General features: G+C 51.8%; 50 protein-coding genes (1 of these 50 cut by a window edge). 28 read left to right on the forward strand and 22 right to left on the reverse strand.

What is annotated here, in order from left to right; all coding sequences use genetic code 11:
* Positions 1 to 385: 385 nt before the first annotated feature.
* The 4 genes from pepT (at position 386) to OGV71_RS08940 (ending at position 4284) form a co-directional block, all read left to right on the forward strand.
* Entirely contained in the window at positions 386 to 1642 is a 1257-nt protein-coding gene (gene pepT / locus OGV71_RS08925) for a peptidase T (protein WP_003021259.1), read from the forward strand.
* Positions 1639 to 3000 (forward strand): C4-dicarboxylate transporter DcuC, encoded by a 1362-nt coding sequence (dcuC, locus tag OGV71_RS08930; RefSeq protein ID WP_003830889.1) that lies wholly within the window; start codon positions 1639 to 1641, stop codon positions 2998 to 3000. The genes pepT and dcuC overlap by 4 nt, the downstream gene beginning before the upstream one ends.
* 321 nt (positions 3001 to 3321) lie before the next feature.
* The gene (locus OGV71_RS08935) at positions 3322 to 3951 is read left to right on the forward strand and encodes a DUF2913 family protein (RefSeq protein WP_008320988.1); all 630 of its coding nucleotides are present in this window, start codon (positions 3322 to 3324) and stop codon (positions 3949 to 3951) included.
* A 96-nt stretch (positions 3952 to 4047) separates the two neighbouring features.
* Positions 4048 to 4284: a hypothetical protein gene (locus tag OGV71_RS08940; RefSeq protein ID WP_003838687.1), complete on the forward strand. Its 237-nt coding sequence runs from the start codon at positions 4048 to 4050 to the stop codon at positions 4282 to 4284.
* Between the two features lie 101 nt (positions 4285 to 4385).
* On the opposite strand, the gene OGV71_RS08945 is transcribed toward OGV71_RS08940, so the two are convergent.
* A complete protein-coding gene (locus OGV71_RS08945) occupies positions 4386 to 5015 on the reverse strand; it encodes a LysE family translocator (protein ID WP_003021269.1) in 630 nt (209 codons plus the stop codon).
* A 109-nt stretch (positions 5016 to 5124) separates the two neighbouring features.
* On the opposite strand from OGV71_RS08945, the gene OGV71_RS08950 reads away from it, so the two are divergent.
* The 3 genes from OGV71_RS08950 to foxA all read left to right on the forward strand — a co-directional run bounded on the left by OGV71_RS08950 (position 5125) and on the right by foxA (position 9368).
* Positions 5125 to 6030 (forward strand): LysR substrate-binding domain-containing protein, encoded by a 906-nt coding sequence (locus tag OGV71_RS08950; RefSeq protein ID WP_130714943.1) that lies wholly within the window; start codon positions 5125 to 5127, stop codon positions 6028 to 6030.
* 124 nt (positions 6031 to 6154) lie between these two features.
* Positions 6155 to 7138 (forward strand): helix-turn-helix transcriptional regulator, encoded by a 984-nt coding sequence (locus OGV71_RS08955; protein ID WP_204584025.1) that lies wholly within the window; start codon positions 6155 to 6157, stop codon positions 7136 to 7138.
* Between the two features lie 121 nt (positions 7139 to 7259).
* Positions 7260 to 9368 carry a ferrioxamine B receptor FoxA gene (gene foxA / locus OGV71_RS08960; protein ID WP_204584023.1) on the forward strand — a complete coding sequence of 703 codons (2109 nt, stop codon included), beginning with the start codon at positions 7260 to 7262 and terminating at the stop codon, positions 9366 to 9368.
* 99 nt (positions 9369 to 9467) lie between these two features.
* On the opposite strand, the gene OGV71_RS08965 is transcribed toward foxA, so the two are convergent.
* From OGV71_RS08965 to OGV71_RS08980, 4 genes are all read right to left on the reverse strand, one after another.
* Positions 9468 to 9977 (reverse strand): hypothetical protein, encoded by a 510-nt coding sequence (locus OGV71_RS08965; RefSeq protein WP_226999280.1) that lies wholly within the window; start codon positions 9975 to 9977, stop codon positions 9468 to 9470.
* A gap of 183 nt (positions 9978 to 10160) precedes the next feature.
* The gene (locus OGV71_RS08970) at positions 10161 to 11258 is read right to left on the reverse strand and encodes a 4Fe-4S binding protein (RefSeq protein ID WP_286533091.1); all 1098 of its coding nucleotides are present in this window, start codon (positions 11256 to 11258) and stop codon (positions 10161 to 10163) included.
* Between the two features lie 219 nt (positions 11259 to 11477).
* Positions 11478 to 12866 (reverse strand): diguanylate cyclase, encoded by a 1389-nt coding sequence (locus OGV71_RS08975; RefSeq protein WP_204584021.1) that lies wholly within the window; start codon positions 12864 to 12866, stop codon positions 11478 to 11480.
* Positions 12867 to 12945: 79 nt separating this feature from the next.
* On the reverse strand, positions 12946 to 13578 hold the full coding sequence (locus tag OGV71_RS08980; protein WP_071696909.1) for a LysE family transporter: 633 nt from the start codon (positions 13576 to 13578) through the stop codon (positions 12946 to 12948).
* Positions 13579 to 13844: 266 nt separating this feature from the next.
* Here OGV71_RS08980 and yahO point away from each other — a divergent pair, with 266 nt between their 5' ends.
* The gene (yahO, locus tag OGV71_RS08985) at positions 13845 to 14120 is read left to right on the forward strand and encodes a DUF1471 family periplasmic protein YahO (protein ID WP_003021310.1); all 276 of its coding nucleotides are present in this window, start codon (positions 13845 to 13847) and stop codon (positions 14118 to 14120) included.
* 32 nt (positions 14121 to 14152) lie between these two features.
* Here the strand turns inward: yahO and prpR are convergent, their stop codons facing one another.
* From prpR to OGV71_RS09000, 3 genes are all read right to left on the reverse strand, one after another.
* Positions 14153 to 15763, reverse strand: a complete 1611-nt coding sequence (gene prpR / locus OGV71_RS08990) for a propionate catabolism operon regulatory protein PrpR (RefSeq protein WP_204584019.1) — start codon at positions 15761 to 15763, stop codon at positions 14153 to 14155.
* Between the two features lie 143 nt (positions 15764 to 15906).
* Positions 15907 to 18096: a peptidase domain-containing ABC transporter gene (locus OGV71_RS08995; protein WP_204584337.1), complete on the reverse strand. Its 2190-nt coding sequence runs from the start codon at positions 18094 to 18096 to the stop codon at positions 15907 to 15909.
* The gene (locus OGV71_RS09000; protein WP_342289800.1) at positions 18096 to 19166 is read right to left on the reverse strand and encodes an HlyD family secretion protein; all 1071 of its coding nucleotides are present in this window, start codon (positions 19164 to 19166) and stop codon (positions 18096 to 18098) included. The genes OGV71_RS08995 and OGV71_RS09000 overlap by 1 nt, the downstream gene beginning before the upstream one ends.
* Before the next feature lie 512 nt (positions 19167 to 19678).
* Between OGV71_RS09000 and OGV71_RS09005 the strand changes: the two genes are divergently transcribed.
* The 6 genes from OGV71_RS09005 (at position 19679) to prpE (ending at position 26130) form a co-directional block, all read left to right on the forward strand.
* On the forward strand, positions 19679 to 20044 hold the full coding sequence (locus tag OGV71_RS09005) for a hypothetical protein (protein WP_071701336.1): 366 nt from the start codon (positions 19679 to 19681) through the stop codon (positions 20042 to 20044).
* Between the two features lie 51 nt (positions 20045 to 20095).
* A complete protein-coding gene (locus tag OGV71_RS09010; RefSeq protein ID WP_269019871.1) occupies positions 20096 to 20290 on the forward strand; it encodes a hypothetical protein in 195 nt (64 codons plus the stop codon).
* A 289-nt stretch (positions 20291 to 20579) separates the two neighbouring features.
* Positions 20580 to 21461: a methylisocitrate lyase gene (gene prpB / locus OGV71_RS09015; RefSeq protein WP_204584017.1), complete on the forward strand. Its 882-nt coding sequence runs from the start codon at positions 20580 to 20582 to the stop codon at positions 21459 to 21461.
* A gap of 80 nt (positions 21462 to 21541) precedes the next feature.
* Positions 21542 to 22711 carry a bifunctional 2-methylcitrate synthase/citrate synthase gene (gene prpC, locus OGV71_RS09020; RefSeq protein ID WP_003838667.1) on the forward strand — a complete coding sequence of 390 codons (1170 nt, stop codon included), beginning with the start codon at positions 21542 to 21544 and terminating at the stop codon, positions 22709 to 22711.
* 40 nt (positions 22712 to 22751) lie between these two features.
* On the forward strand, positions 22752 to 24203 hold the full coding sequence (locus tag OGV71_RS09025) for a bifunctional 2-methylcitrate dehydratase/aconitate hydratase (RefSeq protein ID WP_048219551.1): 1452 nt from the start codon (positions 22752 to 22754) through the stop codon (positions 24201 to 24203).
* A 40-nt stretch (positions 24204 to 24243) separates the two neighbouring features.
* Positions 24244 to 26130: a propionate--CoA ligase gene (gene prpE / locus OGV71_RS09030; RefSeq protein WP_286533098.1), complete on the forward strand. Its 1887-nt coding sequence runs from the start codon at positions 24244 to 24246 to the stop codon at positions 26128 to 26130.
* Between the two features lie 90 nt (positions 26131 to 26220).
* Here prpE and lacA read toward each other — a convergent pair whose 3' ends face one another.
* From lacA to OGV71_RS09050, 4 genes are all read right to left on the reverse strand, one after another.
* The gene (lacA, locus tag OGV71_RS09035) at positions 26221 to 26832 is read right to left on the reverse strand and encodes a galactoside O-acetyltransferase (protein ID WP_048219547.1); all 612 of its coding nucleotides are present in this window, start codon (positions 26830 to 26832) and stop codon (positions 26221 to 26223) included.
* 28 nt (positions 26833 to 26860) lie between these two features.
* Complete coding sequence (locus OGV71_RS09040) at positions 26861 to 28114, reverse strand: MFS transporter (RefSeq protein WP_003021333.1); 1254 nt, start codon at positions 28112 to 28114, stop codon at positions 26861 to 26863.
* Positions 28115 to 28165: 51 nt separating this feature from the next.
* Positions 28166 to 31249: a beta-galactosidase gene (locus OGV71_RS09045; protein ID WP_204584011.1), complete on the reverse strand. Its 3084-nt coding sequence runs from the start codon at positions 31247 to 31249 to the stop codon at positions 28166 to 28168.
* Between the two features lie 121 nt (positions 31250 to 31370).
* On the reverse strand, positions 31371 to 32453 hold the full coding sequence (locus tag OGV71_RS09050; RefSeq protein WP_044699311.1) for a LacI family DNA-binding transcriptional regulator: 1083 nt from the start codon (positions 32451 to 32453) through the stop codon (positions 31371 to 31373).
* 110 nt (positions 32454 to 32563) lie between these two features.
* On the opposite strand from OGV71_RS09050, the gene OGV71_RS09055 reads away from it, so the two are divergent.
* A complete protein-coding gene (locus tag OGV71_RS09055; RefSeq protein ID WP_044699313.1) occupies positions 32564 to 33226 on the forward strand; it encodes a class I SAM-dependent DNA methyltransferase in 663 nt (220 codons plus the stop codon).
* Here OGV71_RS09055 and OGV71_RS09060 read toward each other — a convergent pair.
* Positions 33223 to 34173 (reverse strand): GlxA family transcriptional regulator, encoded by a 951-nt coding sequence (locus tag OGV71_RS09060; protein WP_071696902.1) that lies wholly within the window; start codon positions 34171 to 34173, stop codon positions 33223 to 33225. The genes OGV71_RS09055 and OGV71_RS09060 overlap by 4 nt on opposite strands.
* Before the next feature lie 18 nt (positions 34174 to 34191).
* Positions 34192 to 34968 carry an MBL fold metallo-hydrolase gene (locus OGV71_RS09065; RefSeq protein ID WP_204584009.1) on the reverse strand — a complete coding sequence of 259 codons (777 nt, stop codon included), beginning with the start codon at positions 34966 to 34968 and terminating at the stop codon, positions 34192 to 34194.
* Positions 34969 to 35345: 377 nt separating this feature from the next.
* On the opposite strand from OGV71_RS09065, the gene OGV71_RS09070 reads away from it, so the two are divergent.
* Both OGV71_RS09070 and OGV71_RS09075 read left to right on the forward strand, forming a co-directional pair.
* Positions 35346 to 35591, forward strand: a complete 246-nt coding sequence (locus tag OGV71_RS09070; RefSeq protein WP_003021350.1) for a YmjA family protein — start codon at positions 35346 to 35348, stop codon at positions 35589 to 35591.
* 86 nt (positions 35592 to 35677) lie between these two features.
* A complete protein-coding gene (locus OGV71_RS09075) occupies positions 35678 to 36154 on the forward strand; it encodes a cold-shock protein (protein ID WP_003021353.1) in 477 nt (158 codons plus the stop codon).
* 136 nt (positions 36155 to 36290) lie between these two features.
* Here OGV71_RS09075 and OGV71_RS09080 read toward each other — a convergent pair whose 3' ends face one another.
* Positions 36291 to 36632, reverse strand: a complete 342-nt coding sequence (locus OGV71_RS09080) for a hypothetical protein (protein ID WP_286533101.1) — start codon at positions 36630 to 36632, stop codon at positions 36291 to 36293.
* A 418-nt stretch (positions 36633 to 37050) separates the two neighbouring features.
* On the opposite strand from OGV71_RS09080, the gene OGV71_RS09085 reads away from it, so the two are divergent.
* Both OGV71_RS09085 and OGV71_RS09090 read left to right on the forward strand, forming a co-directional pair.
* Positions 37051 to 37773, forward strand: a complete 723-nt coding sequence (locus OGV71_RS09085) for a hypothetical protein (RefSeq protein WP_032948651.1) — start codon at positions 37051 to 37053, stop codon at positions 37771 to 37773.
* A gap of 77 nt (positions 37774 to 37850) precedes the next feature.
* Positions 37851 to 38867, forward strand: coding sequence for a hypothetical protein (locus tag OGV71_RS09090; RefSeq protein WP_286533105.1), 1017 nt, complete (start codon positions 37851 to 37853; stop codon positions 38865 to 38867).
* A 165-nt stretch (positions 38868 to 39032) separates the two neighbouring features.
* Here the strand turns inward: OGV71_RS09090 and OGV71_RS09095 are convergent, their stop codons facing one another.
* A complete protein-coding gene (locus tag OGV71_RS09095; RefSeq protein WP_044699510.1) occupies positions 39033 to 39845 on the reverse strand; it encodes a DNA-binding transcriptional regulator in 813 nt (270 codons plus the stop codon).
* Between the two features lie 191 nt (positions 39846 to 40036).
* On the opposite strand from OGV71_RS09095, the gene OGV71_RS09100 reads away from it, so the two are divergent.
* From OGV71_RS09100 to mmuM, 9 genes are all read left to right on the forward strand, one after another.
* Positions 40037 to 41701: a bifunctional 3-(3-hydroxy-phenyl)propionate/3-hydroxycinnamic acid hydroxylase gene (locus OGV71_RS09100; RefSeq protein ID WP_204584007.1), complete on the forward strand. Its 1665-nt coding sequence runs from the start codon at positions 40037 to 40039 to the stop codon at positions 41699 to 41701.
* A 1-nt stretch (position 41702) separates the two neighbouring features.
* A complete protein-coding gene (gene mhpB, locus OGV71_RS09105) occupies positions 41703 to 42647 on the forward strand; it encodes a 2,3-dihydroxyphenylpropionate/2,3-dihydroxicinnamic acid 1,2-dioxygenase (protein ID WP_204584005.1) in 945 nt (314 codons plus the stop codon).
* A gap of 28 nt (positions 42648 to 42675) precedes the next feature.
* Positions 42676 to 43542 carry a 2-hydroxy-6-oxonona-2,4-dienedioate hydrolase gene (mhpC, locus tag OGV71_RS09110; protein WP_016149676.1) on the forward strand — a complete coding sequence of 289 codons (867 nt, stop codon included), beginning with the start codon at positions 42676 to 42678 and terminating at the stop codon, positions 43540 to 43542.
* 9 nt (positions 43543 to 43551) lie between these two features.
* Positions 43552 to 44361, forward strand: a complete 810-nt coding sequence (mhpD, locus tag OGV71_RS09115) for a 2-keto-4-pentenoate hydratase (protein WP_204584003.1) — start codon at positions 43552 to 43554, stop codon at positions 44359 to 44361.
* The gene (gene mhpF, locus OGV71_RS09120) at positions 44358 to 45308 is read left to right on the forward strand and encodes an acetaldehyde dehydrogenase (RefSeq protein ID WP_071667383.1); all 951 of its coding nucleotides are present in this window, start codon (positions 44358 to 44360) and stop codon (positions 45306 to 45308) included. Before mhpD ends, mhpF begins: the two co-directional genes overlap by 4 nt.
* Complete coding sequence (gene mhpE / locus OGV71_RS09125; RefSeq protein WP_003021379.1) at positions 45305 to 46318, forward strand: 4-hydroxy-2-oxovalerate aldolase; 1014 nt, start codon at positions 45305 to 45307, stop codon at positions 46316 to 46318. The genes mhpF and mhpE overlap by 4 nt, the downstream gene beginning before the upstream one ends.
* Positions 46319 to 46386: 68 nt before the next feature.
* Positions 46387 to 47601 (forward strand): 3-(3-hydroxy-phenyl)propionate transporter MhpT, encoded by a 1215-nt coding sequence (mhpT, locus tag OGV71_RS09130; RefSeq protein WP_048233813.1) that lies wholly within the window; start codon positions 46387 to 46389, stop codon positions 47599 to 47601.
* Positions 47602 to 47875: 274 nt separating this feature from the next.
* Complete coding sequence (mmuP, locus tag OGV71_RS09135; protein WP_204584333.1) at positions 47876 to 49279, forward strand: S-methylmethionine permease; 1404 nt, start codon at positions 47876 to 47878, stop codon at positions 49277 to 49279.
* A complete protein-coding gene (mmuM, locus tag OGV71_RS09140; RefSeq protein WP_061548193.1) occupies positions 49266 to 50198 on the forward strand; it encodes a homocysteine S-methyltransferase in 933 nt (310 codons plus the stop codon). Before mmuP ends, mmuM begins: the two co-directional genes overlap by 14 nt.
* Positions 50199 to 50306: 108 nt before the next feature.
* On the opposite strand, the gene fbpC is transcribed toward mmuM, so the two are convergent.
* From fbpC to OGV71_RS09170, 6 genes are all read right to left on the reverse strand, one after another.
* Positions 50307 to 51353: a ferric ABC transporter ATP-binding protein gene (fbpC, locus tag OGV71_RS09145; RefSeq protein WP_003847645.1), complete on the reverse strand. Its 1047-nt coding sequence runs from the start codon at positions 51351 to 51353 to the stop codon at positions 50307 to 50309.
* A gap of 11 nt (positions 51354 to 51364) precedes the next feature.
* Positions 51365 to 53443: an ABC transporter permease gene (locus OGV71_RS09150; RefSeq protein ID WP_003021393.1), complete on the reverse strand. Its 2079-nt coding sequence runs from the start codon at positions 53441 to 53443 to the stop codon at positions 51365 to 51367.
* 69 nt (positions 53444 to 53512) lie between these two features.
* Positions 53513 to 54544, reverse strand: a complete 1032-nt coding sequence (locus OGV71_RS09155; protein ID WP_003021397.1) for an ABC transporter substrate-binding protein — start codon at positions 54542 to 54544, stop codon at positions 53513 to 53515.
* Positions 54541 to 55845, reverse strand: coding sequence for an MFS transporter family glucose-6-phosphate receptor UhpC (uhpC, locus tag OGV71_RS09160; protein ID WP_003021400.1), 1305 nt, complete (start codon positions 55843 to 55845; stop codon positions 54541 to 54543). The genes OGV71_RS09155 and uhpC overlap by 4 nt, the downstream gene beginning before the upstream one ends.
* A gap of 85 nt (positions 55846 to 55930) precedes the next feature.
* Positions 55931 to 57472, reverse strand: coding sequence for an MASE1 domain-containing sensor histidine kinase (locus OGV71_RS09165; RefSeq protein WP_071696895.1), 1542 nt, complete (start codon positions 57470 to 57472; stop codon positions 55931 to 55933).
* Positions 57472 to 57671: the 3' portion of a response regulator transcription factor gene (locus OGV71_RS09170; protein ID WP_192469078.1), read on the reverse strand. The gene runs 430 nt beyond the window's last position; only the last 200 of its 630 coding nucleotides appear in the window; its start codon lies beyond the right edge, outside the window; it ends in the stop codon at positions 57472 to 57474. Before OGV71_RS09170 ends, OGV71_RS09165 begins: the two co-directional genes overlap by 1 nt.

The raw sequence follows: 57671 nt of genomic DNA on the forward strand, positions 1-57671 counted from the left end.
TGCATTTTGCTGTTACAGCATTCGTTCATTAAAAAATATAGCGATGGTATTTCTTGTGTCGGTATCGGGTGCAAAAATCTAAATGATTTTTATTATCTCTTAGATATACGAATACCGTTTATGACTTCTGTTAGCTTAACACCATGGAAAATGCAGTAAAAACAGACAGGGAATATGATTTTATCAATCAGAACGGAGCTTTTAATCACTGGCATAATTACTGGCTTTTTATCTTCCTTTTTATAAATCGTTGTCGTAATGCCCATAAAGTCAGCATTCTGGGATGAGTGCTGATTTTATTTTGTTCTCAGATTATTCAACCCACGCTGTATGCAGGTCTTCTCTTGCAGTACCTCGTAAATGATACATTAAAGGATCTCCTGGAATGGATATTGTTGAACGCTTTATTAACTACACGAAAATCAATACCACGACCTCAAGGGAAAATGGTGCTAATGGGATAATGCCTTCTTCACCTGGTCAAATGGAACTGGCAAAACTGCTGGCAGTAGAACTTGAAGCATTAGGAATGGAAAACATTGAGGTCAGGGATACCGCTATTGTGACAGCGACATTACCTGCAAATACGGACGACGCGATCCCTGTCGTTTCCTTTTTTGGTCATCTCGATACCAGTGCGGAACAGACTGCGGACACAAAAGCACAACGTCTTCACTACAGCGGTGGGGATTTGTGTCTGAACCAGGAGCTAAAAATTTATCTGCGCGAAAGTGAATTTCCAGAACTGAAAAATTATATCGGTGATGACTTGCTGGTGACGGATGGTACCAGTCTGTTGGGGGCAGATGATAAAGCCGCCATCGCCGCGATTATGAATGCTCTGGAGTACCTTGTCGCACATCCGGAGATTAAGCATGGGCCGGTGAAGGTCGGTTTTGTTCCTGATGAAGAGCAGGGATTACGAGGTGCAAAAGCATTTGATGTTGCGGCGTTTGGGGCTGATTTTGGCTATACCCTGGACTGCTGCGGCATTGGAGAATTTGTCTATGAGAACTGGAACGCGGGTGATGCGGAAATCATCTTTACCGGTCAGTCCGCACACCCTATGTCGGCCAAAGGTAAGCTGAAGAACTCTCTGCTGATGGCGCATAAGTTTATTGCGATGCTGCCCGGAGGAGAGGCGCCTGAGTATACGGAAGGACGCGAAGGGTATTACTGGGTAAAACAACTTCAGGGTAACAGCGCCCGTACGGTACTTAAGCTGGATATCCGGGATTTTACCGAAGAGGGGTATAAGGCGCGTATGGCATATATCCGCCAGTTGGCCGTCAGCACCTGCGCGCTGTGGGGAGAAAACAGCGTGGTCTGCCATTTAACCGATCGCTATGCCAATGTGTTCAATAGCTTGCAGGGCGATGCTCACTACCCGATTGATATTGCGTTACGCGCGTATCAGAAGTGTGGCATTACCCCGCAACCTGTCGCCATGCGTGGTGGATATGATGGCGCAGTGTTATCGCAGAAAGGACTACCTTGCCCGAATATTTTTACCGGTGCCCATAACTTTCATTCGATTTATGAATACCTGCCGGTGCGTTCACTGCGGGCCGCCAGCGATGTCGTGGTAGCGGTCATTGAGGAAACCTTTGCTGAGTTCGCGCAGGGGAGAGCTCAGTCATGATTCAGGTGTTAATTGCCCTACTGGTGATCGTGGTGGTCGCGCGTCTGATCCTGAAAGGTTATCGCGCTGAACCCGTGTTGTTCATTGCTGGCCTGGTGTTGATGATTTGTACGGCGTTAACCGGATGGGGTTCTGTATTACCGAAGGGTGTTGCCAGTACGGGGATTTCATTTCTCGATCCTTTCGAGGTGATGCGCGATCTCTTTAGTACGCGTGCCGCCGATCTCGGCCTGATGATCATGGCGCTCATGGGATTTGCGCATTACATGGATCATATCGGGGCAAATGAAGCGGTTGTGCGGGTTGTGACGAAACCTTTGCGCGCGCTGCGTTCGCCCTATGTGCTTCTATTTTTCTCCTATCTGCTCGCCAGCCTCCTGCAGTTGGCCATTCCATCCGCCACCGGGCTAGCCGTGTTGCTGATGGGGACGATGTTCCCCATTATGCTGGGGTTAGGGCTTTCTGCGGCCTCAGCCGCTGGGGTTATTGCCACCTCGCTTGGTGTGGCATATACCCCGACGGCCATCGATGCTATCAGGGGATCTAAAGCGGTCAATATGGATGTGGTGGAATACGTTGTTTACCACCAGGGACCCGCAGCGCTGGCAACCGTGCTGGTCGTCGGTGTCTGCCATTTCTTCTGGCAGCGGCATTGCGACCGTAAAGCGGGGACACTTCCACGAGAAATCGGTAGCGCTGAGGTGACTGACTCAGGAAAAGCCCCGGCTTTTTATGCGTTGCTCCCGATGCTTCCGATACTGATGGCGGTGGGATCATCGGAAATGTTTGTCAGTGGTATTAACCTGAATATTATCACCATTGTGCTCATTTCGATGGCTGTCTGTATGTTGATTGAATGGCTGCGGGTGCGTGATTTAAAGTCAGTATGCGAAGGATTCAGCCATTTCCTTAAAGGCATGGGCACTGCCTTTACCGGGGTAGTTGGGCTGCTGGTTGCGGCAGGTGTTTTTGCTCACGGGATTAAAGTTATTGGTGCCATTGATCAATTAATCCTGATGGCGGAGCACGTGGGATTACCCCCATTTGCTATGGCGGTGGTGTTTGCGCTGGTGACGCTGGCGGCAGCAATTATTATGGGATCGGGTAATGCGCCATTCCTTGCTTTCGTTGAGCTGATCCCGCAAATCGCGGCAAGTATGGGCGCTAACGCTGTTGCCATGATCCTGCCGATGCAGCAGGCATCACATATGGGGCGGGCAATTTCACCGGTTTCCGGCGTGGTGATTGCCGTTTCCAGTGGGGCGAAAATAACGCCATTTGATGTGGTTAAACGTACCGCCGTACCGCTGATTGTGGGCTTTGTAACTCATACCCTGATCATCGGTATTTTCTATTAACTTCGTTTGTAACAAGCAAACTTCCGGCTTGCTAAATGTCCGGTAGTTTGCTTTTTCTGATTACACTCTCATCACCGCAGATAATATTGATTACTGGTGATTATTATTAACTTTTATCTTTATCGCATTATTCTTATTGGACATTGTTGAGCTATTCTGGATTAATGATTAATAAGTATGATGTATTGTATTTGCACGTTTATTACATAGGGATAAGTTAATCTGGATCATATTTTGGCGATTTTAGTTGTAGTAATTTTTTAATAGAGTAATACAAGAATAACGTGGAATAACAATGACGATTTATTTGGGCAGGTTTAAGTGGTAAGGGATTCTGGAAGAGTTAGTACGTTACGACATCATTATCAGGATGATCTGGAAACATTTACCTGGAGTGCGTTAGTTGCAATTGGTATCGCAATAAAGGATCATAAGATCTACTCTAAAATGTCAGAGCATCTATTCATTATGCATTGGCTGGCTATTGCCAAAAAAAGAAAAATATTTTCGAAGAGCATTGTCAGTGAGCTTCAGTGGCTAATTGATGAGGGGAAGAAAAAAAGCATCAATGCACAACTTAAATTTAAAATAGAATATTTGTACGCCACGTCGAGTGGTGACGTGACAATGCAAAACGACTATTTTAAATTTACTCATACGATTGAAATATTGAGAAATAATGGATGGGAGAGCTTTCTGCTCACTCCAGAGAAGTGGCAAGGACTTCATGAAAGTATTAAGGTCAGAAAAGGTGACTTTATCTTTATGGATGATGCCCGGCTTCAGGAGTGCTTTGGCGTGCAGGGCGAGATTGTCAAACCTTTCTGTATTCGAGTGTACGGCGATGTTGAGTTTGCAAAGTTAACGTTCATCAAACATAACCTGCCGGTTGAATTTGTGAAACACATTTCGAATGAGTTTCATTATTTCAATTTCCTTTCTGTTAAGTAATGCTTAACTGATATAGAGGAAAAATTTCTGTTTGTTCAAAGAGCAGTGATCTACTTGTGAAAGTATCGGATATATACCACGCGCAAAGGATAGCGAATGTTTACTCGAAAGTTAGTGATTACAACCGAATGGATAAGGTTGTCGGATACGTCAGACAATATGTCCATTTCTTTTCGGGGCGTTCTTGAGATCGGTGAAAGCACAGTTGTGCCAGATGACAATACACCTCTACTTCGTTTAGAAAATGACATGGCACCTATCGCCGTTGATGCGTTATCATGGGTGAGGGTGCCAGTTGAACGCCATGAAAATGTTATCGTCTATATTTTCTGAATCCGGGCTTATTAATCCATTAATAATATTAATGTCGATTTGTTCTTATTTTATCCTTCCCGGTGCAAGATGAGATGTCTGGCTGAACAATTTGTTGAGGATCACATCACGGGTGAGAGCATTTGTAGTGCGTGTACATTATAAATAATGCCAAACACCGCCACCGCGAGCAGAAAAAGAGAGGAGATAAAACCGCTGCATCTGGCAAAGCGCGCTGGTATCCAGCGTTTGAAAACCACGATGTAAAAAGACAGCACCGTCACATCAAAAATAACCCACACCAGCGTTAGCGTCAGAATGCTGGTGGTGAAATCTTGCGTAATGGCAATGAATTGGGGGAAAAACGCTACGAAAAACAAAATGTCCTTTGGGTTGGCGACCCCGGTCAGAAATCCGTGGATAAGCCCGCTGTTATCGCGTTTTCGCGCACCCAGCCCGGGGTTTGAGGCCCTGGCCCGCAGGCCATTAATCGCCATCACTCCGATGTACAACGATCCCACAAGACCCAGTACGCCAAGCCATATCGCAGAGATTGAAACCACGCCAGCTAGCATCAGTGCAGCCAGAGCAATCAGTACTAAAGAAGCGCCGTTAGTGCCAATCAGCGTGAGAAAAGCCCGGCGATAGCCGTGCTGCGCCGCGGTGGTGGTAATCAGCGCCACGACAGGACCCGGTGTTAACAGCAGGGTTACTACGCTGAGGCTATAGGCAGCCAGTAAAGTGAAATTCATACCTGATTATCCTGATGATATTTTCCACCAGTATTCCGTTTACGTAGCGCATTGAAAAACGAATAAAACTACGCTCTACTGTGAGTAAAACTCAACATAGAAACTCACGATGACGCTACCTCCGTTGTATGCCCTGAGGGCTTTTGAAGCCGCAGCCCGTCTGGGAACGTTCAGCAAAGCCGCTATTCAACTTAACGTGACGCCGGGCGCGGTAAGCCGTCATATTCGCACGCTGGAGGCATGGTTTGGCTGTGAGCTATTTATCCGCAGCGGCCCGCGTATCGAGATAACACCTTCTGGCCAAGGGTTAGCGCAGCAGTTGACGGCTGGGTTTCAGAGTCTGGAACACGCGTGTCATGCCTTTCGCAGCAGTAGTCATGAGCTACGGCTGAAAGCGCCGTCTACGTTGACAATGCGCTGGCTTCTGGATGTGCTGCGTCTTTTCCGTGAAGCGCATCCGACCCCGGTGATCGAAATTTCCAGCGTCTGGATGGATACCGATTCGGTATCCTTCAGTCGTGAACCGTATGATTGTGCGATCCTGTTAGGGAATGGCCATTTTGGTGACGATACCGACAGCCGGTTGCTGTTTCAGGAGTGGCTTATCCCAGTGTGTTCACCCGCACTGCTGGTGCAGGCGCAGCGCGATCTTTCTGCCTGTGAACTGATTCATCCCTCAGCGGATCGCCGAGACTGGCGTCGGTGGCTGCAACGCACTGGGAAGTTTCCGGCGTTGAATCTTGCGCGAGGCAAAGTGTTCGACACCCTGGAGCAGGGTAGTCTTGCCGCGATGAGTGGTCATGGCGTGTCTGTTGCCGACCTGCTGCTAAGCCTGGCGGCCATTCAGGCAGGGATGTTGGCGTTACCGTTTAAAGATGCTGTGGCGACTGGCGAGGGGTATTACCTTGTCTGGCCAAAGGCTTCAACACGGCTCAGAAATATTGAGCTGCTGTATCGCTGGTTAAAAGAGGCTGCGCCGTGTGCCTCCTCGGCAGATCTAAACTGGCTGGATTAAGCTGTTTATTTTGCTGATTACCCATACTGATAATGGTTCTCATTATTATTGTCGTATTGTGCAGGTAATGGTAATGTTGCTTCAGTTATAAACCGTTAATCCCATTTCCTGTGCAGAAGACAGCATGAACAACACCACCGCCCTGAATGCCTCCGGACGCGTCGCTCGCACTTTCTCCGTAAGCGAGTTTATGGATTTTGGTGAGCGCTACGGGATCGATTACCGCTTTCCCCTGTTGGTACAAAGACCGGATTTGCCGTCTGGCAGCCCTGTTCTGCAAGGTGAAATTGAGGAGATGACTCTCCCCTGCGGGATGTGCGTGACGCACTCCGACGTACAGGTATTGCAACCCTACGAAACCACCTCTCGCCACGACAGTCCTCTGTATATGCTGGTGGTTCTGGAAGGCTGCGTGATCCTGACGCTTAACGGACAGGAGCATGTGGTGCGCTCCGGCATGGCGTTTAGCTCACGCCTGAGTGAGCACCAGACGATGCGTGCCCGTCATCATGCTGATTGTAAACTCCGGACATTATCGCTCGGTTTATATCCCGACGGCGCGTATCGCACGGGGTTGCTTGAATCGTTGATGCGCGAGTGGGAAAGGTGCCAGACGCCGACGCTTATCTGGCAGGTACCGGGGTTTTTACTCAGCGGACTGCAGTACGCGCAGCAGAGTACGATTAGCCATGTTTCTCGTCAGTTGATGCTGGAAGGGCTGATATTACAACTGTTCGGTCATGGTCTCAGCATGTGTCAGGTCGAGAGCGGTAAACGTCTTGCGGCGAGCGGTGAGCAGCAGCGGCTGGAGGTCGTTCGCCGACTGCTGGAGGAGAGTCCCGAAAATGACTACACCCTTAATGAACTGGCCCAACGCGCGGCGATGAGCCCCAGCAGCCTGCGCAGTAAGTTCCGTGCAGCCTATGGCTGTTCGGTATTCGACTACCTGCGCGATTGCCGTCTGGAACATGCGCGCGGCTATCTACTGGAAGGATATAGCGTACAGCAGGCGGCCTGGATGTCGGGTTATCAGCACGCCACCAACTTTTCTACCGCTTTTCGTCGCCGTTACGGCTTTTCGCCCGGCGATTTACTCAAACCTTGCTAATCCATATTTGCGTTTTACGCACGTGATTTCCTGACAATTTGGCACTGCGCATAGGCAACCTGGCATCCGGCATAGCTATCTCCGTCAGCAAAAAGGTAATAATTCTCACTTACAATTAGACATGCCTTTGGAGATATTCATGTTCGCGAAGACTCGCTTGGCGCTGCTGGTGGGATGGGTGACCGGCAGCGTGGCTTTTCCTCTGCTGGCGCAGGAAACAACAAAAAACGATACGGTGGTTGTCACCTCGCAGATGCAGAGCGGGGCCACGAAGCTTGCCACGCCGGATATTGAAACACCGCAGTCGGTATCGATCGTTACCCGTGAACAGTTTGAAGAGCAAGGCGCAACCAGCGTGCGCCAGGCTGTCAGCTATACGCCGGGGGTGTACAGCAATCAGATTGGCGCCTCCAACCGCTTTGACTACATCGTGCTGCGTGGCTTTTCTGACGGTAGCCTGGATAACGTCTATCTCGATGGTCTGAAGATGATGGGCGACACCAACTCACACAGCTCGCTGGTGGTTGATCCGTGGTTCCTCGAAGATATCGAAGTCGTACGTGGCCCGGCTTCCGTACTGTATGGCCGTTCCTCCCCGGGCGGTATTGTGGCGCTGACCTCACGTAAGCCGTCGTTTGATGCGGGCGGTGAAGTGAAGCTGTTTGCCGGCAACAATAACCAGCGCGGCGCGGCGTTTGACGTCACCGGGGCGCTGGATGATAACGATCGAGTGGCGGCGCGATTGAGCGGGATGACGCGTTACGCGGACTCGCAGTTTGGTCCATTGAAGGAAGAACGTTACGCGCTGATGCCCAGCCTGACCTGGCGTATCACCGACCAGACGCGTCTGGATCTGATGGCCTATCTGCACCGTGACCCGGAAGGCGGAAGCCACTCCGGTCTGCCGTATGACGGCACCGTGGTTCCGCATTACGGGCAAAAGATCTCCAATACCTTTTACGAAGGCGAGGATGATTATGACAAATACGATCGCCGTGAAAACATGGTGGGCTACAACATTGAGCATATGTTTGATAGCGGTTGGTCGGTGCGGCAAAAGCTGCGCTATCTGCATACCGACGTTGAGCTGAACCAGGTGTATGCGGCGGGCTGGTTGAATGAAACCGAGCTTAATCGCGGCTACTCCGGCTCCGATGAAAAAATGTCGGCGATTACGCTGGATAACCAGCTCGACGGCAGCTTTGATACCTGGCAGGTAAATCACCGTTTGCTGGTGGGGATCGACTATCAGGATCGCAGCAACAATACTACCGGTTACTACGGCGCTTTCCCGCCGATTGACGCCTTTAATCTGGTGTACGGCGCGAAGCCTGATTACATCGACATGTATGCGCGTGAGAAACACAAGCTGCGCCAGACGGGTTACTATTTGCAGGATCAGATGTCATGGGATCGCTGGCGTATTACGCTCGGTGGTCGCTACGATCAGGTCAGTGTGTCTAACATTGATAAAATCAAGGATACTCGCAGCGATCTGGATAAAAACAACTTCAGCACCCGCGCCGCGTTGCTCTATTTGTTCGATAACGGCTTTGCGCCGTACGTGAGTTACTCCACTGCCTTTACGCCCACCAGTTTTGCCGATGAGAACGGTAATCTGCTGGACCCGATGAAAGGCAAGCAGTGGGAAGCCGGGCTGAAATATGAGCCGGAAGGACTTAACAGTCAGTTCAGCGCGTCGGTGTTCCGTATCAATCAGACGAATATAGCCACTAAAGAAGAGCCGACCGATCCATACCGCTCGATTGGGGAAATTGAATCTGAAGGGGTGGAGCTGGAGGCAATTAGCCAACTGACGGATAGCTTCCGTTTGCAGGCGGCGTATACCTATACCGACATTCGCTATAAGAAAAGCAGCCCGGAAGAGCAGGGCAAGCGCGCAGTGTACGCCCCGCGTAACCAGGCCAGTGCCTGGCTGAGCTACGATGTAAAAAGTGGTCCGCTGGACGGTCTGACGTTGGGTTCAGGCGTGCGCTACGTTAACGGTATTACCAGCGATCGCCTGAATACTCACACCCTGCCGTCATACACTCTGGTGGATATGGTGATTGGTTACGACTTAACGAATATCGGTATTAATGGGTTGAGCGCGCAGCTGAACGTTAACAACCTGACCGACAAGCGCTACGTTGCGGCCTGTAACTCGCTCTCATACTGCTACTTCGGCGCCGAGCGCAGCATTGTCGGCAGTGTGTCCTGGAAATTCTGATGTTTTAGCCGGATGCAGCGCTGGCGCCTTATCTGGCCTGGTACAGCGTGCAAATTGTATGCCTGATGAGCGTAGCGCATCAGGCATAGTGGATTGCGGTTATTGTGTAAAACCGTTTTGCATACAAATCTGCGCGCTGGTTCTCAGAGTAAAGGAGACTTTGTCTGGGTACTGACTGTAATAGTTATGCTCTTCTTCCAGCCCTTTTGCCTGCGCCAGACGTACCGTTTCCAGCGAGCAGGTACGGTAGATCAGGTCTTTATTCATATTGGTCTGCTTCTCGCGCTGTTTATCTGCGGAAAGCGCCAGCCAGTTTTCGGACAGTGAGTAATCGTAGACCACCCGATTTCCTTTCGCCTGCACGTTCTCAATGGTAATAAATTCGTCGATTTTCAGTCTTGGCTGCCCACGCATTTTTTTCTTATCTTCTGCGGCGGCGTATTGGGCCAGCGCATGAATATCCATACTGGCTATTTTCTGTTTATAAGCATCTACATAGGCGGTAGGTTGCTGATAATGCTGAGCGTAAGCGTTTCTTAATTCCCCGTCACTCATCGTACAACCAGCCAGAAACAGAGGTAATAGCAGTGCCAGTTTTATTTTAGTCATGATGTTATCCCGTTCATTATTTTGATCCCAGTCGCCCATAACAAAATAGAAAAATTATTACGGATGATATTTAAGGTTGTATAAACGAGAGCACGATGGCACAAGTTCAATTGTCTTAAAATGGCAGGACAGACGGGAAACCCTGCCAGAATTGGCAGGGTTTTGAACATACTGATACAAAAATTAATGGCCGATCATCTTTGCCTTCGGGATCAGCTGGAAATACATATGATCGGGTACTGGCGTATCCCAGACATTGGCATAAACCGCATAACCAATGGTGGCAAACAGAATGCCAAGCACCAGTAGCGTCATGGCAACACCTGACAGCGTCCTCTGACGCCATAACGATTTACCACCGTTGCCTTGTGCTCCAGGCGGAGTCTGCAGTGAAAAGCTCAGCGTTGAGGCTACCGGGCAGGATTCAACGCAGGTCATGCAGCCAGTGCATTCCACGGTACGCACCTGAATCAGTCTGTCGACAGGGATATTCGACGGGCAATTTTTCGCGCATTTTCCGCAGTCGATGCAACTGTCTGCGTTACGGCGGATTTTAAACGGCGAGAATAGCGAGAACAGGCCGAGCAGCGCGCCATAAGGGCACAGATAACGGCACCAGGCATTGCGAATAAACAGGCTCAGGACGCTGATAACGACAACAAAGATGAGCGTAGCGGGGCCAATATGGCGAAAGAAATCGAGCATCTTCACGTCGATAATCATGCCATAGGCCGACATTAGAAAATACTGAATCCCCTGTGCAGGCATCGACAGGGCGATATACAAAAAGAAACTCAGCAACAGATACTTCAGACTGAGCAGCGGGATATCCAGCCAGCGGGGCAGCGTGAAGTTGCGACCAAAGGCTTTTTCCCCCAGATTGCCTAGCAGTTCGGACAGTGTGCCCACTGGACATAACCACGAACAGAAGGCTTTTTTTAACAACAGACTAATCAGGATAAACGCAACTAACAGCAGCATGGAGGCGGCATGGATGGGAGGAAGAAAACCAGTCTCCAGCGTATAGCGGATATTCATCAAGCCTGCGATCGGTAGCCATCCCTCAATACCACCAGGCCTTGGAATATAGACGCTGGTTCCGGCGGTTTCGAAATAGCGGACCCAGTAATAGAACGTTACGCCAATATAAATATTAATAGCCAGCAGGAGAAACTGGGTGGCTTTTCGCCAGCTGCTGGCATTGCGCCAGTCATTCCACGGCAGTTTGCCTCCGATCGTGCCAGGGCGGCGCTGCCAGCGCGTTCTCTTCTTCCTATTCATGATTTTATACTATCCCTCATATTTCCCCCTCTGCATTCAGAAGGCGTTATCACCGGGATATGCTAGCGCTATTTAGATTTGGTGTATTTGATTTGCATCTTATTACGTGGCTGTTATTTTCATCATGCAAATATGCCTGAATAAAAATAACAGCTCGATATTTATCGCAAGCCAGATAAATACCCTGAATGAGGTATTTATTTCTCTGCAGGGCAATGGTTATTCCTGATAAACCTCAACGCGGTCGCGACCATTACTTTTTGCCAGATAAAGTGCGCGATCGGCTTTATCAACCACCTGTTTGTAGTCGGGATGATAATCATATTCGGCAATACCGATGCTGACGGTAATAGAAAACGTTTCTGTCGCAGAGGCTGCCATGCGCATCTCAGCAATTTTCATGCGCAGCGTTTCCAGAATAATACTGGCCTGCGATTCATCTGACTCGACGAGCAGAATCATAAATTCTTCACCGCCGTAGCGGAACACGTAATCGCTGCTACGGATATGATCATAAATGACCGCTGCGACATTTTTGAGCGTCAGATCGCCGATATTATGCCCGAAGTTATCGTTAATTTGCTTGAAGTAGTCGATATCCAGCATCGCCAGGCTAAAAGGCTTACGCGCATGTAACGCCAGCGAGATTTCACGTCGCATGATGGTCGGAATAAAGCGGCGATTAAGCAACTGGGTCAGCGAATCTTTACCATTTTCCTGCTTAACCAGCGCCTCAAACATTGAAGCGAGCAGGAAATGGATTTTTGCCGACTGCTGGCGAACATCCTGTAATAAGCACATCCGCTCGGGTTCTGTCGGCTGATGCTGAGGCGACAGGGTTGTTGTCAGACGGATGTCGATCTCTGCAATCAGTGATTCCATTTCTTTGAGCAAATTGCTGTTGCCAAGAATATGTTTTCCCTTATGTGAGAACCACATACCAAAATCAGAGTTCGCCAGAAACACCATTTCACCGAAAGGCATTCCGGTGGCAATGTTATAGATAAACTGGTTTTCCCAGTCGGTAAACGAACGGATTTGCCGTTCGCGCTCGACGTTAACGTCATCGTAAATAGTCTGCAGACGATACTGCTCCTGTGTATGCAGGGAGTTTTGGTGGCTTGGGGAATAGGAGACGGTCATGGCCTCCAGCGCAGTATCCATTGCCAGACTGCTGAAACAGATAGCATTGCTCAGCAGGGAAGACGAGTCGTCAGCTTTGGTTTTCAACACCCGATACAGCTCATCTTTGAGCTTACGCGCGCCGCGGTTCACCAGATCGATGGGCAGACCGATACGGGCATGCACTACGCCAATTTTGCGTTGTTTGGCCAGCAGCTGTGAGAGATCTTCGTGCGCGCTGCCGAGCACGCTGCGTAACCAGTCAAACATACTGCCGCTGAGGCGGGTACTGACCTGTTCTGTATTGAGGAACAATGCACTCTGGGCATGGGAGAGCATATAGTCATAAAAAACGGTCACTAAATGGCGGATCTCTTCATCGCTTAACGATGTGAGGAGCGTGTGAACGTCAGGCGATGTTTGTCGTATCAGCGCCTGCCATTCCGTAAGGAGTAATGTGTCGTTTACCGGTTCAATCTGTTCCATCTCGCTGCCACTCAACATGCGATTAAAAATTCAGGCAGTATTACGGACAATTACCTCACGATGGTCAAGTTAAACTCTCTTATCGATGGCTAATACCTTCATAGATAAGCCTGAGCGCGAAGACACCTATTATTGCGCCAATGACTCGGCTGGCAACGCATTGGATGCGACCATACGCCCGTCGCACAGCAGGCAAAGAAAATGCCTGGCTGAGAAAAATACGCCAGATAACGGAAGACAACACAATACCTGCCCAGGCCATCAGTCTGGCCCACGTAGGTGTGTCTGCGCTTAAGGTGACCGAGAAGATACTAATAAAAAACAGTACGGTTTGCGGGTTCGATAAATCCGTTAGTAATCCTCGGCGGAAAAATACATACCAGGGGGCGGAAATCGGCTGCTGTAGCGTGGGCATTTGCGGCGTGGCCTGATGGCGGATGCTGTTCCAGGCAAACCACAGCAGATAGGCGCCGCCGACAATCTTAATCAATGAAAATATCTCTTCACACTGGGTGATTAGCGTTGCCATACCAAAAAGCCCAAGGCCGGAGTAAAACGCATCACCTAAGGCGACCCCCAGACCGGTCATCACACCTGCGCGTCGTCCGGATGCCAGGCTAGTTTGTACCACTACGAACAGATTTGCGCCGGGGTTAAAAAAGGTTAAAACAAACAGGCTGACGGTGAGTGCAACGGCGTGCAAAGGTTCCATAGACAACATTTCCATTAGTAGGCGCTTGAGTGACAGTTAACACTATAATTTTAGTGTGTCTATCATTCTGCGTATTCACTCACACTGCGCGTTGAAAACGCAGCGCCACTGCGTTTTGCGTAATTAACGATTCGCAAAATCTCTTTATATTTCCGCCTACTCTGGATCTTTTTGTCAGCCTGAACTACTTATTAATCATCCTTGACTCGCATGTCGAATGTTCAGGGGGCGATGATGGCATATATAACAAAATCTGGAGTTTTTATATGAAAACTGGAATTAAAGTACTTATTGGTGCGTTAGCTTTTGTCGTGACCAACGCATATGCCGCGGAGTTTATGACAAAGCTTGAGTTTGAAAAGGTTGAGTCGCAGTACACAAAAATCGGTGATATCTCAACGAGTAATGAAGTTTCTGTCGCAGATGCCAAAGAAGAACTGCTGAAGAAAGCCGAAGAGAAAGGTGCCGATGTTGTGGTATTAACTTCCGGTCAAACGGATAATAAAATCCATGGCACAGCCAATATCTACAAGAAAAAATAATACGCTGCTGTAAAAATCACGATTCCCGCCGGTCATTGTACCGGCGGGTTTTCTTTTAATCTGCGCCAGAACGTGGTTCTGCTAATTCCGAGATAGCGTGCAGCCGCGGTTTTATCACCATTGAATTGTGCTAACACCTGCTGCGGCGTCAGCAATGACGATGATTGTGGTGAGTCTGCAACAATGGCCAGTTCTGGTAATAGCTGTTGTAAAAAATCCACATTCAGCTCCGGCTGCGGCTCGACGCTTAAAAATAGCGCCAGGCGCTCCATCATATTACGCAGTTCGCGGATATTCCCCGGCCAGCCATAATTCAGTAACGTCGACTGACTTAAACCCAGCCCCTTGCGTACTGGCTCAGAAAACGGCACATCCAGTTCTGCCAGCGACTGTTTTAAAAAACCTTCCGCCAGCGGCAGGATATCGGGCAACCGCTCGCGTAGCGGCGGCAGCTTGAGGCGTAAAATGCTCAGGCGATAAAACAGATCGGTACGAAACTCCCCCTGTTTCATCTCCTGCTCCAGATTACAGTGTGTGGCGCTAATCACCCGGACATCGACCGGAATAGGCTGATGCCCACCGACTCGGGTGACCTCTTTTTCTTCCAGTACGCGCAGCAGCCGGGTTTGTAACGGCAGCGGCATCTCGCCTATCTCATCAAGAAAAAGGGTTCCGCCATGAGCAATTTCAAACAGGCCCGCGCGTCCTCCCCGACGAGAGCCGGTAAAGGCGCCATCTTCATAGCCGAACAGCTCCGCTTCCAGCAATGATTCGGTGATTGCTCCGCAGTTGACGGCAACAAACGGCGGCGAGGGTTTACTGCGCCGATTCTCCTGACGAGTGAAAAACTCACGGTGAATGGCCTGTGCCGCCAGCTCTTTGCCCGTACCGGTTTCACCCTGAATTAGCACCGGTGCACGCGAGCGGGCGTAGAGCATAATGGTGTGTCGCACCTGTTCCATCTGCGCAGAGTGACCGCGCATATCACCGAGCGCGTAGCGGGTGCGCAACGTATCGCCAGAAGCATACTGACCGTTTCTACGCAGCGTCAGGCGGGTCATATCAAGCGCATCGACAAAGGCCTGGCGCACGGTGGCCGCCGAATAGATAAAGATGCCGGTCATACCTGCTTCTTCTGCCAGATCGGTAATCAATCCCGCACCAACTACCGCCTGCGTGCCGCCGGCCTTCAGTTCGTTGATTTGCCCGCGGGCATCTTCCTCGGTGATATAGCTGCGCTGTTCAAGCTGCAAATTAAAGGTTTTTTGAAAGGCGAGAAGCGCAGGAATGGTTTCCTGATAGGTAATGACGCCAATCGACGAGGTGAGCTTTCCTGCTTTTGCCAGCGCCTGTAGCACGTCAAATCCGCTGGGTTTAATCAGGATCACCGGGATCGATAAACGGCTTTTCAGATACGCTCCGTTGGAGCCCGCCGCAATAATGGCATCACAACGCTCGGTGGCCAGCTTCTTGCGGATATACGCGACCGCTTTTTCGAAACCAAGCTGAATGGGGGTGATGGTCGCCAGGTGGTCGAACTCCAGGCTGATGTCGCGAAACAGTTCGAACAGACGCGTGACCGAAACCGTCCAGATAACCGGTTTGTCGTCGTTCACCCGCGGTGGAAGATGCGTATCAGCCATAACTAACCCAAAAAGTAAGGAACCGAGTATTAGGGTTTAGCTGTGTTTCATAAATGTTGCAATGAAACATTCAGGTCAGTTTCATGAAACGATAGCTGACACGCTTTAAGCTTCAATTTATTCAGTACGTATCCAATCTCTTGCTATAAATTTTGTTTTGATAAATTTCCTGCTACAGAAGGCCCGTAATTGACTGCTGTAAGTGTTCCTTGCTCCATAAGTAAGACTCGATCTGCTGATGCAAGTGTTTCAGGCCTGTGAGCTATCAATAATATTGGAAGCCCGATTTGGCGTAGTGTTTGACTGATAATTATTTCACTTTCTACATCCAGGTGGCTTGTTGCTTCATCTAGTAATAAAAAAAACGGTTTTTTATATAATGCTCTGGCAAGGAGTATTCGTTGTTTTTGTCCCCCTGATAGTCCACCCCCATTTTCACCAATTAATGTCTGATATCCCATGGGCATTGCTACTATGTCGTCATTGATTAAGGCCAGTTGCGCACAGTGAATCATTCTTTCGTGGTTTTTTTCTTCATGAAAGAAGATTATGTTGTCAGCTATTGAACCTCGAAACAAAATATCATTTTGAAGAACGGTTCCAATATTTTTACGTATGTGTAAATAAGCCGGATGGTTGTTTTTTATACCTAAAGTTAGTATTGAGCCTTCAGTTGGATGGTCAATTCCTAAGATAATATTTAATAAAGTTGACTTCCCACATCCGGATTTTCCTGTGATGGCTAAAATTTCATTTTGGTGAAGGGTTAAGGATAATTTATTTAATAATAATGATTTTTCTCCTTTGTGGTGAAACGAGATATTTTCGACTACCACTGGGTACTCTGCTTTTATTTTTGGAGTCTGGGCGATACTTGCGTTAAAAATTGGAGACTGTTCGTGTTTTAACTCAATACTAGTTTGAGCTGCATTATCCTCTCTTTGAGTCATGACAATATCTGCAAGACGCTCATTGTAAATGTCAAGTAAGCACCAGGAAAAAATAGAGTCAGTTAGGCTACTAATACTGGATGAAAATCGGGTATGAAAAGAGAGATAGGCTACAAGCATACCTACGGTGAAATTGCCATCTAAAACTTCTCCTGCGCCTTTCCATAGAATAATCACGGAAGCAATACTTTTTGTGAGAGTATTGGCAATATCAAATCCCATGATGAGTCGGCTTTGTTGCAACTGTGTATTTCTTCTCGATACGTTGAGATTCAGCCAGGCAGCTTCTCTGTGTGCTGTAACGCCATTTACTCTGAGGCTTAAAATTCCATTTAAAGTTTCCAGGAAATAACTTGACTCCCGAGCTTCAGCATCCCAGGCATCCTCTGTTGCCTGCCGTATAGCTGGATGCCAAAGAATTCTCAATATCCCGTAAACCAAAGCTGATAATAATGCAATTAGGGTCATTGTTGGGCTGTATAGCAACATCATACTTAACGATGTTATAAGCAAAAGAAAGTCGAGAATGCCGCCAAGTACTTGTAAGGTTAGGGCTTGCTGAATGTTATTTATGGCATTGAAACGAGCTTCAATACTTCCTTGGCTTCTGGCATTGAACCATGTGAGAGGAAGCCTCAATAGATGATGAAAAACGTTAGCAGTCCATTGCATATTAAAATTTACAGACATGTTTATACTGGTTAATTGTCTGGCAAGGGAAAGTAACAACTGTGTTATAGATAGTAAAGCTAAAGAAATAACAATAACAGTTAATAGATTTTCATCTGCAGCAACTAAAACTTCATCAATAACAATTTGATTAATTAATGGTCCAGCAAGAGTGATTATTTCTAGTGCCAGAGCAAAAATTATTATGCGAAGCATAGAAGAAAATAACCCTTGAGTTTTTCCTGTTAACTGCCTTAATCGTATTTTTGTTTTTTCATTACGAGGTGTAAAATTACTATTTGGAGTTAGTTCGAGTGCTATTCCTGTAAAATTTTTTCTCGCTTCTGAGACAGAAATAGATAACTTTCCTTTGTCGGGGTCATGGATTGTCAATTTATTATTACGAACCTTACATAGTACAACAAAATGATTCATATTCCAGTGAAGTATGCAGGGAAGATTGAGTGATTTAAGATCGTTTGGCTCCAATCTAACTGGTCGAGATGAAAAATTGATATCTGATGCACAATCAATTAAACGCTGTAGAGTCATCCCTTGCGTGCTTATATTAAAACGGTTACGAAGTGTGGGTAGATCAATTAATAGCCCATGCCAACTGGATATCATCGCCAGGCAAGCCAAACCACATTCCGCAGATTCTGTTTGTCTAATCATGGGGGGGGATTTTCTATCGATCAATTTTGTTTTTATCATCATATTTTTCCTTTGAGAGACCAGATTGGTTCTGTTAGCCATTCCCATAAATATCTGGTGTCCAGGCTGACATCCCCTTCAAGTAGCATTCCTGGTCGGAGTGTTTCTTTTTTCCCATAGGCCAAAATATAGGATAATTTAGGTTCAACAATTACACGATAGTGCCCTTCGTTAACCGTCCAGGTTAGAGGTGTAATTGAGAGCAAATCTGATGGTGATAACGTTGTTCGACTTATTTCACGAATAACACCGTATTGAACACCAAATTTCTGATATGGGAAAGCCTGAAATCTTAATGATACTTTCTGATTCGCACGTATAAAGCCTGCATTCTGGCTGGTTGCATAAAGCTCGATTTGAAGTTTTGTATTCTCAGGTATTAATGTTAATGCAGGTTCATATGCTTTGACTGATTGTCCTTGTTTTACAAGAATGGCCGCCACTGTACCTGAGACAGGTGCTGTCAATGCAAAATTTTCTTGGCTGGAAATTTCGACTTGTTGTTTTCGTATCTCTTGTAACTGTCTTTCTAATTCTGTATTCCTACTTTGCCCTTGAAGAGTAAGATGTGAAAGATTATCTTTGGTAGTGTCTAGTAAAGTGTGAAGTTGTAGAAGTAATTGGCGTTGGTTTTCCACATTTTCTTTTGCTGCTGTTTCTTCTATCTGTTTCTGTTGATAGTCAATGTCAGATACATATTTTTGTTTAATAAGTTTCTGATAACGTTTTACGGTCGCGGATGAAAGCTCTACTTGGTTTTTTGCTAGTGACAACCTTTGTTCTGCACTTTTTATTTGTAATAAAATTAATGGGATTCGCTGTTTTGCTGCTTGCTGTTGTTGATCGTTGTCAAGTTTTTCAAGATTTTGCTGTGTGGTAAGCATTGCATATTGAGCTTGCAATGATTGATTTATTATTGCGAATGTTCCAGTCCCCTGACGATCATAATGTTCGCCACTGATTTGATAAAGTAATTGTCCCTTTTCAACATGATCACCCTCTTTGACTGTTAACTTTGTTACATGACCATTAAATTTTGGAGTTATTTTTATCAAACCTGATGAAGGCATTACTATTCCAGTGAGACGAGATTTTCTCGTATACTCTCCAAAGGTAATAAATATAGCTAACATAATTATTAGTAGGATGGTTGCAATAGTGCTAATAGTCATACACAGTGAAGACTGTATGAGAATATCTCCGGTTGTTACTCTATAGTGATTATCGAGAACTTCTTTTCTGAATAATTCCATCATTTAAATCTATAATTTATAAAACATATTGATATTAGGTCATTCATATACTTTGTGAATAACTGGGTGTGCATATTATTAATAGATTTAACAACGTGTTTGTGTCAAGCCCTATTAAATAAAAGTGTTGTTGCTTTGAATGCTTTTTGACTTGTATTCGTGCAAAAAAATGTATTTGAGGTTTGTTATTAAAGGGTTTTTGATTTTGCGGTGAATGTCTCAAAAACATACTTAACTTTAATTGCTTATTTGCTGGTATTAAATTTTATGTTAAAAGTGTTAGTGAGGTAATTATCGGTTTTGGTTTTTATTGAAAGGAGTAATTAAGTATGAGTATAAGGGAATTATCATTAATGGAAATAAGTTGCGTATCAGGTGGAAATGCGAACTCAAATTATGAGTCGGGCAGGAACGCAGGTAGCTCTTCTTCCAGAAACAATAACAAAAATAGTAGCAGTGGTAATCGTTCTGGTTTTTACGGCAGTTTAGGGCAGGATGTGACTAACTGTAATAATGGAATTATTGGCGGGGCTATTGCAGGCATGATGGGAGGTCCTGCTGGAATGGCTTTAGGTATCATGGGCGGGGGATTGGCGGGCGGTTGTTTTTCTAATGGTGGCAATAATAGTAATGGTGGAGGAACTGGTACTAACAGTAATTGTAATTCTGGAGGCATGGGGGGAGTTTGCAGATAAAAATTGAAAATAATGGAGGGATACCTCCATTATTGATAATGGTTAATAAATATGATGAAAAAAATAATAAGATTAGCTGGGGTCTTTGTTGCTGTGTTAGTCGCTTCTTCTGTACTGAGTGGAGCTGGAGTGGCATTTACAGAGACCTGGTATCCAGCTCCAGAGGTATTCTCAAAATTTATTTTGGTGATCTCAATAATGTTATTTTTTGTTCAAGTATTATTGAGGATTTTAAATAAATTTTAATTTCAAAAGTATGAACCACACTTTTGGAAAGCTGTGAGATGCCTTGTGTGGTTAAAATCAAGTAATTCAAATTTAACTCTGTTTCAAAAATGTTTCAACGAAACGTTTAATACCGTTCCGTTGAAACATTAACATAATGTGTTATTTGAAGTTTTTATTACATTGTTATTTATAATGCATTGTTGTTAATGGTTTTATTGAAAAAAATTGCTCATAAAAATTTTTTGGCATACCCCTTGCTTTAAGTAAATCAACGAATGCTAACAAGTTGATAACAAGAGGACGGGATATGTCTCTACACTCCCTAGGGCTGGCGTTTCGCGCCGCGCTCAGCAAAGAAAATCCATTACAAATCGTGGGCACCATCAACGCCAATCACGCTCTGCTGGCCCAACGTGCCGGGTATCAGGCGATTTATCTCTCCGGCGGCGGCGTCGCTGCGGGGTCGCTGGGGCTGCCGGATCTCGGTATTTCAACCCTTGATGATGTGCTGACTGATATTCGTCGCATTACGGATGTTTGCCCGCTGCCATTGCTGGTGGATGCGGATATCGGGTTTGGATCATCAGCGTTCAACGTGGCGCGTACCGTGAAGTCGATTTCCAAAGCGGGTGCTGCAGCGCTGCATATTGAAGATCAGATCGGCGCTAAGCGCTGCGGCCATCGCCCGAACAAAGCGATCGTCTCTAAAGAAGAGATGGTCGACAGGATCCGCGCCGCGGTGGATGCACGTACCGATCCCAACTTTGTCATCATGGCGCGGACCGATGCGCTGGCGGTGGAAGGGTTAGAGGCAGCCATCGATCGTGCCCAGGCGTACGTCGAAGCAGGCGCGGACATGCTGTTTCCGGAAGCCATCACCGAGCTTGCGATGTACCGCCAGTTTGCCGACGCGGTGCAGGTGCCGATCCTCGCCAACATTACCGAATTTGGCGCTACGCCGCTGTTCACCACCGATGAACTGCGCAGCGCAAACGTCGCGATGGCGCTGTATCCGCTGTCGGCTTTCCGCGCTATGAACCGCGCTGCGGAAAAGGTTTACAACGTGCTGCGTCAGGAAGGAACGCAAAAGAGCGTGATCGACATTATGCAGACGCGTAACGAGCTGTACGAAAGCATCAATTACTACCAGTTCGAAGAGAAACTCGACGCGCTGTATAGCAAAAAGTAACCGTCGTAGGCCGGATAAGGCACAGCCGCCATCCGGCAATAAATTTGTACCCTACATATTATAAAAATGACGAGGACAACATGAGCGACACAACGATCCTGCAAAATAGTACCCATGTCATTAAACCTAAAAAATCGGTTGCTCTGTCAGGCGTTGCAGCCGGGAATACCGCGCTGTGTACCGTAGGCAAAAGCGGTAACGACCTGCACTATCGCGGCTACGATATTCTCGACCTGGCGCAGCAGTGCGAATTTGAAGAAGTCGCGCATCTGCTGATCCACGGAAAATTACCCACCCGCGATGAACTCACCGCCTATAAAAGCAAACTCAAAGCGCTGCGCGGACTGCCCGCTAACGTACGCACCGTGCTGGAAGCGCTGCCTGCCGCATCGCATCCGATGGATGTGATGCGCACCGGCGTCTCCGCGCTGGGCTGTACGCTGCCGGAAAAAGAAGGTCATACCGTCTCCGGCGCGCGCGATATTGCCGACAAGCTACTGGCATCTCTCAGTTCAATCCTTTTGTACTGGTATCACTACAGCCATAACGGCGAGCGTATTCAGCCGGAAACTGACGATGATTCCATTGGTGGTCACTTCCTGCACTTGCTGCATGGCGAAAAGCCTTCGCGAAGCTGGGAAAAAGCGATGCATATTTCGCTGGTGCTGTACGCCGAGCACGAATTTAACGCCTCCACCTTTACCAGCCGCGTGATTGCCGGGACCGGCTCCGATATGTATTCCGCGATTATCGGCGCGATTGGCGCACTGCGTGGACCGAAACACGGCGGAGCGAATGAAGTGTCGCTGGAGATCCAACAGCGCTACGAAACGCCGGACGAAGCCGAAGCGGATATCCGTAAACGCGTGGAAAACAAAGAAGTGGTGATTGGCTTTGGTCATCCGGTTTACACCATCGCCGACCCGCGCCATCAGGTGATCAAGCGCGTGGCGAAACAGCTTTCTCAGGAAGGTGGTTCGCTGAAAATGTACAACATCGCTGACCGTCTGGAAGACGTAATGTGGGAAACGAAAAAGATGTTCCCCAACCTCGACTGGTTCTCGGCGGTCTCTTACAACATGATGGGCGTTCCCACCGAAATGTTCACCCCGCTGTTTGTTATCGCCCGCGTCACCGGCTGGGCGGCGCACATCATCGAACAGCGCCAGGACAATAAAATTATCCGTCCTTCCGCCAACTATACCGGCCCGGAAGATCGCGAATTTGTCCCGATTGAAAAACGTTGCTAATTCAAAAACCTCTAAAGATAAAAAACAGGAAATGTACCCTATGTCCGCACATATTTCGAACGTCCGCCCCGAATTTGACCGTGAAATCGTTGATATCGTTGATTACGTCATGAACTACGAGATCACCTCGAAGGTGGCGTATGACACTGCGCATTATTGCCTGCTTGATACCTTAGGCTGCGGCCTGGAAGCGCTGGAATATCCGGCCTGTAAAAAACTGCTGGGGCCGGTCGTCCCAGGTACAGTGGTACCGAACGGCGTGCGCGTACCTGGCACCCAGTTCCAGCTCGACCCGGTGCAGGCGGCGTTTAACATCGGTGCGATGATCCGCTGGCTGGACTTCAACGATACCTGGCTTGCCGCTGAGTGGGGGCATCCTTCTGATAACCTCGGCGGTATTCTGGCCACGGCTGACTGGCTGTCGCGTAATGCGGTGGCGGTGGGGAAAGCGCCGTTGACCATGAAAACGGTGCTGACCGGGATGATCAAAGCTCATGAGATTCAGGGCTGTATCGCGCTGGAAAACTCGTTTAACCGTGTTGGTCTCGATCACGTCCTGCTGGTAAAAGTGGCCTCCACGGCGGTGGTCGCTGAGATGCTTGGCCTGAACCGGGATGAAATTCTCAACGCCGTGTCGCTGGCGTGGGTCGACGGCCAGTCGCTGCGTACTTATCGCCATGCACCAAATACCGGCACGCGTAAATCCTGGGCCGCAGGCGATGCGACCTCGCGCGCGGTACGTCTGGCATTGATGGCGAAAACCGGTGAGATGGGATATCCGTCTGCGCTGACGGCGAAAACCTGGGGCTTTTACGACGTCTCTTTCAAAGGCGAATCTTTCCGCTTCCAGCGCCCGTACGGCTCTTATGTGATGGAAAACGTGCTGTTTAAAATCTCCTTCCCGGCCGAGTTCCACTCGCAGACCGCGGTAGAAGCGGCCATGACGCTGTACGAGCGGTTACAGGCCGCAGGTAAGACCGCTGCCGATATCGAAAAAGTGACCATTCGTACGCACGAAGCCTGTATCCGCATCATCGATAAAAAAGGCCCGCTGAATAACCCGGCGGACAGGGATCACTGTATCCAGTATATGGTGGCCATTCCGCTGCTGTTCGGGCGCTTAACGGCGGCAGATTACGAAGACGGTGTGGCGCAGGACAAACGCATTGATGCACTGCGCGAGAAGATCAACTGCTTCGAAGATCCGGCCTTTACCGCCGATTACCACGACCCTGAAAAACGCGCCATCGCCAACGCCATCACTCTGGAATTCACCGACGGCTCACGCTTTGAAGAAGTGGTAGTGGAATACCCAATCGGCCATGCGCGTCGTCGTGCTGACGGCATGCCGAAGCTGGTCGAGAAGTTCAAAATCAACCTGGCGCGTCAGTTCCCGACCCGTCAGCAGCAGCGCATCCTGGATGTCTCCCTGGACAGAACTCGCCTGGAGCAGATGCCGGTCAATGAGTATATGGATCTCTTCATTATTTAAACCAGCGTGCAGCAAGGCGTAAGTTCAACAGGAGAGCATTATGTCTTATAGCGAGTTTTATCAACGTTCCATAACGCAACCGGAGTCGTTCTGGGCCGAGCAGGCCCAGCGTATTGACTGGCAGCAGCCGTATACGCAGGTACTGGACCACAGCAACCCGCCGTTTGCCCGTTGGTTTTGCGGCGGCACGACCAATCTGTGCCATAACGCCATCGACCGCTGGCTGGAGAAACAGCCTGACGCGCTGGCGCTGATTGCTGTGTCATCAGAAACCGAAGAAGAACGCACGTTTACCTTTCGTCAGCTGTATGACGAAGTGAACGTCGCGGCGGCGATGCTGTTGTCGCTGGGCGTACAGCGTGGCGATCGGGTGCTGGTGTATATGCCGATGATCGCCGAGGCGCATATTACGCTGCTGGCCTGCGCACGCATTGGGGCAATTCATTCGGTGGTGTTCGGTGGTTTCGCCTCGCACAGCGTGGCGGCGCGCATCGACGACGCCAGACCGGTGGTTATCATCTCGGCGGATGCCGGGGCGCGCGGGGGCAAGATCCTGCCGTATAAAAAGCTGCTCGATGATGCGATCGAACAGGCGCAGCACCGACCGCGTCATGTGGTGCTGGTCGATCGCGGTCTGGCGAAAATGGCGCGGGTCGAGGGACGTGACCTCGACTTTGCCGCCCTGCGCCAACAGCATCTCGGCGCGCGGGTACCAGTTGTCTGGCTGGAATCAAACGAAACATCCTGCATTCTCTACACCTCCGGGACAACCGGTAAACCGAAAGGCGTCCAGCGAGACGTTGGCGGCTATGCGGTCGCGCTGGCGACCTCGATGGACACCATTTTCGGCGGTAAAGCGGGCGGCGTGTTCTTCTGCGCGTCGGATATCGGCTGGGTAGTTGGGCATTCGTATATCGTGTATGCCCCGCTGCTGGCGGGGATGGCGACGGTGGTTTACGAAGGTCTGCCAACGTATCCGGACTGTGGTGTATGGTGGAAAATTGTTGAGAAGTATCAGGTCTGCCGGATGTTCTCCGCCCCGACCGCCATCCGCGTGCTGAAGAAATTCCCGACCGCGCAAATCCGTAATCACGATCTCTCCTCGCTGGAGGTGCTGTATCTGGCGGGGGAACCGCTGGACGAACCAACCGCCAGTTGGGTAACGGAAACGCTGGGTGTCCCGGTTATCGATAACTACTGGCAGACCGAATCCGGTTGGCCGATTATGGCAATTGCCCGCGGGCTGGACGACAGGCCGTCGCGTCTGGGCAGTCCCGGCGTGCCGATGTACGGCTACAACGTACAACTGCTCAATGAGGTGACCGGTGAACCTTGTGCGGCGAATGAGAAGGGCATGCTGGTGATTGAAGGGCCGCTGCCGCCGGGCTGTATCCAGACTATCTGGGGGGATGACGCGCGGTTTGTGAATACCTACTGGTCGCTGTTTTCTCACCAGGTGTACGCCACCTTTGACTGGGGCATTCGTGACGCTGACGGCTATTACTTCATTCTGGGGCGTACGGATGACGTGATAAACGTGGCAGGGCACCGGTTGGGGACGCGCGAGATCGAGGAGAGTATTTCCAGCTATCCGAACGTTGCGGAAGTGGCGGTAGTCGGCGTGAAGGACGCGCTGAAGGGGCAGGTAGCGGTCGCGTTTGTTATTCCGAAACAGAGCGACAGCCTTGAAGATCGCGACATCGCACATTCGGAAGAGAAGGCGATTATGGCGCTGGTGGACAGCCAGATTGGCAACTTTGGCCGTCCGGCACACGTCTGGTTTGTGTCGCAGTTGCCGAAAACACGTTCCGGTAAAATGCTCAGACGGACGATCCAGGCGATCTGCGAAGGCCGCGATCCCGGCGATCTGACGACCATTGACGATCCCGCGTCGCTGCAGCAAATCCGTCAGGCGATCGAGGAATAGCGGTTATAACCAGGCCCGGTGGCGCGATGCTCACCGGGCCTGGTCGCCGGATAAGCCGCAATGCGGCACCATCCGGCGTTATGCCCAGTATCAAAGAGCATCTTCTAATTTATAGTTTTTATAATAATATTGCTTATCTCTGTCATTTATCTCGCGGATAACCCGACAGGGAACTCCCACAGCCACGACATTTGCCGGAATGTCTTTTGTGACGACACTCCCTGCGCCAATCACGGAATTATCGCCAATCGTTACGCCAGGATTGATGACCACATTACTGCCAATCCATACGTTATTGCCGATGGTGACCGGAAAGGAAAACATCTCTCCGAATTTCCTTAATTCATGATGAACAGGGTGACCTGTTACCGAGATAGTGACGTTTGGCGCAATTAATACGTTATCGCCAATGGTGACCGTGTAATCATCCACAATGGTAAAGTTAAAATTGGCGTAGAAGTTTTTGCCAATGTGAATATTGCTGCCGTAAGAGAAATAAATGGGAGGCTCGATCCACGCATTCTCTCCCACGGTGGCAAACATTTCACGAATCAGTTTTTCCCTCTTTTTAATCTCCGATGGACGCGTGTGGTTAAATTCATACATTAACTCCTTTCCGCGCAGTCTCTCTTCCGGCAGCCCCTCGCACATATCAGTAAACAGCTTGCCTGCTTTCATTCTGTCTCTCATAGACATGCTCATCGAAGATATTCCTTCTTGTTATTTGTCTTCAGACTTGTTTACTTGCCGGGGTGAAAACGCGGGAAAACGGCCCCGGTCCACTTAGGGTAAATACGGAAATCAACGTGAAGCTCAGCGCAATAATCCCCAGCACCAGATAAGCTCCCTGGAAACCAATACTTTCATACATTTTCCCGGCCAGAACTGACATGAAAATCATTGCTAACTGTTTGAAGAAGCAGAAACACACCAGATAAATCGTCGCCGAGAAACGCACTTCAAACTGACTGGTGATGTATTTGAAGCAACCGACGATCAGGAACGGTATCTCAAACATATGCAACGTTTTGAGAATAACGACTTCCAGCGCAGTAGTGGCGAATGAGGAGCCAATAATCCTTACCGACATAATCGTACCTGCCAGCAGCAGGGCGTTCTTCCCGCCGATGCGATTCACAATCAGCGGCGCAAAGAACATGATTGAGGCGTTGAGTAATTCTCCCATTGTCGTGACGTAGCCAAACACGCGGGTGCCCTGTTCGCCGGTGGCAAAGAACGAGGTAAAGAAGTTGGCGAACTGCTGGTCAAACACATCGTAAGTACAGGAAACGCCAACTACGTACAGGGAAAGGAACCAAAGTTTTGGTTGTTTAAATAACTCCAGCGCCAGCTTCAGGCTGAATGCCGAGTTATTGGCGCCTACCGCATCCGCGACTTTTGCAGAAGAGGGGGCATCTGTTTTTGAAAATAACAGCAGCAATGCCAAAATGACCGCGCAGCCGGAGCCTAACCAAAAGACAAATTGGTTATTGATGGTGAACATAATGCCGGCAATCGAGGCGCACAGCGCCCAGCCCACGCAACCAAACATGCGCGCGCGACCAAATTCAAAGTTGCTTCGGCGGCTGGCTTTTTCAATATAGGCTTCAATCGCCGGAGCGCCGGCATTGTAAATAAAGCCAAGGTAAATCCCACCGACAATTGAACCCAGTAAAATATTAACTTGTAATAACGGACCAAAAACGTAAATAAAGAACGGGGCAAACATTACCAGCATGCCGGTAATTACCCACAGCAGATGTTTACGCAGGCCAAGCTTGTCGGAGAGCAGTCCGAAAATTGGCTGAAATAACAAAGAAAACAGTGAGATACAGGCGAAGATGATGCCGGTATCGCCTTTGCTGATATGGTTTACCTCGTGTAACCAGATGGGGAAGAAGGGGAAATACGCACCCATAATAAAAAAGTAAAAGAAGAAGAAAAAGCCGAACATCCAAAAGTTAGTGTTTTTTAAATAATACATAACAGACTTCCTATAAATGCGGGCAGGTTTGGGCCTGCCCAACTTATATTATTATTTTTGGCCCCAGATGATCTGGAAGTGGTAGCGTCCGGCGCTCAGCAGAAATTCCGGCGACACGGAAGGGCTCCACGAATCATCGCCGCCAACGCCCATATGGAAGCCATCAATATTGAGCCAGGTGCCCGCCTCAGGCTGCAGCAAATGGCGGTGGCTGGTTGCCATCAGTTGTTGCTGGCTAAAGCGGCTGATGTTGAACAGGAAGTCCCCACGCCACTGGTGCGCGCCGTAGTGCAGTTCGCGCGTGCCGCAGCGCAGACCGTTTTCACTTGGGAAAACATACGGGGTGTACATCTCATCAAGCGACAGATCCCAGCGATCAAAACAGGCGGCGCCCAGACGGTCCGGGTAGTTCTCATGTGGACCGAGACCTAACCAGTTCACTCGCTCTGCGACCTGCACTAACTGGCAGCTCAGGCCGATGCGGGCCGGATGCGGCGTACCGCTGGCAACGTCGACATCCATCGTTATCTGCATTTCACCCTTGCCGTCAATGCGGTAGCTTTTTCGGCTGATGAACAGCGTTTCGCCCTGATACTGCCACGCATGTTCAGTTGTGATCAGTACCGCATCGCTCAGCGTATCGGCAGCACAGTGCAGTAACGTTGCTTCAGCCTGATAGTGACCGGCGGCCTTCCAGCGTTCGACCCAGGCGTTCGGGTCGATGCGGGTTGACTCGCTCACGCCGATGTCGTTGTCCAGCGGGGCGCGGGTGAACTGGTCAGTAAGCGGAGTCAACAGTTGGGCTGAATCGCCAATCCAGTACTGTGTCAGCAGGCCAGACTGACGGTCGAATTGCCAGCGCTTGTTGTCGTTCTCAACGGTAAAGACGTTTTCGCTCACATTGAGCTGTGGCGCGGTGCGGGCAGACGGCAGTTGCGTCAGGCTGAGCTTCTCTTGAAGCTTCCATTGCTGCCAGGCGCTGATGTGCCCGGCGTCTGACCACGCGGTTGCCTGAGGTTGTTCTACGCGTACCGTCAGCCACAGCTGACCTGCGGTTTCCGGCATCGGGACATCTGGCAGGGTAATCACCTGTCGACCCTGTGGAGCGATATCCAGAACGATTTCTCCGGCGGCCAGCGGGTTGCCGTCCTGGGCAATAGACCAGTGCAGAACTTCGTTATCGCTGCGGCGGAACAGATATTCGCTGGTCACTTCAATCTGGCGTTCAGCGCCCGGCAGTAACGTGAACTGGAAAAACTGCTGTTCATGTTTGGCCTCGTATAACGCCGGGTGTGGGGTGCGATCGGCGAACACCAGCCCGTTCATGCAAAACTGACGATCGTTAGGCGTGTCGCCAAAATCGCCACCGTAGGCTGACCATGCTTTGCCGTTTTCATCATATTTAATCAGCGACTGATCCACCCAGTCCCAGACAAAGCCGCCCTGCAGGCGCGGATACTGACGGAAAGCTTGCCAGTATTTGGCAAAGCCACCGAAACTGTTGCCCATGGCGTGGGCGTATTCGCAAAGGATCAGCGGACGCTGCTCGCCGGGCATCGACAGCCACTTTTTAATCGACCATTTGGGGACGGCGGGGAAGGGCTGATCCTGATCGACACGGGCGTACATCGGGCAAATAATATCGGTCGCTGCGGTATTTGCACCGCCGCCTTCATATTGTACCGGGCGTGACGGGTCTTCTGATTTTATCCAGCGGTAGAGCGCGTCGTGATTGACGCCATGGCCGGATTCATTGCCCAGAGACCAGATAATAATGCTCGGATGGTTGCGATCGCGCTGCACCATGCGCGTGACGCGCTGGCTCATGGCAGGCAACCATGCGGGATCGTCGGTGAGGCGATTCATCGGCACCATGCCGTGGGTTTCAATGTTGGCTTCGTCGACGACATACAAGCCGTAGCGATCGCACAGGGTGTACCACAGCGGGTGATTTGGGTAATGGGAGCAGCGCACGGCGTTGAAGTTATTCTGCTTCATCAGGATGATGTCTTGCACCATCGTCGCCTCATCCATCACCTGGCCGTTGATCGGATGGTGCTCATGGCGGTTGGTACCGCGAATCAACAGCGGCTTACCATTGAGTAACAGCAGTCCGTTTTCAATGCAAACCTGACGAAAGCCGACGTCACAGGCCTCCGCTTCTATCAGCGCTCCGTCCGCGGTGCGTAACTGCACAACGGCGCGGTACAGATTGGGCGTTTCGGCACTCCACAGAGCCGGTTTTTCGACGTTCAGACACAGAGTCACCCGGTCATGATAAGCACCGCGTTCATCAATAATCTCACTGCCGAGTGGGGAATTCGTTTCGGCTGTGAGCGTTTCTCCCTCCCACAATTGCAGGGCTACGCGTAAATCTTCGCTCGCGTTGCCCGCTACTCTGACTTCCGCTGCCAGCGTGGCGCGGCTGAAGTCGTCGTTAAACTGGGTATTAATGCGCAGGTCGCGAATTTGCGTTGTGGGCTTATGCAGCAAAGATACGTCGCGAAAAATACCGCTCATGCGCCACATATCCTGGTCTTCCAGATAGCTACCATCGCTCCAGCGCAGCACCATCACCGCCAGACGGTTTTCGCCGTGCTGCAGATAATCGCTAAGATCGAATTCAGATGGCAGGCGGCTGTCCTGTCCGTAGCCGACCCAGCGGCCGTTGCACCACAAATGAAATGCGGAGTTCACGCCGTCAAAAATAATGCGCGTCTGACCCTCATCTAACCAGGCATCGTCAATATAAAATGTGAGCGAGTAACATCCTGTCGGGTTCTGTGCCGGAACGTACGGAGGGTTAACCGGGATTGGGTAGGTGACGTTGGTATAAATTGGCGCATCGTAACCGTCCATCTGCCAGTTCGAGGGGACGTTGACAGTATCAGCTTGTGGCAGATCGCTTGTCAGCCAGCTTTCCGGCACAGCCTCCGGCGCGGCAAACCAGGCAAATTGCCATTGGCCATTCAGCGAGCGTAACTGACTCGAACGCTGATTCGTACGTGCGTCATCTGCTGAACGCCAGCTACAGAACGGTGGATGCGCCTCCAGGCGGTTGAGCTGCGTGACGCCGGGATTTTCCCAGTCACGGCGGGCCAGAACAGCGGAGAGTGAATCTGTGTTCAGGTTCATAAAGGTATCCTGTTTGAATTTGTTATACGCTCACAATTTCAATCAAAATACGGATAAGCGATCCCAACTGTAAAGGCTGGGGCGTTCAATGAGTGAACTGACTCACACAATTGTTGTGCGTTCACAATTTGGGTGCGAGCTGAGAAACTTGCCGCGCGAGCTGGATCAATGAATCGGCCAGCGCCTGGGGTGAGGTGGTTTGGGTGTTGGGTGGCAGAACCGTTTTGCGCTTAACCAGGGTGACGGGCAGCAGTTGGTTGCCCACGGTTGATTCGCCACGGGGAAGTTGCAGCAGCCTGTCGACGCTGGTTTCACCCAATAACGGAAAATCCTGCCTGATGGTGGTCAGCGGTGGAATGTAGCAGGCGCTGTCTTCGGTATCATCGTAGCCAATCACCGAGATATCTACCGCCACCCGCAGACCGAACTCGCTGATTGCGCGCATCGCGCCCAGCGCCATTTGATCGTTAGCGACCAGCATGGCGGTAGGGAGGTTACCGTTATTCAGCATATGCATCGTTTGCTGAAAACCAGACATCGCACTCCAGTCGCCTTCCAGCTCCACAACGGGTTGTAGCTGGTAATGTGCCAGATACTTGTGCCAGCCCGCACGGCGAAGCCTTGCCGAAACGGAAGTGTGCGGCCCGCTCAGCAGGGCGATACGCTGATGTCCGTACTGCACCAGATGTTCAACGCCAAGGCGCGCGCCGTCGTCATGCGAGAAAATCACGCTGTTAATTGGCGTCAGGTCAGAGACATCGAGAAACAGCACCGGCACCGTACCGCAGGCGGCGGCCACGGCAATGGCGTCTTCTTCATCCAGTGGATAGTTGATGATAAGCCCGGTTACGCGCTGAGAAAGCAGGTTGTGGACCGCGGCTTTACATGCCTCAACGCCGCTGCGCTCGACCATGGCGATCACCACGCTGGCACCGGACTGGTCGGCACGGGATTTTATGGCGGCAACGATTTGTGAGGGGGCATGCAGGGCAAGGTTCGCCGTCACAACGCCAATCAGCGGCGTCTGTTTGCCAGCCAGCTGCTGTGCGACGCGGTTAGGGATGTAATTGAGTTCCGCCATCGCGGCCTCAACTTTTTGTCGGGTTTTTGCGGAAACGTGGCTGGCCTGATTAACGACGCGCGAGACGGTCTGGTAAGAGACACCTGCATGGTCTGCCACATCGTATAGCGTTACCGGTTTCACGTTTATCACCCCTGTCATGACGTTATCTGCGCGCTATGATGCCACAGCGGGATGGTTTTGGGGGATTTACGCATAGGTTCTGCGAGGCGCATTCCAGGGTTGCGGATCGTGTGCTGGAGGATTTATCGTCGTTCTTCTTAACAGAAGAAAAAAGTGAGGACATTGTGAGCGACTCTGCGGCAAATAATATTCTGTCCATCTACCGACGTCATGCGGATGCCTTTGCCAGCCAGCGCTCGCGCACCTTGTTCGAGAAAAGCTGGCTCGATAAATTCATTTCCGTGATGGGCGGGCAGGGCAGCATTGTGGATATTGGCTGCGGCAACGGTCAGCCGATTGCCGGTTATTTTATCCAGCAAGGTTTTCAGCTTACCGGCGTTGATGGTTCCCCGGCGATGCTGGCGCGGGCCCGAAACACTTTTCCCGCACAGCGCTGGCTGGAGCAGGATATGCGCGAACTGGCACTCAATGAGACTTTCGATGGTCTGATCGCCTGGGACAGTTTTTTCCATTTAACTCAGCAGGACCAGCAAAAGATGTTCCCGATTTTTGACCGCCTCAGCCATCCCGGCAGCGCGCTGATGTTTACCAGCGGTACGGACAATGGCATCGCGATGGGGCAATTTGAGGGTGAGCCGCTGTTTCACGCCAGCCTCGCGCCGGACGAATACCGCGCATTGCTGTCAGCGCATGGTTTTGCGGTAGTCGAGATGGTGATGGAAGACCCGCACTGCGCCGGGCACACCGTCTGGCTGGCGCAAAAAAGAGGCTAATCGCCGCGAAAGGTTTTACGCCATTCAGCCGGGCTAACACCAAAGTGGGATTTAAAATGCTGACGCCAGGTGACGGGCGACTGAAAACCAACCTGTTCTGCAATGCGTTCAACGGGTAACTGGCTGGACTCCAGCAACGTCTGGCTACGGCGCAGGCGCTCGGCAATCAACCATTCGGCTACGCTTGACCCGGTGGCCTTCATAAAATGACGAGTGAGGGTACGACGGCTCATCATCACTCGCTGCGCCAGCTCGTCGAGATTATGCGGTTCGTGGAGATGCTGGCGCAAATAGTCGAGCAGGGCGTTGATGCGCTGATCCTGGGTATTTTTCGCTACCGGTTGTTCGATAAACTGTGCCTGGCCGCCCTCGCGATGTGGCGGCACAATCATCCGTCGGGCAATCTGATTCGCCACCGTGCTGCCAAAACGCTGGCGGATGACGTACAGGCAGCAATCCAGCGCGGCGGCGGTCCCTGCCGAGGTAATAATACCGTCGTCATCCACGTACAGCGCGTTGATATCCAGATGGGCTGCCGGAAAGCGCGCCTGAAAATCTTGTTCGAATTCCCAGTGCGTAGCCGCCCGTTTGCCATCCAGCAGACCAGCATAGCCGAGAACAAACGCGCCCAGACATAACCCAACAATTTGCGCGCCGTATTGTCGTGCGCGGTTGAGCGCATCAAGCAGGCTTTGTGGTGGTCGATGTGCCGTGGTACCCCACCAGGGGATCACTACGATGTCGGCAGCCTCCACCGCTTCATAGCCGTAGGCTGCGGTAAGGGCGAAGCCATCCTGCGAGGAAACGATGCCTGGCTGTTCGGCGCACAGTTGTACCTCAAAGCGCTTTTTCGACGCCACTTTGTCACTGAAAATAATGCACGGCACTGAGAAGTGAAACGGGCTGAAATCTTCCACGGCGACAATGGCGACGTTAAGCGGTTGCATACGATTCCTCTGTGGAGTTTAAAACGTCAGGGTTTCGCCATCTTCCGGCACGTTAACGAATTGCGCAATCTGGTTGTCGCGGGCGTACTCTTTCAAGGCCGCGCGGGTCAGCAGACAGTGGTTAACCGCCTCCATGTGGGTCGCCACAATTTGTGCCTCAGGTAGTACGAAGTGGGTTTTTAGCACATCTTCCGCCCCCATGATAATTGGGCCAAACCCGATAACGTGGGCAAAGCCTGCGTTCAGAATGACCACGCCTGGTTGAAAAGTCCGCATGTTGGTTTCCACCTCGTCGCGCCAGATGGTGTCCCCGACCAGATACAGCGTTTTTTCCGCCGGATGCTGGAAGATAACCCCGCAGGCATCACCCAGACGCTCAGCCATTTGCGGGATGGCGTAAGCGCGATCCGAACCGTGCTGGCCGCCGGTTTTACGCAGGGTGATATCACCAAGCACGGTGTTTTGCGTCAGTACGGTCAGTTGCGTGAAACCTTGTTCCCGCAGTACCTGCGCATCGCGATCGTTTTGCACATAAATCGGTTTGTCTTTCGGCACGACACGAGCCGCTGCTTCATCCCAGTGGTCTTCATGCAGATGGGTCACGATTAGCGCATCAACGTTGAGCAGCGTGTCGATATCGACAGGCAGTTCAACGGTCGGGTTGCGGATCTCGGCGCGAGCCGTTCCGGCAAAGCCCGGATAAGTACCTTTATCCGCCAGCATCGGATCAATCAGAAAAATTTTACCGCCAAAGGTGATGTGCTGCGTGGCGTTACGGATTTGCGTGATGTTCATGATGTTTGCTCCACGGGTTGGATCAGTGGTGTCATCGTAGAGTGTTGTCCAGAAGATGAATGTGGGCAAATGGGCGACTAGCGATGGGATTGGGCCAATAGCAGATTACAGATATCAATTATGTAATTAAAGTAATTTAATATTTCCCTTTGTAGCTCGTTATTTAATTCGCAGCCATTATATCGAAATGAATAAGAGTGCTGTTACTTAAATACGGAAAAATTTATTAAATACGAAGTGGTGCCAGAAAATAGTATCGATATATGCAACACATTACAGCCAGGAAACAGATCGCGAACCATGAAATAAGAATGCTATCATTCACTTCAGACGCGGCAGGCAACTGCTGGCACACGCATATCCCCCCGGAGCAACTGATGAACAACGACATTCCGCTTAAATATTATGATATCGCCGACGAGTACGCGACCGAGGCCGCAAAGCCGGTGAGCGACACAGAACGTGACGCGCTGGCGCACTACTTCCAGCAGTTGATTACCCGTTTGATGAACAACGAAGAGATCAGCGAAGAAGCGCAGCAGGAGATGGCAACCGTGGCCGGTGTCGACGCTCAGCGTATCGATGATATCGCGGAGTTCCTCAATCGTTGGGGTAACGAGTAGCCAAAGGTATGGCCTGTGTTTTACACTGCGCGCAAATTGAGTAGGTATACTCTACGAGTAATAGGTTTAATCAGGCGGAAACAGCAATGAACGGAACAATCACAACGTGGTTTAAAGATAAAGGCTTTGGATTTATCAAAGATGAAAACGGCGACAATCGCTATTTTCATGTGATTAAGGTTGCTAATCCTGAGCTGATCAAGAAAGACGCGGCGGTGACTTTTGAGCCCACCACCAATAACAAAGGCTTGTCTGCCTACGCGGTAAAAGTCATACCAGACAGCAAGTACATCTATATCGCAGGCGAGCGTCTGAAGCTCACCTCGATCAAGTCATTCCTGGTCTACAGTGAAGAAGTCCCTGTAGAGACCCGTATCGACAAAGAAAATGCAGTGCTGTCTGTCGGCGTGCTGATGAACAGCATCCGACCAAAATCAGACGTGAAGCCTGGTGAAATGCGCACGCTGAAAAAGCTGGCTATCACCACCTTCCAGGGCACGACGCTGATTTTCTCGGAAGATGAAATCGACATCGACGAGACGGTGAAACTGCTTAAGGTCTGAAGCCCTTCAGACTGAATAAAAACCGGAACGCTGCTCTTTTCAGGAGCGGGGTTTCGGTTTTTTTATATTCAGTATGTGATTGCTGTGAGTCTGGAGTAGATATGCGGCGGGTCTGGGCTTCTTTGTTAAACTGTCATTAGCCCGAGGATAAAGGATCGTATTCCCACTGTGATTCGTCATTGTAAATTGTACCATCATCATCCATTACCTGGGCGTTGAGGCTTTTTGCAATCCCCAACATCTTTCTGTAAAGATATGTGTCTGGCCATTTTGTATAAATATTACCTGCGCTCCAGTCAAGCCATGGCTCTGCGTATAACGAGGGGCCTGACCACAAGGCGTGATAATCGCCATTTATAATATATCTGCTTAATTCATTATCGCTATTAATGTAGTGAAGCCATTCACCAGATGTTATCTGCGCATCATCATTATCTGCCCAAAATTCAGCTCTTGTTATATGAAACTCAACACCCATGACATCTCCTTTAATGATAAAATAATCTGTATAAACTAATATAGCGCCTTATGACAACCCACTGCTAAACATCAGCGCTCCTGAAAGAGGCATTGAAATCCGGCTACTTTAACTTCCCTCTTAACCCTCTATAGACATCCAGCACCTAAGGATTTAGATAATCTGGCAAAAGTGAAAGAATGCATTGCGACATATGTAAGAAAATTTCTTCAGCATCTTAAAAATTCTTAATAATTCCAAATATCAACTAAATTTGGTAGTTACTTATAGCCGCTTTGACCCTACAAGCTATTGTAAAAAAATACTAGTAAAGTAACATAGGAAGCAATCTACGTGGATGGTTATATTTAGCTTGAAACAGAATTCACATTACAACTATTCATCTATCAAGTTCAGAATATTAGGGTGATAATTACAAATGGCAAGGAATAACAAACAAAGACCTCCTCGTTCCAACACATCCAAAAAGAATTCTAAGGATAAGACTGTTCGTATACCATTTCACAAAAAAATTAATGGTTTTATTTTATGGCTTGCAGCTACTGGTTTGCTTGCATTCCTTGGCAACTATATTTTCGATTTTTTGACAGGGGATGTACAAGTTAAATATGTTAAATCCTCGGGTAGGAATTATGAATTTAACTTAACGAATAAAAGTTCGACCGATCAGGTTATAGAACAGTTCAGAATAGTCCCTGATCTGACACAAAAAGTAATATATCGGATTACTAAAGACGTCACGGGAGTGTTCACTAAAAATGGTGTTTCAATACCCGGCGGAAATACATCCTCTATGCCTGCATATGAGTATAAGGAAATGAATGGCTACATATTGGATGCTAGGTCTGAAGTGAATTTTCTTGTTCCTCCATTGGTAGCGAGAGATTATGCAGAACCTGAATATGCTGTGGTATTTGCAGAATATAAAACCAAATCAAATAATAAATATATGGAAAAGCTTGAATCTGTATTAATAAAGTTAAATGTTAGAGATGGAGTTAAACGTCAAAAATATCTAATTGTTAATAATTTCTGGACTCCCATCAGTAATGATAATCTTGTCGATGCTATTAGAATAGCTTGTCGAGATGATGATTTGTTTGCAAGATCTGATGAATGCAGAAATTATATAAATAATTAAATTTATTATAAAAACTTGACATGAATATAGGCTTGATTGTCTATATAACCAGAGCTGATTATATACTTAGGGATATTATGGGAAACTTAATATTTATTGTGGATGAAGATCTTCAGGATGAACCTTCGACTGAGGAAATAATAACGACGTTAATTTCCGAAGGGGAAGAAATACCGCTTGAAAATACAGTGAAGAAGGGTAAGTCATTTTCGTCTTCTAAGAGTGGAGGTGAACCAGAAAATAGTGACCGTAAAATGATAAATCCCCTGGTGGCAAATATTGCTCTTGAGATGGCTGCAAGATTACTGCCTTTGCCTGTGGCAGTTCTTGTTAATGCAGCCCCTGCCGCCTATTCTTTATATCAATTATTTTCGAAAAAAGATGAAGAAGATGTTTCTGTTGCCAGCTTGAGACAGTCTGCGAGTTCATTTGATAAATATTTAAAACGTATAAGTATGTCCATAGAAACGGCCATCGGGGCAAATTATCGTTTTCAACCTGGCCATCCGCAGATAAACCAGGCTTACATCAGACACCCTCTGTCAGAGGATAATGAGTCTAAAAAGGATCTCTATATTCTCAGTGATAGCTTAGATGATATCCTACTTCAGGAACGAGAAGCTGAGATGATCAGGGTCTTTGTAAATCTGGGGGCGACGAAAATAGAGTTTCGCAAGGAAAATAAGTCGAATTTATTAAGTGCTGCGAAAGCAGAAATAGACGCGGAACTTCCTGTTAGTTCAGTTGAGGCTAACATAATTTTAAAATCAGCTACGACGAATATCGGTAGTGATAAACGAGTAATTACTTTAGCGGGGCGCGAATGGGTAAAAGGTATGACTCTGGAACGAAAAGAATTCAGTTGGTTACCGTATGAACCATCATGGGAAAGCATTGTATTTGCCAGAGAAATAGGTGGCTGCTTAAGTGCGGAACTGGAACTGAAAAAGAAGAGTGTATTTTCCTCAAACAAAGAGAGTCGTTTAGGATTTGGCATGAATGGGTTTAAAGGCTCAGCTGGCGCGAGTGTGGATCTCAATCGAGAGCAAGATGAAAACTATACGGTTTATGTCGAATTTAATCAGCCTGTGTAATGTATCGTTGTGATTTTAATCCCAATGGCAATCCTCGAATGTTTCAACGATGATTGCCGTTTATGTACCAATTGCAGCGTAAACGAACCAGAAATGACCTCAAGCTGATCTTCGTACCAACCCATATCCTGCGCGGATTCTCACCGCCAACAACTGTGATCCACTTCACCTCCCGGCCACCAAAATCTCCTGCGACTCGACGCCGTCCTCAATCTGTTTCGCCACCTTTTGTAAGGCCGGAAGATGCTTTTCCGCGGCCTGTTCGATGGTCATGGCGCTGGCCATATACACCAGATTCAGGCAGCCGATCACTCGCTGTTCGCTACGGATGGGAACGGCGATAGAAGCGATTTTCTCCTCCTGATCCCAGCCGCGAAAGTTCTGGCCAAAACCGTCTTTTCGCGCGCGGGTTAAAATGGCATTGAGCTTCAGCGGTTCGCGCGCAAGCTGGAACTCTTCTCCTGGTCGGGAGGCCAGCATTTCAATCAGTTCCTGACGTTCATTCTCCGGACAGAATGCCAGCCAGGTCAGGCCGGATGCGGTTTTCAGCAATGGCAAACGACGCCCGACCATCGCCCGGTGAAACGACAGGCGGCTGAAGCGGTGGGTTGTTTCACGTACCACCATCTCGTCCACATCCAGCGTGGAAACGTCGGTCGGCCAGATGACCTCGCGCAGCAAATCCCCCAGCAGCGGGGCGGCGAGTGCGGAAATCCACTGCTCGTCACGAAATCCCTCGCTGAGCTGGCGGACTTTAATGGTTAAGCGAAAGCTGTCATCGGACAGGCTGCGCCGAACATAACCCTCATCTTGCAGGGTTTCCAGCAGCCGTCTGACCGTGGTGCGATGCAGGCCGCTTAACTCAGCAAGTAAGCCAACACTGGCCCCACCATCGAGCCGGTTTAACATATTTAATAACATTAATCCGCGCGTTAATCCGCGTACGGTTTTGTACTCAGTGCTCTCGTCATTTTTCATATTCATTGACAAATATACAGGTAAAACAACGTTGTGCACTTGGTGCACATCCAGGCATGTTTTGATTGTAGCGCAAAAACTCACTCCTATACTGACCGCACAACAAAAAATTATTCACATATTTTTAACAAAACAAGTTGCGCCTCACCAGGGTCCGCAATTGCGTTTTGTCCGAGTCGTGAGGTTCTGAAATGACAACAAAAAACCCGGATATCCAACCCGCTGTGCAGCACACCGTTCAGGTCGCGATTGCTGGTGCCGGCCCGGTGGGGCTAATGATGGCCAACTATCTTGGCCAGATGGGCATTGACGTGCTGGTGGTGGAGAAGCTCGACACGCTGATCGACTATCCCCGAGCCATCGGCATTGACGATGAAGCGTTGCGCACCATGCAGTCTGTGGGGCTGGTCGAGCGCGTTTTGCCGCACACCACGCCGTGGCACGCGATGCGCTTTCTCACGCCGAAAGGCCGCTGCTTTGCTGATATCCAGCCGATGACCGACGAATTTGGCTGGTCGCGCCGCAATGCGTTTATTCAACCACAGGTGGATGCGGTGATGTTGGAAGGGCTGTCGCGTTTTCCCAACGTGCGCTGCCTGTTCTCCCGCGAACTGGAGGCCTTCAGCCAGCAAAACGGCGAAGTGACGCTGAATCTGAAAACGCCGGACGGTCAACGTGAAACGGTGAAGGCCCAGTGGCTGGTGGCCTGCGACGGCGGCGGCAGTAACGTCAGACGCTCGCTGAATGTGCCGTTTGAAGGCAAAACCGCGCCGAATCAGTGGATTGTGGTGGATATCGCCAACGATCCGCTCAGCACACCGCATGTGTATCTGTGCTGCGATCCGGTGCGCCCGTATGTCTCCGCTGCGCTGCCGCACGCGGTGCGTCGCTTTGAATTTATGGTGATGCCGGGGGAAACCGAAGCGCAGCTCAGTGAACCGCAGAATATGCGTCAGCTTTTGAGCAAAGTGCTGCCGAACCCGGACAACGTCGAGCTGATCCGCCAGCGCGTGTATACCCATAACGCCCGTCTGGCCGAACGTTTTCGCATTGACCGCGTGCTGCTGGCGGGCGATGCGGCGCACATTATGCCGGTCTGGCAGGGGCAGGGTTACAACAGCGGCATGCGTGATGCCTTCAACCTGGCGTGGAAACTGGCGCTGGTGATCAAGGGTAAAGCCGGTGATGCGCTGCTGGATACCTACCAGCAGGAACGCCGTGACCACGCCAAAGCGATGATCGACCTCTCCGTGACCGCTGGCAACGTACTTGCACCGCCAAAACGCTGGCACGGTGCGGTACGCGACGGGGTTTCCTGGCTGCTGAATTATATTCCGCCGGTCAAACGTTACTTCCTGGAAATGCGCTTTAAGCCGATGCCGCAGTACCACGTCGGGGCACTGGTACGTGAAGGCGACGCGAAAACGTCACCGGTCGGCAAGATGTTTATCCAGCCGAAGGTGACGCTGGAATCGGGTGAAGTGACGCTGCTCGACAACGTTATTGGACCGAATTTTGCGGTGATTGGCTGGGGCTGTAACCCGCTGTGGGGCATGAGCGAGGCGCAGATCCAACAGTGGCAGGCGCTGGGGACGCGTTTTATCCAGGTCGTGCCGGACACGCAGATTCATACCGATCAGGATAACCACGACGGCGTTACCCGCATTGGTGATACGCAAAACCGCCTGCGCGCGTGGTTTGCCCAGCACAACGCCGCGCTGGTGGTAATGCGCCCGGACCGCTTCGTGGCCGCCATCGCCATTCCGCAAACCCTGGGCAGCACCCTGAATAAACTGGCGTCGGTGATGACACTTACCCGCGCTACTGCCGATATTCCTGTTGAAAAGGTGGCCTGATATGCACGCTTATCTTCACTGTCTTTCCCACTCGCCGCTGGTGGGGTACGTCGACCCGGCGCAGACCGTGCTCGACGAGGTTAACGGCGTGATCGCCAGCGCCCGGGCGCGTATTGCGGCATTCGACCCGGAACTGGTAGTGCTGTTTGCCCCCGATCACTACAACGGTTTTTTCTACGACGTGATGCCGCCGTTCTGTTTAGGCGTGGGAGCCACGGCGATCGGCGATTTCGGCAGCGCGGCGGGGGAACTGCCGGTGCCGACAGATCTCGCTGAAGCCTGCGCCCACGCGGTGATGAAAAGCGGCATCGATCTTGCCGTGTCCTACAACATGCAGGTCGATCACGGCTTCGCGCAGCCGCTGGAGTTTTTGCTCGGCGGTCTGGATAAGGTGCCGGTGCTGCCGGTGTTTATTAACGGCGTCGCCACGCCGCTGCCGGGCTTTCAGCGTACCCGCTTGCTCGGTGAAGCGATTGGCCGTTTCGCCAGCTCGCTGAATAAGCGCGTGCTTTTTTTAGGCTCCGGTGGTCTATCGCATCAACCGCCGGTCCCGGAACTGGCGAAGGCTGATGCCCATATGCGCGACCGCCTGCTCGGCAGTGGTAAACAGTTACCTGAAAACGAGCGCGAGCTGCGCCAGCAGCGGGTGATCAGCGCCGCCGAGAAGTTTGTGGCCGATCAAAACACGCTGCACCCGCTCAATCCCGTCTGGGATAACCGCTTTATGACCCTGCTTGAGCAGGGGCGTTTGCAGGAGTTGGACGCGGTCAGTAACGAAGAGCTGTCCGCGATGGCGGGCAAATCAACGCACGAAGTGAAAACCTGGGTTGCCGCCTTTGCCGCCATTTCTGCCTTTGGTAGCTGGCGTAGTGAAGGCCGTTATTACCGCCCGATCCCGGAGTGGATCGCCGGATTCGGCTCCCTGAGCGCTACCACACAGAACTGAAACAGAACTGAATATGCAGGAGAACATCATGACTTACCAACCGCAAACCGAAGCCGCTACCAGTCGTTTTCTGGAGGTGCAGGAAGCAGGCGAAACACTACGCGTGCATTTCAATGACTGTGGACAGGGCGAAGAGACCGTCGTGCTGCTGCACGGCTCCGGTCCTGGCGCGACGGGCTGGGCAAACTTCAGCCGCAATATTGATCCGCTGGTACAGGCCGGATACCGGGTGATCCTGCTGGATTGTCCAGGCTGGGGCAAAAGCGATGGGATCGTTAACCGCGGTTCGCGATCTGATCTCAACGCTCGCATTTTGAAAAGCGTGGTCGATCAATTGGATATTCAAACAGTCCACCTGCTGGGTAACTCGATGGGCGGTCACAGTGCTGTGGCGTTTACCCTGAGCTGGCCGGAGCGCGTGGGCAAACTGGTGTTAATGGGCGGCGGAACGGGCGGCATGAGTCTGTTTACCCCTATGCCGACCGAAGGTATCAAGCGCCTGAATCAGCTGTACCGCGAGCCGACCATCGAGAACCTGAAGCTGATGATGGAGATCTTTGTCTTCGACACCAGCGACCTGACCGAGGCATTGTTTGAGGCACGCCTGAATAACATGCTGTCGCGTCGCGATCACCTGGAAAACTTTGTCCAGAGTCTGGAGGCCAACCCGAAACAGTTCCCGGATTTCAGCCCGCGTCTGGGTGAAATCAAAGCCCAGACCCTGATTGTCTGGGGACGCAATGACCGCTTTGTGCCGATGGATGCCGGTCTGCGCCTGCTCTCCGGAATTGCCGGTTCTGAGCTGCATATCTACCGCGACTGCGGACACTGGGCGCAGTGGGAGCATGCGGATGCCTTTAACCAGCTGGTGCTGAACTTCCTCGCACGCCCTTAAGGAACGGACATGACGAATCATAATCTTGAGCAGCTGGCCGCCGATTTACGTCAGGCTGAAGAAAAAGGGGAAGCCATCGCCCCAGTGCGTGAATTGATTGGTGTGGATAACGGCGAAGCGGCCTACGCCATTCAACGCATCAACGTGCAGTATGAAGTGGCGCGCGGGCGTCGCGTGGTCGGGCGCAAAGTAGGGCTGACACACCCGAAAGTGCAGCAGCAGCTTGGCGTCGATCAGCCGGACTTCGGTACGCTGTTTGCCGACATGTGCTACGGCGATAACGACACCATTGCGTTTGAGCGCGTGCTGCAACCGCGTATTGAAGCGGAAATCGCGCTGGTGCTGAACCGCGATCTGCCCAATGCCGACACTACTTTTGACGAGCTGTATAACGCCATCGAGTGGGTGCTGCCCGCGCTGGAAGTGGTCGGCAGCCGTATCCGTGACTGGTCAATCAAGTTTGTTGATACCGTGGCGGATAACGCCTCCTGCGGGGTGTATGTGGTCGGCGGCCCGGCACAGCGTCCGGCAGGATTAGATCTGAAAAACTGCGCGATGAAAATGACGCGCAACAACGAAGAGGTTTCCAGCGGACGCGGCAGCGAATGCCTGGGACATCCGATCAACGCCGCCGTCTGGCTGGCGCGCAAAATGGCCAGCCTCGGCGAGCCGCTACGTGCCGGAGATATCATTCTCACCGGCGCGTTAGGCCCGATGGTGGCGGTGAATGCGGGCGATCGTTTCGAGGCCCATATCGACGGTATTGGTTCAGTTGCCGCCACCTTTTCAGCGGCGGTTACAAAAGGAAGTCAGTCATGAGTAAGCGTAAAGTCGCCATTATCGGCTCCGGCAACATCGGTACCGATTTGATGATAAAAATTCTGCGTCACGGCGTACATCTGGAAATGGCGGTGATGGTCGGTATCGATCCAGATTCTGATGGTCTGGCGCGTGCCCGACGCATGGGCGTTGCCACCACCCATGAAGGGGTGACAGGGCTTATCGCCATGCCGGAATTCGCCGACATCGACATTGTTTTTGATGCCACCAGCGCAGGCGCGCATGTGAAGAACGACGCCGCGCTGCGCGCCGTTAAACCAGCGATCCGCCTGATCGACCTGACCCCCGCGGCAATCGGCCCGTACTGCGTGCCTGTGGTGAATCTGGAGGCCAACGTTGATCAGCAGAACGTTAATATGGTGACCTGCGGCGGGCAGGCGACTATCCCGATGGTGGCGGCAGTTTCTCGCGTGGCAAAAGTCCATTACGCCGAAATTATCGCCTCGATCGCCAGTAAATCTGCGGGTCCTGGCACGCGAGCTAATATCGATGAGTTTACCGAAACCACCTCGAAGGCGATTGAAGTGGTTGGCGGGGCGGCAAAAGGTAAAGCGATTATCGTCCTTAACCCGGCCGAGCCGCCGCTGATGATGCGCGACACGGTGTATGTGCTGAGCGAAGCGGCCTCTGAGGTTGAAGTTGAAGCATCGATTAATGAGATGGCGGCGGCGGTGCAGGCTTACGTGCCGGGCTATCGTCTGAAACAGCGTGTCCAGTTTGAAGTCATCCCGCAGGATAAACCGGTCAATCTGCCGGGCATCGGCCAGTTCTCCGGGCTGAAAACCGCGGTGTATCTGGAAGTGGAAGGCGCGGCGCACTATTTACCTGCCTATGCGGGCAACCTCGACATTATGACCTCCAGCGCGCTGGCGACCGCTGAGAAAATGGCGCAGTCCCTCACTCGTCAGGCAGGAGAAGCAGCATGAACGGTAAAAAACTCTATATCTCTGACGTGACCCTGCGCGACGGCATGCACGCCATTCGCCATCAATATTCGCTGGAAAACGTGCGCCAGATTGCCAAAGCGCTGGACGACGCGAGGGTGGATTCCATTGAGGTGGCGCACGGCGACGGTCTGCAGGGTTCCAGTTTTAACTATGGCTTTGGTGCGCACAGCGACCTGGAGTGGATTGAAGCGGCGGCGGACGTGGTCAAGCACGCCAAGATCGCCACGCTGCTGTTGCCGGGCATTGGCACGATTCATGACCTGAAAAATGCGTATCAGGCTGGGGCGCGCGTTGTGCGTGTGGCGACCCACTGCACCGAAGCGGACGTGTCGGCCCAGCATATTCAGTATGCGCGTGAACTGGGCATGGACACCGTCGGTTTTCTGATGATGAGTCATATGACCACGCCGGAAAACCTCGCACAGCAAGCGAAACTGATGGAAAACTACGGTGCGACCTGTATCTATGTGGTCGATTCAGGCGGGGCGATGAACATGTCTGATATCCGTGACCGCTTCCGCGCCCTGAAAGCGGTGCTGAAGCCGGAAACAGAAACCGGGATGCACGCCCACCACAACCTGAGCCTTGGCGTGGCGAACTCGATTGCTGCGGTAGAAGAGGGTTGTGATCGTATCGATGCCAGTCTGGCCGGTATGGGCGCAGGCGCAGGCAACGCGCCGCTGGAGGTGTTTATCGCCGCGGCGGATAAGCTTGGCTGGCAGCACGGCACCGATCTGTATGCGCTGATGGACGCCGCCGACGATCTGGTGCGTCCGCTGCAGGACCGCCCGGTGCGGGTGGACCGCGAAACGCTGGCGCTGGGCTATGCCGGCGTGTACTCCAGCTTCCTGCGCCACTGCGAAGTGGCGGCGGCGCGTTATGGCCTGAGCGCGGTAGATATTCTGGTTGAACTGGGCAAACGCCGGATGGTGGGCGGCCAGGAAGATATGATCGTCGACGTGGCGTTGGATCTGCGCAACAGAAAATAAAAATGATTACGCGGCTGGCAACGTATCAGCCGCGATTCACCTGCATCGTGACCTCAGAGGTACATCTTATGACTACCCGTACCCCCACATCCTCATCCCGCCTGACGTTGACCGTCGGGCTGTGTTTTTTAGTCGCCCTGATGGAAGGGCTGGATTTACAGGCCGCCGGGATCGCTGCCGTCGGTATCGCCCATGCGTTTGCATTGGATAAAATGCAGATGGGCTGGATCTTCAGCGCGGGCATTCTTGGGCTGCTGCCCGGCGCGCTGGTGGGCGGCATGCTGGCCGATCGCTATGGCCGCAAACGCATTCTTATTGCCTCCGTGGCGCTGTTCGGCCTGTTCTCACTGGCAACAGCGATATCCTGGGATTTCTCATCGCTGGTGTTTGCTCGCCTGATGACTGGTGTTGGGTTGGGTGCGGCGTTGCCGAATCTGATCGCGCTGACTTCTGAGGCGGCGGGCCCGCGTTTTCGTGGTACGGCGGTGAGCCTGATGTACTGCGGTGTGCCGATTGGCGCGGCGCTGGCGGCAGCGCTCGGGTTTAGCGGTCTGGCCTCTGCCTGGCAAACCGTGTTCTGGGTCGGCGGGGTGATCCCGCTGCTGCTGGTTCCGCTGTTAATGCGCTGGCTGCCGGAATCACAGGTTTATACCCAACAAACGCAGGTGGCTGCCGCGCCGCTGCGCGCTCTGTTTGCGCCAACCACCGCGACAGCCACGCTGCTGCTGTGGCTGTGCTATTTCTTCACCCTGCTGGTGGTGTATATGCTGATCAACTGGCTGCCGATGCTGCTGGTCGAGCAGGGCTTTCAGCCCTCGCAGGCAGCAGGAGTGATGTTTGCTCTGCAAATCGGCGCGGCCAGCGGGACGTTAATTCTCGGGGCGTTGATGGACAAACTGCGTCCGGTGGTGATGTCACTTTTGATCTACACCGGGATGCTGGCATCACTGCTGGCGCTGGGCACGGTATCGTCATTGAGCGGCATGCTGATGGCGGGATTTGTGGCGGGGATGTTTGCCACCGGTGGGCAAAGCGTGTTGTATGCGCTGGCACCGTTGTTTTACAGCACGCAGATCCGCGCCACCGGCGTGGGAACCGCCGTCGCCGTCGGTCGTCTGGGCGCGATGAGTGGTCCGTTGCTGGCAGGAAAAATGTTAGCGCTCGGCACCGGAACGGTAGGGGTGATGGCGGCTTCTGCGCCGGGGATATTGCTGGCAGGGCTGGCGGTATTTATTCTGATGAGCCGCAAATCGCAGATGCCGATCCCTGCCAGCGGTGCTTAAGCGCTCATTCGGTAGTATGAGCTGGGAGATACGGTTCCCACTTCCGGGTGAACGCCAGTCGGTGAGGACGTTGCCAGAGTTTACATAAAGCCTGGCAACGGAGGCGTTATGAGCTGGCGGCCCTTTTTGTATTTGATTATTAATCCCCATCCGATATTAAGCGCCCGGCGCGGGCATCTGCGCCTGGTGCAGGGTTGACTTTGCATTCTGTTAACAAACGCGGTATAACAAACCTTCTTTGGATGTTTAGATGTCCATACGTTTAGAAGGTTATATGCAAACAACACAACAAAATGCGCCACTGAAGCGCACAATGAAAACGCGTCACCTGATAATGCTCTCCTTAGGCGGCGTGATTGGCACAGGGTTATTCTTCAATACCAGGTACATCATCTCCACTACCGGGGCGGCGGGAACGCTGCTGGCTTATCTGATTGGCGCGCTGGTGGTCTGGTTGGTTATGCAGTGTCTGGGCGAGCTGTCGGTCGCGATGCCGGAGACCGGGGCGTTTCACGTCTATGCTGCGCGTTATCTCGGCCCCGCAACGGGATATACCGTGGCCTGGCTCTACTGGCTGACCTGGACTGTAGCGCTGGGTTCGAGTTTTACCGCCGCCGGATTCTGTATGCAGTACTGGTTTCCACAGGTGCCGGTTTGGGTCTGGTGTGTGGTGTTCTGCGCGATTATTTTTGGCCTGAACGTCATCTCCACGCGCTTTTTTGCCGAAGGGGAGTTCTGGTTCTCGCTGGTAAAAGTGGTCACTATCATCGCCTTTATCATCCTCGGCGGGGCGGCGATTTTTGGTTTTATCCCGATGCAGGATGGCTCACCCGCGCCTGGACTGAGTAATATCACGGCGGAAGGCTGGTTCCCACACGGTGGCTTACCGATCCTGATGACGATGGTGGCGGTGAATTTTGCTTTTTCGGGAACTGAGCTTATCGGTATTGCCGCCGGAGAAACAGAAAACCCGCGCAAGGTCATTCCGGTAGCGATTCGTACCACTATCGCGCGACTGATTATTTTCTTTATCGGCACCGTGTTTGTGCTGGCGGCGCTGATCCCGATGCAGCAGGCGGGCGTGGAGAAAAGCCCGTTTGTGCTGGTGTTTGAGAAGGTGGGGATTCCTTACGCCGCCGATATTTTTAACTTCGTGATCCTGACGGCTATTCTATCCGCGGCGAACTCCGGGCTGTATGCCTCCGGGCGCATGCTGTGGTCGCTGTCAAATGAACGTACGCTACCGGCCTGTTTTGCGCGAGTAACGAAAAATGGCGTGCCGCTGACGGCGCTGTCGGTCAGTATGCTCGGTGGTGTGCTGGCGCTGTTTTCCAGCGTGGTGGCCCCGGATACGGTATTTGTCGCGCTGTCGGCAATCTCCGGATTTGCGGTGGTGGCGGTGTGGCTGAGCATTTGTGCTTCACACTTCGTCTTTCGCCGCCGTCATCTGCAGCAGGGTAAGGCATTGAGTGAATTGCATTATCGCGCGCCGTGGTATCCGCTGGTGCCGGTACTGGGATTTGTGCTGTGTCTGGTGGCTTGTGTCGGGCTGGCATTCGATCCAGCGCAGAGAATTGCGCTGTGGTGCGGGTTACCGTTTGTGGCAGTGTGTTATGGTGCTTATTTCCTTACTCAACCGCGTAAAGCCAAACAGGAGCCCGAACATGTCGCAGAATAATCCGTTAAGCGCCATCCTCGATAAACAGGATTTCCTGCTGCTCGATGGTGCGATGGCGACGGAGCTGGAAGCGCGTGGCTGTAACTTAGCCGATAGCCTGTGGTCAGCCAAAGTGCTGGTCGAAAATCCGGAGCTTATCCGCGAAGTCCATCTCGATTACTACCGGGCGGGGGCGCAATGCGCGATCACCGCTAGCTATCAGGCGACGCCGGCGGGCTTTGCCGCGCGAGATCTGGATGAAGCGCAGTCGAAAGCGCTGATTGGCAAAAGCGTGGAGCTGGCGCGTAAAGCCCGTGAAGCGTATCTGGCAGAGAACCCGCAGGCGGGCACGCTGCTGGTAGCAGGATCGGTCGGGCCTTACGGCGCGTATCTGGCGGATGGTTCTGAATACCGTGGTGATTACCAACGTAGCGCTGAAGAGTTTCAGGCGTTTCACCGCCCACGCGTGGAAGCCTTGCTGGATGCCGGGGCCGATCTTCTGGCCTGTGAAACCCTGCCAAATTTTGCCGAAATTAGCGCGCTGGCTGAGTTATTGACTGCATATCCGCGTGCGCGGGCGTGGTTCTCATTTACCCTGCGCGACAGCGAGCACCTGAGCGACGGTACGCCGCTGCGTGACGTGGTTGCGTTGCTGGCGGATTATCCGCAGGTGGTGGCGCTAGGTATTAACTGCATTGCGCTGGAAAACACCACCGCTGCGTTGCAGCATTTACACAGTTTAACGGCGCTGCCGCTGGTAGTGTATCCGAACTCGGGCGAGCAGTATGATGCCGTGAGCAAAACCTGGCATCATCACGGTGAGCATTGTGCGCATCTGGCGGATTATCTGCCGCAGTGGCAGGCCACTGGCGCACGGTTGATTGGCGGGTGCTGTCGCACCACGCCTGCGGATATTGCCGCGCTAAAAGCGCGAAGCTGAGAGTTTATCGGGCTTACATCGTTCAATGTAGGCCCGATAAGCGCAGCGCATCAGGCATTGCCGGATGGTGGCACAAGCGCCTTATCCGGCCTACAAAGCCACAAAACGTTATGCCGCATCCGCCAGAACAAACATGCCGTACGGATGGATTTCGAGATAATACTGCTCGCCTACGTCCGGCTGTAAACGCGTAGCGTTGACCTGCAATAAGATCTCCTGCCCGTGCCATTCCACCGTGACTTCATACTGGGGGCCCATATAGGCCACGTGGCGGATCACGCAGCGCTGACTCTCTTCGCCGCGATCGCTAAGCGTGATCGCTTCCGGGCGCACGCCGACCATGCCTTCGCCTTGCGTATCAAAGTGCAGCGGGCGCGGCAGGTGGTAGCCGTAGATATCAACGTATTGGTCACCGAAGGTGGCCGGGAACAGGTTGGCGTCACCCATAAAACTTGCCATAAAGCGCGAGGCGGGCTGGCGGTAAAGATCCTGCGGTGAACCGATCTGCATGATGTGCCCCTTGTTCATCACCAGCACGGTATCGGAAACCGCAAAGGCTTCGCTCTGATCGTGGGTGACGTACAGCGAGGTGATATCAAACTGCTTTTGCAGTTCGCGGATCTTGTCGCGCATGCTGCGACGCAGGTTGGCGTCGAGGTTACTCAACGGCTCATCAAACAGCAGCACTTTCGGCTTGAGGATCAACGCGCGGGCCAGCGCTACGCGCTGCTGCTGACCGCCGGAGATCTGATCAACATAGCGCTCTTCGAATCCTTCCAGATCGACCATCGCCAGTGCCTCTTTGACACGGGCTTTCACCTCAGCGCGGGATACGCCGAGCATCTTCAGGCCGTAACCAACGTTCTCTCCCAGCGACATATGCGGGAACAGGGCATAGGACTGAAACACCATACAGATATCACGCTGCTGAATTGAGCGATGGGTGACGTCTTCGCCATCAATGAAAATCTGCCCTTCGCTCGGTTTTTCCAGCCCGGCGACCAGGCGCAAAATGGTGGTTTTGCCACAACCGGACGGGCCGAGCAGCGTCACCATTTGCCCCTGCGGGATGGTGAGGTTGATATTGTCGATTACCGTATTACTGCCAAATCGTTTGGTGACGTTGCGCAGTTCAACGAAATTTTTCTGAGTCATAGTGCGCTCCATTACGCCTGGTTTTTGGCTTTTGAACGGGAGGTACGTGATTCACCGATCAGCCAGTCAAAGATGAAAATAATCGCCAGCATCACCACGATCAGAATGGAACCGTAGGCAATCGCCACACCGTATTCGCCGTCTTCCACTCGGTTAAGGATGTAGGCCGTCGCTACGCGGGTATCCGGCGTGACGAGGAACACAATGGCGCTGACGGTGGTAATGGCGCGCACAAAGCTGTAAATCAGCGCCGAAAGGATCGCCGGGCGTAGCAGCGGCAGTAGGATATGCGTAATGGTACGCAGCGAACCGGCGCGCAGGCTGAGCGAGGCTTCATCCAGTGATTTATCGATCTGGCCTAAGCCCGCGATACCCGCCCGAATACCGACCGGGACGTTACGCATTACCATCGAGATAATGACAATCGCCGCCGTACCAGTGAGGTAAACCGGGGCGCTGTTAAAGGCCAGAATGTACGATACGCCCGCGACGGTGCCTGGAACGGCAAAGCACAGCATGGTGGTGAACTCGATGGTCTTCTTGCCCTTAAACTGTTGGCGCACGACTACCCAGGCGATCAGCAGACCGAAGATGGCGGTGATCGGCGCGGCAATACCGGCGTAGAGCAGGGTGTCGAGCAGTGAAGGCCATGCGCCGTCGCTCATCCCCTGACCGAACAGTTTGGTAAAGTTCGCTAACGTCAGGGTGTAGTCCACGCCCCAGTTAACGGTGAAACTGCCGTAGAAAATGCTGCCGTACAACAGGGCGTTAAAGGCAATCCACACCGCCAGCAGCGCGACCACGCTCCATACCAACGTCACAGGTAACGGTTGCACGTCGCCCCGGTAGGATTTACCGGAAACGGTGACGTATGAGCGTTTACCAATCCACATATATTGCACGCAGAACACCAGCAGCGAGAACAGCAGCAGGAAGGCACCCAGCGTACTGGCGGCCTGGTAGTCGAGCTGCGAACCGGTGATGTAGAAGTAGATTTGCGTTGCCAGCACGTCGAAGTTACCGCCGAGCACCAGCGGGTTACTAAAGTCAGCCAGCGACTGCACAACCACAATCAAAAAGGCGTTCGCCAGCGCTGGTTTCAGCAGCGGGACAAACACGCCGTTAAAGGTCTGCCAGCGGCTGGCACGCAGGGTGTATGACGCTTCTTCCAGCGACGGATGAATGGTTTTGATTGCTCCGTCGAGGATCATAAACGCCATCGGAGTGAAGGCCAGCACCTGTGCCAGCCAGATGCCGGTAAAACCGTACAGCCAGTTGGTGTTGGTTAAGCCAAACCATTCGACCATAAATTCGGTGATGTAGCCGGAGCGTCCCATCATCAGCGTGACGCCTAAACCCACGACAAACGGCGGGGTGACGATCGGCAGAATCGAGAAAATTCGTCCGATAATAGCGCTGCGTCTGGCGATACGGGTAGTATAGATAGCCAGTACCAGACCAAAGAAGGTACAGCCGACGCCGACGGCAATCGACAGCATAATCGAGTTGAGGATCACCTGAATGATATGTGCCTGCGACAGCACATTCATAAACGCCAGCGGGGCAAATTCCCCGGCGTCGTTGGTGAACATCGGAATAAAAATAGCGATACTCGGCCAGACGATAAAAATACCGATTAGCGCGACAATCGCGGTGAGCGAACCGATGACGAAACGGTCGCCGCCCAGCCATTCCAGACGGGTGAGCGCCAGGGTCATGATCGCGCCAAGTGCCACAAACAACACAATGGTGGCATAGCCTAAGCCGCGCCCCTCAAGAGTCGCGCTGGCGACGATAAACACCATACAGAAAAAAGCCCAGCCCGCATCAAGATAATGGCGGCCGCGCTGTTCGCGCCTGGCCTCATGGAACGGACGCACCAGTAGCAGGCTCGGCAGCAGATACCATAACCAACTGATATTGAACTGTGACCAGCCGTAGGCGGCGAGTATTTCCTCGCCTGTCGACTCCAGCAGACCGTAGTCCAGGCTCCAGCTTGGCAACAGGGCAAACGCCAGCCAGCCAAGCAAAACCCAAAGAAATATCGCATCCCGTTTTTTCACGGGATGGAGTGCAAGTGTGTGTGACATAGCGGTTCCGGTATTCCAGGCCGGATGCGGTATTTACGCCGCACCCGGCAAATGATCGCCGATGTAGGCTTATTTACCCATCTTCACTTCGCTGACCCACTTATTGATCAACGCTTTACGCACGTCGGTCGAGCCGTACTTATCCATGTCGTAATTGATAAGTTTCAGGTCGTCGAGCTTCAGCGAGTTAGGAGACGTCTCGGCGGTGGTGTTGGTCAGGATCTGATAGGACTTACCTTTCTTCCACGCCAGTTCCTGGGCATCTTTTGACAGTACCCAGTCAACGAACAGTTTGGCGTTATCGAGGTTGCGCGCGCCTTTCAGAATGCTAACGCCGCCGATCTCATAGCCAGTACCTTCGCACGGTGAAATTAGCTCCAGCGGTGCGCCCTGTTCTTTTTCCAGCGAGTAGTCGTGCAGGAAGCCAATGCCAATCGCCGTTTCGCCACGAGCGGCGTTACGCGCTGGGGCAATGCCTGATTTAGTGTATTGAGAGACGTTGGCGTTGAGCTGTTTCAGGTAGTCAAAGGCCTGATCTTCACCCCACAACTGGGCAAAAGTCGCCAGCGCGGTATAGGCGGTACCGGAGCTTTGCGGGTCAGCAATCTGGATTTCACCTTTGTATTCCGGTTTGGTCAGATCCTTCCAGCATTTTGGCACCGGCAGGTTTTTCTCTTTCAGGCGCTGGGTATTGACGCCAAAGCCCAGAATACCGACGTAAACCGCCGAGGACAGGTTGCCTTTCACCTTCGCGGGATCGCGGAATTTCTCCATGATTTGTTCGAGATTGGGTGATTTATACGGCTGCAGCAGGCCCATTTCCCCGGCCTGGGACTGCGGATCCAGCGTACCGCCGTACCAGACATCCGCCTGCGGATTTTTCTTCTCGGCATCCACTTTCGCCAGCGTACTGCCCGAGCCGTTGCGAATGAATGAGGTTTTCACATCATATTTTTCACCGAAGGCTTTGGTTTCGGTTTCGCACATCTCGTTAGTGGCGCTGCAATACACCACCAGACGGCCCTGCGCCTGAGCTGCATTGCTGAAGGCTGCCAGCGTCAGAGCGGAGGCAATTAGTGTAGAGGTAAGCGTCAGTTTCATTGTTTTATCCTTTGACTGAGAGAAGGGGTAATGCCTGCAATGAGCAGTGGCATCAGCAATAAACCCATAAAGACAGCGGCGACCGAGAGCAAACTGAACATTCCCGACCAGCCGTAGTGTTCTATGACCAGCGACAGCGGCCAACCCGCCAGCGCGGCCCCCAGATAGGCGAACAGCCCGAGAAAACCGGTAATTGAACCTGCTGCCGCTTTGTGTCCGCACTCCACTGCCGCGAGGCCAATCAGCATCTGTGGGCCAAACACAAAAAAGCCCACCGTAAAGAAACACATTGCCAGTAGCGCGTAGTGGTGCACCGGCGCCAGCCACAGCGCGGCGACGGAGACCATCAGCCCCAGCGTGAACAGCAAAATCATCGGCGCACGCTGACCGCTGAACAGCAGATCCGATCCCCATCCGGCAAACAGCGCCCCCAGCAAACCGCCAACTTCAAACAGCATCACCGTGGCATTGGCGCTGAGCAGATTCACGCCGTGGCTTTCCGTCAGCCAGATGTTGCCCCAGTCGTTGAGCGCAATGCGGATCAAATAGACCAATACATACGACACGCCGAGCAGCCAGATCATCGGGTTTTTCAGCATGGTGGTACGTAACATTTGCCACAGCCCCATCGGCGGACTTTGCTGTTCCTGACGCAGCTCCAGCGGGTCATGCCGCCATTCCCCAACCGTCGGTAATCCCTCTTCCCGGGGCGTGCCTTTCAGTTGCAGAGTGAGCCAAATGCCTAACGCCATGCTGATAATCCCCGGTGCCAGCATCGCTGCCTGCCAGCCCCACCAGTGGGCGGCAAAGGCGCTAATCAGCGGGATAACTGCCCCACCAATGTTGATCGACATATTCCAGCAGCCCCACCAGAATCCGCGTTCGTTGCGCGAGTACCAGTGGGTCAGTAGTCGGGCGCAGGGCGGCCAGCCCCAACCCTGGAAAAACCCGTTCAGCGTCCAGACCACCAGCAGCAGCGTCAGCGATTCACCAAAGGCGAACAGCACATTCAAAACACCGGTGGCGAAAAGGCCAATGCCCATAAATGCGCGTTGTCCGTGGCTGTCGTGCCACAGTCCTGCGGTAAATTTCGACAGGCCATAGGTCAGGTAAAACAGCGACCCCAGCAGGCCGATATCGCCTTTATCCAGACCGAGGTCCGTTTGTAGCGCCGGGAGGACGTAGTTAACGCTTTTGCGCGTCAGATAAAACGCGGCATAGCCAATGACCATACACATCAGCAGTCGGGGGCGTAGCGCCCGGTATTGTTGATCTGTTTCGCTGGCTGAGCGTGTATGCATGGCAGTCTCCGTTTGTGCTGACTATAGGAAAGTGAAAGCAAAAGAGGATGAGAGAAAGTCCAGAGTGGCTAAGACTTTTTCCTGGTTAGCGGCTGATTTGTTGCAAATTTGTGGGCAGGTTAACAATTACCCGTGTGCCGTTGCTTGATTCGAGCGTCAGTTCACCGCCAAGGGCGCTGACCCGCTCACGCATTCCCTGGATACCGAAACCGGGAATTTTTTCTGGCAGAATACCCACGCCATTGTCAGCGACGTCCAGAAACAAGCTATGTTCCTGCTGGCGCAGCGTAATCGACACATCGCTGGCATCGGCATGTTTACAGACGTTATTGAGTAACTCCTGCAACAGGCGATACAGCGTGAAGCGCACCGTTTCGTTTTCTGGCGTATTCTCTAGCTGATAATCAAAGCGACAGCGAATGCCCCGTTCAGCAAAAGCAAATTCATTCACCAGATGATGTAGTGCATCTTTAAAAGACAGTTCATCGAGCGCGGGTGGACGCAGCTGGCGCAGCAGCTGGCGGGTGGAGTGGTGAATACGCCGGGCCAGGTCGTTGATCTGATTTGCCGCTTCAAGCGTTTGCTCGCGACCCGGTGCGCGTTTGACCAGTTGTGATTGAATTTGAATGGCGGTGATGTTCTGACCAATTTCGTCGTGCAGTTCCCGCGCCAGGCTTTTGCGCGTGTTTTCTTCGGTGCGGATCAGCTGTTCGGTCAGCGCGCGACGCGCCGCCAGTTCAGTTTCCAGACGCTGGCGATAATGGTGCAGGTTTTGCGCCAGATGCTGCTGGCGGCTGATGGCGATCCCCAGCCCTATGCCGAGCAGCGCCTGGGTGGCGAGGAAAATCTCCAGCTCCAGTAAATTACTGAACCCGACGCCGATTTGCCGGGCGATGGTGATCATCATACTGCCGAGCAATCCGGACAACACGCCGCCCTGCCAGCCAAATTTCCACGCCATCACCACGTTCGGTAAGAACACCACGATCAGCAACAGGCGCTCGATCTCCGGCGACAACACCATCTGGGTGCCGATGCCAATAATAAAAAACAGGCTGCACCAGATGATAAGCGAGGTGCGCAGCGGGGGATTGGTGGTATCCAGCCCGAGCAAATGATAGCGGTGCTGCTGGCGCAAAAATTCATAGATCAGATAGACAAACGGCGTCAGCAGCACGCCGCCGGTAAACGACGCCAGGCCAATTAACGTTGCCGGACTTTGGATAAACGGTGAAAGCAGGGCAGTATTGAGCAATGAGGTGATCGTCACCGCGGCCAGCAGCAGCGTTAAGCGCTGCCAGTAAAGGGGGAAACGGTGCCAGTATGACTGACCGATGCTTGCCGGAATCAGGCTAATAAACGGCGCGGCCAGCAGGATATAGCCATTCAATAATTGCTCACTGTGCAGCCAGAACAACATCAGCACCGGCGGCAGTACCAGCGCGGGCCAGTAACGGCGAGAAAGCAGGATGAGCAGCGCGAGATAGACGCCGTGCGGCAGGAACAGCGCCGCCTGCTGGCCGTTGTGGGTCAGGTAAAACCCCAGCGTCCACAGCATCAACCAGCCCGATCCCCAGGCCAGCAGAATAAACAGAGAAATAACCCAATGCCGAAGGCTACGCGACATTAATGCCCCGTTAATAGCTGGTGGTCGAGGGCAAAATGCACCAGATCGATGGTGCTGTGGCATTGCAGTTTGCCCAGCACGTTCGCCCGATGAACGTGTACCGTCTTGTGGCTGAGGTCGAGCTTGAAGGCGATCTCTTTTACGCTGTCGCCTTTGACCAACAGCTCAAACACTTCGCGCTCGCGTGGGGTCAGTACTT

The organism is Citrobacter sp. Cf088 (assembly GCF_030334295.1).
GTDB classification, from domain to species: Bacteria; Pseudomonadota; Gammaproteobacteria; order Enterobacterales; family Enterobacteriaceae; genus Citrobacter; species Citrobacter freundii.

Excerpts from the sequence above, each read along its gene's own strand:
- OGV71_RS08940 (WP_003838687.1), top strand. The coding sequence starts at position 4,048 with ATGTTTACTCGAAAGTTAGTGATTACAACCGAATGGATAAGGTTGTCG.
- OGV71_RS09095 (WP_044699510.1), bottom strand. The coding sequence starts at position 39,845 with ATGAAAAATGACGAGAGCACTGAGTACAAAACCGTACGCGGATTAACG.
- mhpE (WP_003021379.1), top strand. The coding sequence starts at position 45,305 with ATGAACGGTAAAAAACTCTATATCTCTGACGTGACCCTGCGCGACGGC.
- OGV71_RS09045 (WP_204584011.1), bottom strand. The coding sequence starts at position 31,249 with ATGAACCTGAACACAGATTCACTCTCCGCTGTTCTGGCCCGCCGTGAC.
- OGV71_RS09025 (WP_048219551.1), top strand. The coding sequence starts at position 22,752 with ATGTCCGCACATATTTCGAACGTCCGCCCCGAATTTGACCGTGAAATC.
- OGV71_RS09000 (WP_342289800.1), bottom strand. The coding sequence starts at position 19,166 with ATGCCTTCATCAGGTTTGATAAAAATAACTCCAAAATTTAATGGTCAT.
- foxA (WP_204584023.1), top strand. The coding sequence starts at position 7,260 with ATGCCTTTGGAGATATTCATGTTCGCGAAGACTCGCTTGGCGCTGCTG.
- lacA (WP_048219547.1), bottom strand. The coding sequence starts at position 26,832 with ATGAGCATGTCTATGAGAGACAGAATGAAAGCAGGCAAGCTGTTTACT.
- dcuC (WP_003830889.1), top strand. The coding sequence starts at position 1,639 with ATGATTCAGGTGTTAATTGCCCTACTGGTGATCGTGGTGGTCGCGCGT.
- OGV71_RS08955 (WP_204584025.1), top strand. The coding sequence starts at position 6,155 with ATGAACAACACCACCGCCCTGAATGCCTCCGGACGCGTCGCTCGCACT.
- OGV71_RS08980 (WP_071696909.1), bottom strand. The coding sequence starts at position 13,578 with ATGGAACCTTTGCACGCCGTTGCACTCACCGTCAGCCTGTTTGTTTTA.
- prpB (WP_204584017.1), top strand. The coding sequence starts at position 20,580 with ATGTCTCTACACTCCCTAGGGCTGGCGTTTCGCGCCGCGCTCAGCAAA.
- OGV71_RS09155 (WP_003021397.1), bottom strand. The coding sequence starts at position 54,544 with ATGAAACTGACGCTTACCTCTACACTAATTGCCTCCGCTCTGACGCTG.
- OGV71_RS09040 (WP_003021333.1), bottom strand. The coding sequence starts at position 28,114 with ATGTATTATTTAAAAAACACTAACTTTTGGATGTTCGGCTTTTTCTTC.
- prpC (WP_003838667.1), top strand. The coding sequence starts at position 21,542 with ATGAGCGACACAACGATCCTGCAAAATAGTACCCATGTCATTAAACCT.
- uhpC (WP_003021400.1), bottom strand. The coding sequence starts at position 55,845 with ATGCATACACGCTCAGCCAGCGAAACAGATCAACAATACCGGGCGCTA.
- OGV71_RS09065 (WP_204584009.1), bottom strand. The coding sequence starts at position 34,968 with ATGAACATCACGCAAATCCGTAACGCCACGCAGCACATCACCTTTGGC.
- mhpF (WP_071667383.1), top strand. The coding sequence starts at position 44,358 with ATGAGTAAGCGTAAAGTCGCCATTATCGGCTCCGGCAACATCGGTACC.
- OGV71_RS08950 (WP_130714943.1), top strand. The coding sequence starts at position 5,125 with ATGACGCTACCTCCGTTGTATGCCCTGAGGGCTTTTGAAGCCGCAGCC.
- OGV71_RS08945 (WP_003021269.1), bottom strand. The coding sequence starts at position 5,015 with ATGAATTTCACTTTACTGGCTGCCTATAGCCTCAGCGTAGTAACCCTG.
- OGV71_RS09010 (WP_269019871.1), top strand. The coding sequence starts at position 20,096 with ATGATGAAAAAAATAATAAGATTAGCTGGGGTCTTTGTTGCTGTGTTA.
- prpR (WP_204584019.1), bottom strand. The coding sequence starts at position 15,763 with ATGGCTGATACGCATCTTCCACCGCGGGTGAACGACGACAAACCGGTT.
- yahO (WP_003021310.1), top strand. The coding sequence starts at position 13,845 with ATGAAAACTGGAATTAAAGTACTTATTGGTGCGTTAGCTTTTGTCGTG.
- mhpT (WP_048233813.1), top strand. The coding sequence starts at position 46,387 with ATGACTACCCGTACCCCCACATCCTCATCCCGCCTGACGTTGACCGTC.
- OGV71_RS08965 (WP_226999280.1), bottom strand. The coding sequence starts at position 9,977 with ATGACTAAAATAAAACTGGCACTGCTATTACCTCTGTTTCTGGCTGGT.
- OGV71_RS09100 (WP_204584007.1), top strand. The coding sequence starts at position 40,037 with ATGACAACAAAAAACCCGGATATCCAACCCGCTGTGCAGCACACCGTT.
- OGV71_RS08995 (WP_204584337.1), bottom strand. The coding sequence starts at position 18,096 with ATGATAAAAACAAAATTGATCGATAGAAAATCCCCCCCCATGATTAGA.
- mmuP (WP_204584333.1), top strand. The coding sequence starts at position 47,876 with ATGCAAACAACACAACAAAATGCGCCACTGAAGCGCACAATGAAAACG.
- OGV71_RS09070 (WP_003021350.1), top strand. The coding sequence starts at position 35,346 with ATGAACAACGACATTCCGCTTAAATATTATGATATCGCCGACGAGTAC.
- mhpD (WP_204584003.1), top strand. The coding sequence starts at position 43,552 with ATGACGAATCATAATCTTGAGCAGCTGGCCGCCGATTTACGTCAGGCT.
- OGV71_RS09075 (WP_003021353.1), top strand. The coding sequence starts at position 35,678 with ATGAACGGAACAATCACAACGTGGTTTAAAGATAAAGGCTTTGGATTT.
- OGV71_RS09150 (WP_003021393.1), bottom strand. The coding sequence starts at position 53,443 with ATGTCACACACACTTGCACTCCATCCCGTGAAAAAACGGGATGCGATA.
- OGV71_RS08970 (WP_286533091.1), bottom strand. The coding sequence starts at position 11,258 with ATGAATAGGAAGAAGAGAACGCGCTGGCAGCGCCGCCCTGGCACGATC.
- OGV71_RS08975 (WP_204584021.1), bottom strand. The coding sequence starts at position 12,866 with ATGGAACAGATTGAACCGGTAAACGACACATTACTCCTTACGGAATGG.
- OGV71_RS09060 (WP_071696902.1), bottom strand. The coding sequence starts at position 34,173 with ATGCAACCGCTTAACGTCGCCATTGTCGCCGTGGAAGATTTCAGCCCG.
- mhpC (WP_016149676.1), top strand. The coding sequence starts at position 42,676 with ATGACTTACCAACCGCAAACCGAAGCCGCTACCAGTCGTTTTCTGGAG.
- OGV71_RS09090 (WP_286533105.1), top strand. The coding sequence starts at position 37,851 with ATGGGAAACTTAATATTTATTGTGGATGAAGATCTTCAGGATGAACCT.
- prpE (WP_286533098.1), top strand. The coding sequence starts at position 24,244 with ATGTCTTATAGCGAGTTTTATCAACGTTCCATAACGCAACCGGAGTCG.
- OGV71_RS09165 (WP_071696895.1), bottom strand. The coding sequence starts at position 57,472 with ATGTCGCGTAGCCTTCGGCATTGGGTTATTTCTCTGTTTATTCTGCTG.
- OGV71_RS09080 (WP_286533101.1), bottom strand. The coding sequence starts at position 36,632 with ATGGGTGTTGAGTTTCATATAACAAGAGCTGAATTTTGGGCAGATAAT.
- mmuM (WP_061548193.1), top strand. The coding sequence starts at position 49,266 with ATGTCGCAGAATAATCCGTTAAGCGCCATCCTCGATAAACAGGATTTC.
- fbpC (WP_003847645.1), bottom strand. The coding sequence starts at position 51,353 with ATGACTCAGAAAAATTTCGTTGAACTGCGCAACGTCACCAAACGATTT.
- mhpB (WP_204584005.1), top strand. The coding sequence starts at position 41,703 with ATGCACGCTTATCTTCACTGTCTTTCCCACTCGCCGCTGGTGGGGTAC.
- OGV71_RS09085 (WP_032948651.1), top strand. The coding sequence starts at position 37,051 with ATGGCAAGGAATAACAAACAAAGACCTCCTCGTTCCAACACATCCAAA.
- OGV71_RS09005 (WP_071701336.1), top strand. The coding sequence starts at position 19,679 with ATGAGTATAAGGGAATTATCATTAATGGAAATAAGTTGCGTATCAGGT.
- pepT (WP_003021259.1), top strand. The coding sequence starts at position 386 with ATGGATATTGTTGAACGCTTTATTAACTACACGAAAATCAATACCACG.